This window comes from Kitasatospora sp. NPDC005748 (assembly GCF_040630735.1).
Lineage (GTDB): Bacteria > Actinomycetota > Actinomycetes > Streptomycetales > Streptomycetaceae > Kitasatospora.
On sequence record NZ_JBEXYD010000066.1, the window covers coordinates 1 to 42,791 of the forward strand.

Annotated in this window: 36 protein-coding genes; 28 read left to right on the forward strand and 8 right to left on the reverse strand. The window is 73.8% G+C overall.

From position 1 onward, the window contains the following. Positions 1-158: 158 nt before the first annotated feature. Both ABZ495_RS31180 and ABZ495_RS31185 read right to left on the reverse strand, forming a co-directional pair. Complete coding sequence (locus ABZ495_RS31180; protein ID WP_329487685.1) at positions 159-830, reverse strand: TrkA family potassium uptake protein; 672 nt, start codon at positions 828-830, stop codon at positions 159-161. Continuing rightward, positions 830-1,498: a TrkA family potassium uptake protein gene (locus ABZ495_RS31185; protein WP_329487684.1), complete on the reverse strand. Its 669-nt coding sequence runs from the start codon at positions 1,496-1,498 to the stop codon at positions 830-832. Before ABZ495_RS31185 ends, ABZ495_RS31180 begins: the two co-directional genes overlap by 1 nt. Positions 1,499-1,727: 229 nt before the next feature. On the opposite strand from ABZ495_RS31185, the gene ABZ495_RS31190 reads away from it, so the two are divergent. Together ABZ495_RS31190 and ABZ495_RS31195 are read left to right on the forward strand one after the other, a co-directional pair. After that, positions 1,728-3,797: an APC family permease gene (locus ABZ495_RS31190; RefSeq protein ID WP_329487683.1), complete on the forward strand. Its 2,070-nt coding sequence runs from the start codon at positions 1,728-1,730 to the stop codon at positions 3,795-3,797. A gap of 314 nt (positions 3,798-4,111) precedes the next feature. Then, on the forward strand, positions 4,112-5,467 hold the full coding sequence (locus ABZ495_RS31195; RefSeq protein ID WP_329492100.1) for a class I SAM-dependent RNA methyltransferase: 1,356 nt from the start codon (positions 4,112-4,114) through the stop codon (positions 5,465-5,467). A 150-nt stretch (positions 5,468-5,617) separates the two neighbouring features. Here ABZ495_RS31195 and ABZ495_RS31200 read toward each other — a convergent pair whose 3' ends face one another. Next, on the reverse strand, positions 5,618-6,700 hold the full coding sequence (locus tag ABZ495_RS31200) for a LysR family transcriptional regulator (protein WP_359839221.1): 1,083 nt from the start codon (positions 6,698-6,700) through the stop codon (positions 5,618-5,620). 412 nt (positions 6,701-7,112) lie between these two features. Between ABZ495_RS31200 and ABZ495_RS31205 the strand changes: the two genes are divergently transcribed. The 13 genes from ABZ495_RS31205 (at position 7,113) to ssuE (ending at position 21,461) form a co-directional block, all read left to right on the forward strand. Continuing rightward, entirely contained in the window at positions 7,113-8,129 is a 1,017-nt protein-coding gene (locus ABZ495_RS31205) for an isocyanide synthase family protein (RefSeq protein ID WP_359809406.1), read from the forward strand. Positions 8,130-8,163: 34 nt separating this feature from the next. Then, on the forward strand, positions 8,164-8,973 hold the full coding sequence (locus tag ABZ495_RS31210) for a TauD/TfdA family dioxygenase (protein ID WP_359809404.1): 810 nt from the start codon (positions 8,164-8,166) through the stop codon (positions 8,971-8,973). 131 nt (positions 8,974-9,104) lie between these two features. Then, positions 9,105-10,343, forward strand: a complete 1,239-nt coding sequence (locus ABZ495_RS31215) for a styrene monooxygenase/indole monooxygenase family protein (protein WP_329487679.1) — start codon at positions 9,105-9,107, stop codon at positions 10,341-10,343. Continuing rightward, positions 10,340-11,515, forward strand: coding sequence for an LLM class flavin-dependent oxidoreductase (locus ABZ495_RS31220; RefSeq protein ID WP_359839223.1), 1,176 nt, complete (start codon positions 10,340-10,342; stop codon positions 11,513-11,515). The genes ABZ495_RS31215 and ABZ495_RS31220 overlap by 4 nt, the downstream gene beginning before the upstream one ends. A gap of 5 nt (positions 11,516-11,520) precedes the next feature. Beyond that, positions 11,521-12,783: a styrene monooxygenase/indole monooxygenase family protein gene (locus tag ABZ495_RS31225; protein ID WP_359839225.1), complete on the forward strand. Its 1,263-nt coding sequence runs from the start codon at positions 11,521-11,523 to the stop codon at positions 12,781-12,783. Continuing rightward, positions 12,780-13,301, forward strand: a complete 522-nt coding sequence (locus ABZ495_RS31230) for a cupin domain-containing protein (protein ID WP_329487676.1) — start codon at positions 12,780-12,782, stop codon at positions 13,299-13,301. The genes ABZ495_RS31225 and ABZ495_RS31230 overlap by 4 nt, the downstream gene beginning before the upstream one ends. Before the next feature lie 59 nt (positions 13,302-13,360). Further along, positions 13,361-14,557, forward strand: coding sequence for an MFS transporter (locus ABZ495_RS31235; protein WP_359839227.1), 1,197 nt, complete (start codon positions 13,361-13,363; stop codon positions 14,555-14,557). A gap of 126 nt (positions 14,558-14,683) precedes the next feature. After that, on the forward strand, positions 14,684-15,544 hold the full coding sequence (locus ABZ495_RS31240; RefSeq protein ID WP_359809394.1) for a sulfurtransferase: 861 nt from the start codon (positions 14,684-14,686) through the stop codon (positions 15,542-15,544). A 123-nt stretch (positions 15,545-15,667) separates the two neighbouring features. Continuing rightward, complete coding sequence (locus ABZ495_RS31245) at positions 15,668-16,474, forward strand: SDR family oxidoreductase (protein WP_329487673.1); 807 nt, start codon at positions 15,668-15,670, stop codon at positions 16,472-16,474. Continuing rightward, a complete protein-coding gene (locus tag ABZ495_RS31250) occupies positions 16,459-17,835 on the forward strand; it encodes an aminotransferase class V-fold PLP-dependent enzyme (protein ID WP_352289259.1) in 1,377 nt (458 codons plus the stop codon). Before ABZ495_RS31245 ends, ABZ495_RS31250 begins: the two co-directional genes overlap by 16 nt. Positions 17,836-17,977: 142 nt before the next feature. Further along, a complete protein-coding gene (locus ABZ495_RS31255; protein ID WP_329487671.1) occupies positions 17,978-18,826 on the forward strand; it encodes an LLM class flavin-dependent oxidoreductase in 849 nt (282 codons plus the stop codon). A 169-nt stretch (positions 18,827-18,995) separates the two neighbouring features. Next, positions 18,996-20,726: a BBE domain-containing protein gene (locus tag ABZ495_RS31260; protein ID WP_359809390.1), complete on the forward strand. Its 1,731-nt coding sequence runs from the start codon at positions 18,996-18,998 to the stop codon at positions 20,724-20,726. A 144-nt stretch (positions 20,727-20,870) separates the two neighbouring features. Further along, positions 20,871-21,461 (forward strand): NADPH-dependent FMN reductase, encoded by a 591-nt coding sequence (ssuE, locus tag ABZ495_RS31265; RefSeq protein ID WP_352289250.1) that lies wholly within the window; start codon positions 20,871-20,873, stop codon positions 21,459-21,461. Positions 21,462-21,554: 93 nt separating this feature from the next. Here the strand turns inward: ssuE and ABZ495_RS31270 are convergent, their stop codons facing one another. Further along, on the reverse strand, positions 21,555-21,743 hold the full coding sequence (locus tag ABZ495_RS31270; RefSeq protein WP_329487668.1) for a hypothetical protein: 189 nt from the start codon (positions 21,741-21,743) through the stop codon (positions 21,555-21,557). 233 nt (positions 21,744-21,976) lie between these two features. Between ABZ495_RS31270 and ABZ495_RS31275 the strand changes: the two genes are divergently transcribed. After that, positions 21,977-22,213: a toxin-antitoxin system HicB family antitoxin gene (locus ABZ495_RS31275; RefSeq protein ID WP_329487667.1), complete on the forward strand. Its 237-nt coding sequence runs from the start codon at positions 21,977-21,979 to the stop codon at positions 22,211-22,213. A gap of 29 nt (positions 22,214-22,242) precedes the next feature. Beyond that, complete coding sequence (locus ABZ495_RS31280) at positions 22,243-22,632, forward strand: fic family toxin-antitoxin system, toxin component (RefSeq protein WP_329487666.1); 390 nt, start codon at positions 22,243-22,245, stop codon at positions 22,630-22,632. 103 nt (positions 22,633-22,735) lie between these two features. Here the strand turns inward: ABZ495_RS31280 and ABZ495_RS31285 are convergent, their stop codons facing one another. Continuing rightward, the gene (locus tag ABZ495_RS31285) at positions 22,736-23,638 is read right to left on the reverse strand and encodes a GNAT family N-acetyltransferase (RefSeq protein ID WP_359839230.1); all 903 of its coding nucleotides are present in this window, start codon (positions 23,636-23,638) and stop codon (positions 22,736-22,738) included. Positions 23,639-23,921: 283 nt separating this feature from the next. Here ABZ495_RS31285 and ABZ495_RS31290 point away from each other — a divergent pair, with 283 nt between their 5' ends. From ABZ495_RS31290 to ABZ495_RS31315, 6 genes are all read left to right on the forward strand, one after another. Continuing rightward, positions 23,922-24,902, forward strand: coding sequence for a hypothetical protein (locus tag ABZ495_RS31290; RefSeq protein WP_329487664.1), 981 nt, complete (start codon positions 23,922-23,924; stop codon positions 24,900-24,902). Beyond that, entirely contained in the window at positions 24,899-25,759 is an 861-nt protein-coding gene (locus ABZ495_RS31295; protein ID WP_359839232.1) for an alpha-L-glutamate ligase, read from the forward strand. The genes ABZ495_RS31290 and ABZ495_RS31295 overlap by 4 nt, the downstream gene beginning before the upstream one ends. Before the next feature lie 52 nt (positions 25,760-25,811). Further along, positions 25,812-26,642 (forward strand): putative RNA methyltransferase, encoded by an 831-nt coding sequence (locus ABZ495_RS31300; RefSeq protein WP_329487662.1) that lies wholly within the window; start codon positions 25,812-25,814, stop codon positions 26,640-26,642. Positions 26,643-26,910: 268 nt separating this feature from the next. Then, on the forward strand, positions 26,911-28,242 hold the full coding sequence (locus tag ABZ495_RS31305; RefSeq protein WP_359839234.1) for an ATP-binding protein: 1,332 nt from the start codon (positions 26,911-26,913) through the stop codon (positions 28,240-28,242). Further along, positions 28,239-28,619, forward strand: coding sequence for a nucleotide pyrophosphohydrolase (locus ABZ495_RS31310; protein ID WP_359839236.1), 381 nt, complete (start codon positions 28,239-28,241; stop codon positions 28,617-28,619). Before ABZ495_RS31305 ends, ABZ495_RS31310 begins: the two co-directional genes overlap by 4 nt. A gap of 325 nt (positions 28,620-28,944) precedes the next feature. After that, positions 28,945-29,616, forward strand: coding sequence for a DUF6099 family protein (locus ABZ495_RS31315; protein WP_359809378.1), 672 nt, complete (start codon positions 28,945-28,947; stop codon positions 29,614-29,616). Here the strand turns inward: ABZ495_RS31315 and ABZ495_RS31320 are convergent. After that, entirely contained in the window at positions 29,562-29,810 is a 249-nt protein-coding gene (locus ABZ495_RS31320) for a hypothetical protein (protein ID WP_359839238.1), read from the reverse strand. The genes ABZ495_RS31315 and ABZ495_RS31320 overlap by 55 nt on opposite strands. Before the next feature lie 567 nt (positions 29,811-30,377). Beyond that, a complete protein-coding gene (dapD, locus tag ABZ495_RS31325; protein ID WP_359809376.1) occupies positions 30,378-31,376 on the reverse strand; it encodes a 2,3,4,5-tetrahydropyridine-2,6-dicarboxylate N-succinyltransferase in 999 nt (332 codons plus the stop codon). A gap of 249 nt (positions 31,377-31,625) precedes the next feature. On the opposite strand from dapD, the gene ABZ495_RS31330 reads away from it, so the two are divergent. From ABZ495_RS31330 to argF, 3 genes are all read left to right on the forward strand, one after another. Further along, on the forward strand, positions 31,626-33,323 hold the full coding sequence (locus ABZ495_RS31330; protein ID WP_359839240.1) for a 3' terminal RNA ribose 2'-O-methyltransferase Hen1: 1,698 nt from the start codon (positions 31,626-31,628) through the stop codon (positions 33,321-33,323). Beyond that, positions 33,320-35,995 carry a polynucleotide kinase-phosphatase gene (locus ABZ495_RS31335; RefSeq protein ID WP_359839242.1) on the forward strand — a complete coding sequence of 892 codons (2,676 nt, stop codon included), beginning with the start codon at positions 33,320-33,322 and terminating at the stop codon, positions 35,993-35,995. Before ABZ495_RS31330 ends, ABZ495_RS31335 begins: the two co-directional genes overlap by 4 nt. 304 nt (positions 35,996-36,299) lie before the next feature. After that, positions 36,300-37,301 carry an ornithine carbamoyltransferase gene (gene argF / locus ABZ495_RS31340; protein WP_359839244.1) on the forward strand — a complete coding sequence of 334 codons (1,002 nt, stop codon included), beginning with the start codon at positions 36,300-36,302 and terminating at the stop codon, positions 37,299-37,301. A 27-nt stretch (positions 37,302-37,328) separates the two neighbouring features. Here the strand turns inward: argF and ABZ495_RS31345 are convergent, their stop codons facing one another. After that, positions 37,329-37,973, reverse strand: a complete 645-nt coding sequence (locus ABZ495_RS31345; protein ID WP_359839245.1) for a superoxide dismutase family protein — start codon at positions 37,971-37,973, stop codon at positions 37,329-37,331. A gap of 472 nt (positions 37,974-38,445) precedes the next feature. Between ABZ495_RS31345 and acnA the strand changes: the two genes are divergently transcribed. Then, positions 38,446-41,106, forward strand: coding sequence for an aconitate hydratase AcnA (acnA, locus tag ABZ495_RS31350; protein ID WP_359809366.1), 2,661 nt, complete (start codon positions 38,446-38,448; stop codon positions 41,104-41,106). Between the two features lie 185 nt (positions 41,107-41,291). After that, complete coding sequence (locus ABZ495_RS31355) at positions 41,292-42,599, forward strand: glycoside hydrolase family 18 protein (protein ID WP_359839247.1); 1,308 nt, start codon at positions 41,292-41,294, stop codon at positions 42,597-42,599. Positions 42,600-42,791 lie beyond the last annotated feature (192 nt).

The window sequence follows — 42,791 nt, forward strand, 5'->3', positions numbered from 1 at the left end:
CCGGGCCCGGGGGGGGCCGGGGGCGCGCGCCGGGGGGGGGCCCGGGGGCGGGGGGGGGCCCCCCCCGCCGGCCACACCCCCCCGGGGCCCCCGCACTCGGATCCGAGTGCGGGCCCCGCTGCCGTGTCAGCCGTGGCGTCCGTCGTCGGCCGGAGCCGCTACTGCGCGCCGGAGGTCGCGGAGAGCAGGTCCTCCAGCTCCTCCTCGCGCTCCTGGGCGGCCACGAAGAGCAGCTCGTCGCCGCCCTCCAGGGTGTCGTCCTTGCCCGGGGTGAGGACCCGGCCCTCGCGGATGATGGTGACCAGCGAGGTGTCCGGCGGCCAGGCCACGTCGCCGACACGGGTGCCGACCAGCTCGGTGTCCTCCGCCAGGGTCAGCTCGACCAGGTTGGCGTTGCCCTGGCTGAAGCGCATCAGCCGGACCAGGTCGCCGACGCTGACCGCCTCCTCGACCAGGGCGGACATCAAGCGCGGGGTGGAGACGGCGACGTCCACGCCCCAGGACTCGTTGAAGAGCCACTCGTTCTTGGGGTTGTTCACCCGGGCGACCACCCGCGGCACGCCGTACTCGGTCTTGGCGAGCAGCGAGACGACCAGGTTGACCTTGTCGTCACCGGTGGCGGCGATCACCACGTGGCAGCGCTGCAGCGCCGCCTCGTCCAGCGAGGTGATCTCGCAGGCGTCGGCCAGCAGCCACTCCGCCATGGGCACCCGCTCCACCGAGATGGAGTTCGGGTTCTTGTCGATCAGCAGGACCTCGTGGCCGTTCTCCAGCAGCTCGCTCGCGATCGAGCGGCCGACGGCACCGGCCCCGGCAATGGCGACGCGCATCAGTGACCCTCTTCCTTCGGCCCCTGGGCGAACGCGGCCTCGACGGCCGGCAGGTCGGCCCGGCGCGCCATGACGTGCACCAGGTCGCCCTCCTGCACCACCATCTGCGGCGTGGGCAGTACGCCCTCGCCGAGCCGGGTGACGAACGCCACCCGGGTGCCGGAGGCCTCCTCCAGCCCGCTGATCCGGTGGCCGACCCAGTGCGGGTCGTAGGCGACCTCGGCGAGCTGCACGGTGCCGCTCGGGTCCTGCCAGAGCGGCTCGGCGCCGCTCGGCAGCAGCCGGCGCAGCATCTGGTCGGCCGTCCAGCGGACGGTGGCCACCGTCGGGATGCCCAGGCGCTGGTAGACCTCGGCGCGCCGGGGGTCGTAGATCCGGGCCGCGACGTTCTCCACGCCGAAGTTCTCCCGGGCCACCCGGGCCGCGATGATGTTGGAGTTGTCACCGCTGGAGACGGCGGCGAACGCGCCGGCCTCCTCGATGCCCGCCTCCTTCAGGGTGTCCTGGTCGAAGCCGACGCCGGTGACCCGCCGGCCGTTGAACCCGGCGCCGAGGCGGCGGAACGCGGTCGGGTCCTGGTCGACCACGGCGACCGAGTGCCCCTGTTTCTCGAGTGCTCTGGCGAGGGCGGACCCCACGCGGCCGCAGCCCATGATGACGATGTGCACCGGCGCTACCTCACCCGTCCCGTTGGGTTCTTGACCTGCGCAAACACCGTTCGTCTTCCTTTCCCGCCCGGTCGCCCGGGGCGAGCGTGTTCGTGGGGCTGGGTACGACAACCTGAGTGTTGCCCGCCTGCTCGTATCCGACACGCTAGCCGGTCCACCGAACACAGTCGCGACGAAGGGGGGGCCATAAGTCGGACCCCGGGCCTAAGAGCCCCTACGATTCCTTAACGTGCCTATGCCGACTGACCTTCCGAAACGCATCCTGATCGGGCGTGCGCTGCGCAGCGACAAGCTCGGGGAAACGCTGCTCCCCAAGCGCATCGCGCTGCCCGTCTTCGCCTCGGACGCGCTCTCCTCGGTCGCGTACGCGCCCGAGGAAATCCTGCTGACGCTCTCCCTGGCGGGTGCCTCGGCCATTCATTTCTCCTGGCAGATCGGCGTCGTCGTCGCCGTCGTGATGCTCGCCGTGGTGGCCTCGTACCGGCAGAACGTGCACGCGTACCCGAGCGGCGGTGGCGACTACGAGGTCGCCACCGTGAACCACGGTCCCAACTCCGGCCTGGTGGTCGCCAGCGCCCTGATGGTCGACTACATCCTCACCGTGGCGGTCTCGACCACCTCCGGGGTGGCCAACGTGGTGTCCGCGGTGCCCTCGCTGCGCGGCCACGAGCTGACACTGTCCGTGGTCGTGGTCATCGTGCTGATGGGCATGAACCTGCGCGGTGTCCGCGAGTCCGGCAGCGCCTTCGCCGTCCCGACGTACGCCTTCATGGTCGGCGTGCTCGGCATGGTGGTGTACGGCGTGGTCCGGCACTTCGGCCTGGGACAGGACATCCCCGCCGAGAGCTCCGGGTTCCACCTGCAGGCCACGCCCGGCAACGAGTCATTGGCCGGCTTCGCGATGGTGTTCCTGCTGCTCAAGGCGTTCTCCTCGGGCTGTGCCGCGCTGACCGGCGTCGAGGCGATCTCCAACGGTGTGCCGGCCTTCCGCAAGCCGAAGAGCAAGAACGCGGCGACCACGCTGCTGATGATGGCTTCCATCGCCGTGGTGATGTTCATGGGCATCATCTGGCTGGCCCGCCTCACCCATGTCCAGATGGCCGAGAACCCCGCCGAGCAGCTGGTCGGCGCGGGCGACGGCTACCACCAGAAGACCGCGCTGGCCCAGATCAGCGAGGCCGTCTTCTCCAACTTCACGCCCGGCTTCTACTTCGTGGCCGCCGTCACCGGCCTGATCCTGGTGCTGGCCGCCAACACCGCCTTCAACGGCTTCCCGGTGCTCGGCTCGATCCTGGCCCAGGACCGCTACCTGCCGCGCCAGCTGCACACCCGCGGCGACCGGCTGGCCTTCTCCAACGGCATCATCCTGCTGGCGCTGGCCGCGATCCTGTTCATCATCGCCTTCGACGCCGACCCCACCCGGCTGATCCAGCTGTACATCGTCGGCGTCTTCGTCTCCTTCAACATGAGCCAGTCCGGCATGATCCGGCACTGGACCAGGCACCTGCGCACCGAGACCGACCCCGCCAAGCGCCGCCACATGCAGCGCAGCCGGGCGATCAACGCCTTCGGCCTGGTGATGACCATGGCCGTGCTGATCGTCGTGCTCGCCACCAAGATCAGCCACGCCTGGATCGCGATCGCCGCGATGGTCGTGCTGTTCGTGATGATGAAGGCGATCCGCCGGCACTACGACCGGGTCTCCGAGGAGCTGGTCGCCGCCGAGGAGCCGGACGACGTGGTGCTGCCCACCCGGGTGCACGCCATCGTGCTGGTCTCCAAGCTGCACAAGCCGGCCCTGCGGGCCCTGGCGTACGCGCGGCTGGCCCGCGCCCACACGCTGGAGGCCGTCACCGTCAACGTCGACCCGGTGGACACCGCGGCGCTGCGGGCGGAGTGGGACGAGCGCGGCATCGAGGTGCCGCTGAAGGTGCTGGACTCGCCGTTCCGCGAGGTCACCGGGCCGGTCCTGGACTACGTCAAGAACCTGCGCCGCAGCAGCCCGCGCGACGTGGTCTCGGTCTACATCCCCGAGTACGTGGTCGGGCACTGGTACGAGCACCTGCTGCACAACCAGAGCGCGCTGCGCCTCAAGGGACGTCTGCTGTTCAAGCCCGGAGTGATGGTGACCTCGGTACCCTGGCAGCTGGAGTCCTCCGAACGGCGCAAGCCGCAGAAGGCCTGGTCGGCTCCCGGCGCCGTTCGTCGTGGTGAGCCGCGGGCGCCGAAGGCCGTAAAGTCGAAGGCCTCCGCACAGCCCGACGACACCGCTGACAGCAGCAAGGACTCCTCCCAGTGACCCGCAACACCCCGCCCCGCTCCAACGGCTCCAAGGGCTCGTCCTCGAAGGGGTCCTCCGCGAAGGGTGCCCGCAAGGGCGGCGCCGGCAAGCCCGGGCAGGTCGCCCGGCCGCGCTGGGGCAAGCCCGTGCGCCCGGCCGCCACCGACCGCGACGGCTTCACCGCGCAGACCGCCCCGCTCGCGCCGGGCGAGCGCGCCCCGGAGCCCGAGCCCGAGCGCCCGGCCCCCGCGCAGGCGCGCAAGGAGAAGCCGGCCGACCGGCCCAAGGGCGGGGACCGCCCGCGCAAGCAGGCCGTCCGCCCGCCGAAGGTGCTGCGCACGCCGCGCGCGCCGCGGGTCGAGGCCGCCCCCAGGGGGCCCGGCGGCGACCCGCTGGTCGGCGAGCGCTACGAGGTCGAGATCGGCGCCGTCGCGCACGGCGGCGGCCACTGCGTGGCGCGCCACGAGGGCCGGGTGCTGTTCGTCCGGCACGCGCTGCCGGGCGAGAAGGTCATCGCCCAGGTCACCGAGGGCACCACGAAGTCGCGCTTCCTGCGCGCCGACGCGGTGGAGATCCTGGAGCCCGCCAAGGACCGGATCGCCCCGCCCTGCCCGTTCTCCGGGCCGGGCAAGTGCGGCGGCTGCGACTGGCAGCACGTCACCCCGGGCGGGCAGCGCAAGCTCAAGGTGCAGGTGCTCACCGAGCAGCTGGCCAAGCTGGCGGGCCTCACCCCGGCCGAGGCCGGCTGGGACGGCACCGTCGAGCCGATCGGCGGCAAGCTGCCGGCCGGGCAGGTGCCGGCCTGGCGCACCCGGGTGCAGTACGCGGTGGACCAGGAGAGCGGCAAGGTCGGGCTGCGCAAGCACCGCTCGCACGACATCCAGCCGATCGACCGCTGCCTGATCGCCGCCGAGGGCGTCACGGAGCTGGGCGTCGAGGCCCGCGACTGGCCGGGCATCACCACCGTCGAGGTGATCGCCGCCGCGGGCTCCTCGGACCGCCAGGTCGTCCTCACCCCGGCGCCGGGCGCCCAGCTGCCGCTGGTCGAGCTGGACAAGCCGGTGTCGATCGCCCGGATCGACGAGCACGACAACATCCACAAGGTGCACGGCCGCTCCTTCGTCCGCGAGCGTGCGGCCGGCCGGACCTGGCGGGTCAGCAACGGCGGCTTCTGGCAGATCCACCCCGAGGCGCCGGACACCCTGGTCGACGCCGTGCTGGCCGGCCTGGACCCGCAGTGGGGCGAGAGCGCGCTCGACCTGTACTGCGGCGTGGGGCTGTTCGCGGGTGCGCTGGCCGACCGGGTCGGCGAGGAGGGCGCGGTGCTCGGCATCGAGTCCTCCAAGCAGGCCGTGGTCGACGCCCGGCACAACCTGGCGGTGCTGGACAACGTCCGGATCGAGTGCGACCGGGTGGAGACGCTGCTGCCGCGCACCGGCATCACCGCCACCGACCTGATCGTCCTGGACCCGCCGCGCGCGGGCGCCGGGCGGGAGACGGTGGCGCACCTGGCCGGGCTGTCGGCCCGCCGGATCGCCTACGTGGCCTGTGACCCGGCCGCGCTGGCCCGGGACCTCGGGTACTTCCGCGAGGGCGGCTACCGGCCGGTCTCGCTGCGGGCCTTCGACCTGTTCCCGATGACCCACCACTTCGAGTGCGTGGCGATCCTGGAGCCGATCGCGGCCTAGTCGGGGCTTCGCGACCCTGGCGGTTCTCGCGCTTTCGCAGTGACGCGCAGGCGGTGTCCGGACGCTCCGGGTGCCGCCTGCCGTCGTCTGCGGGGGCGCTTCGGGGCGAGCGGGTTTGTCGGCACCGGGTGGTCGGCGCCGGTCCCCGGGTCAGCCGAAGGACACGCCCAGGCCGCCGGCCGGCCCGGTGCCGGCGGCGCTCTCGGCGTCCGCGCTCTCGTCGCCCGCGCTCTCGACGGCGGCCGGGGGCGCGGCCGGGGCCGGCATCGTCCCGGCGGGCAGGCCCTGGTCCCGCAGCCGGCAGCAGACCTCCTGGAGGAGGGCGATGCCGGGCTTCTCCTGGTCGTCCGCGGGCCAGACCACGCCGAAGTCGCAGGGCACCAGGCCCTCCACCGGGCGGTAGCGGACGTCCGGGCGGGGGAAGAGCTCGGCCGCCACGGCGGGCAGGAAGGCCGTCGCCCCGTCGAAGGAGACCGCGGAGAGCAGCGACTCCACCCGGGTGACCTGGTGGCCGGTGTAGCGGACCCGGGTGCCGTCGGGCCGCGGGTCCATCGCCCAGAAGCTCCGCTCGGAGGGGGAGACCTCCGGGGCGAGGCCGACCATCGGCCGGTCGGCGAGGTCCGCGAGCCGGAGCACCGGCTGCCGGGCCAGCGGGTCGGAGGCGGCCACGCAGACCACCCGGGGCTCGGTGGTGAGGGGCTCGGCGTGGAAGCCCTCGGGCGCCGGCAGGTAGACGAAGGCGGCGTCGATCTTGCCGATCGCGAGGGCGGTGGTCTGCTCCACCAGGTCCAGGACGTGGAAGTCCACGTTCAGACCCGGGTGCAGGGTGGTGAGCGTGGCGATCACCCGGCGGGTGGCGGCCAGGGCAGCGGCGCAGTCGGTGAGCCCCAGCCGCAGGGTGGGCCCGTCGCCGTCGTCGGGCGAGTGCCGGGCGGCGTCGCGCAGCTCGTCCGAGGCGTCCACCACGTTCCGGACGAGCGGAAGCAGGGCATGCCCTAGGGGCGTCAACGTCACTCTTCTGCTCGTCCGGGTGAACAGCTGCACCCCCAGCCGGCGTTCGAGGGTGCGGATCTGCTGGCTGAGAGCGGGCTGGGTCAGGTAGAGCCGTGCGGCGGCGCGGCCGAAATGCAGCTCCTCGGCCAGCGTCAGCAGTGATCGCAGTTGGTGAACCGCCGGGTCGTCCACGCCGACCATCGCCGTTGCCTCCCATCGCCCCGGAGCTGGCTCCGCCATCCATCAATCATGCTAATCGATGGAGGATTGCGCGGAGCCTTGCGCGCGAGGGAAGCTGACAACGCCTCAGCGAGATCGCGGGAGAATCCGGTACGGCGTGGTCGGGGTGGCCGAAAACCGGCCGGCCGCTTCTTTCGGCGTGCCCTGATCCACCCGCGCACGCGGAGGCGCAGTCGTCGTTTCGGCGAGAACGGCCGTCGGGGGCCGGGCGTCCACTGGGCACGACCGATCCCGAGGCTCCCGCCGGGAACCACCGAGCACCATCCCAGAAGCGGTTCCGTGCCGCCCGGCGCGGACACGAATTCAGGAGCGGTGAAATGAGTGTGCAGACAGGAATTCCACCCGAGTCCGCCACGTGCGGAGTGCATGATTCCGGCTTCGCGCCCGAACGGGAATGTTGTCTGGAGGAGTGTTGAACCACAACACCACGGGGGAGCCGTCCGCCCGGACGGCATCGGCGCGAGTACTCGAACTGCTCTACCGGTACCAGCGGATCGACGAGGCGCTGGCGGCCGAACCGACCGGACCGGCCGGACCGGAGGAGCCCGGCGGGACGTCGGGGAACGCGCGCTGCGACGCGTGTTCCGAGGTCCACCGGGCCAAGATGGAGCGCTTCACCGCGCGCGACGAGCCCATCCACTTCGTCGTGCCGGCGTTTCCGGCGAAGTCCCCGAACCAGGGCAAGGTGCTCGGCGCGCTGCCCGACCTCGGTGAGCACCTGGCGGTCGGCTTCCTGCAGTCGCTCTGCGACTACGTGCGGCACTTCTACGCGCCCGGCGCCCGGGTCACGATCTGTTCGGACGGCCATGTCTTCGGCGACGTCGTCGGGGTGACCGACGGGGCGGTGACCGCCTACCGGCAGGCCCTCGCGGACATGATCGGCGCCTCGCACTGGTCGGCGCTGGACCTCTACGGCCTGGACGACGCGTTCGGCAGCCTCGACTACCCGAAGATGCGGCGCGTGCTGGAGGAGAACTACTCCGCGACGCTGGACGAGCTCAAGGAGAACGTCCGCACCGACCGGAACACGCGTGCGCTGTTCAACGGGATCCACCGCTTCATGTTCGAGGACGCGGTGGCGCGCCAGGGCGGCGAGACGACCCGGAACCAGCTCCGGAAGAACTCCAAGGACGCCGCCTACCAGACCATTCTCCGCAGCAACGCGTGGAGCCGGCTGGTCGCCGAGAAGTTCCCCGACGCGATACGCCTCTCGATACACCCGCAGCCGCCGCACTCGGAGAAGTTCGGGCTCCAGCTCATGCCGACCAGGGACGGCTGGCTGACCCCGTGGCACGGCGTGGTGCTCGACGACGGCGTCAGCCGGTACCTGGTCAAGCGGTGGGACGCGGAGAACCTCCAGGCCTCCGTCGTCTGGCGGGACGGCCGACCGAGCCATTTCGTCGCCCCGCACCTCGCCGCCCGCCCGTAGGGAAAGCCCGTTCCAGAAAGGAGGACAACGCGCCATGACGACTTCCATTCCCTCGGCCGCGGAGCTGCGCCACATTCCGCTCCGGCCGTTCGGCCGCGTGGTCGAGGCTCCCGGCGGAAATGCCCGGATCGGCGACATTCCGGTGGACACGCTCGCCCGCTGGACCGAGGAATCGCGGGTCCTGGTGCTCCGCGGATTCTCGTTGCTCGGAAAGCAGGAATTCGCCGACTACTGCCGGCGATGGGGTGAGGTCCTGAAGTGGGAGCCGGGCGAGGTCATCGACCTGGTGGTCGAGGAGAATCCCCGGAACTACCTGTTCGCCAGCGGCGACGTGCCGTTCCACTGGGACGGTGCCTTCGTCGAGGCCGATCCGCGGTACTTCTTCTTCCAGTGCCTGGACGCGACCGCGGGGGCCGGCGGGGAGACCGTCTTCTCCGACACCACCGCCGTCTACCGGGACGCCGACCCCGAACTGCGCGACCTCTGGGCGCGGATCAGCGTCACCTACACCACCGAGAAGATGGTGCACTACGGCGGCGAGGTCACCGAGCGGCTGGTCGCCCAGCACCCCGGGACCGGGGTGCCCGTGCTGCGCTTCGCCGAGCCGCTGGACCCGGCGGTCTACAAGAACCCGGTGTCCGTCCACGTCGACGGCGTCGACGGCGCGCAGGCCGAGGAGTTCATCGCCTCGATGGCGGAGCGGCTGCACCGGCCCGCCTACTGCTACGCGCACGACTGGCGCCGGGGCGACATCGTGATCGCCGACAACATCGCGCTGGTGCACGGGCGCAACGCCTTCACCGGGCCGACCTCCCGCCACCTGCAGCGGGTCGAGGTCATCTGAGGCGTCCCGGGCCGGCTCCCGCCCGCGGGGCCGAACCCGCCGACGGCTTCCGTCACCCGTCACCCGTCATCACCCGTCATCACCCGTCAACGCCGGGAGGCCGGCACTTCCGGCACAGGTGGAGCGAGAACATGAGTATCGGCATTGTGGGAACCGGGATCTCCGGTCTTCATCTGGCTTTGAGGCTACGGCAGTTCGGCATTGACGCCACCCTGTACACGGCCCAGGGGCCCGACGACATCCGCAGCGGTCCGCCGCTGAACTTCGTCACTCGATTCGACTCCACCCGGGAACGGGAATCCGCGCTCGGCGTCACCGAATGGTCGTCGCCGGCGTACGACAACGCGTGGATGCACCTCCACCTGGAAGGCCCGGACGGGTTCTCGTTCCGCGGCCGGCTGCCGAAGCCGGCCAGCTCGGTCGACTTCCGGATGTACCTCGCCGCGCTGCTGGAGGAGTTCCAGCGGCGCGGCGGGGACCCGGTCCACCTCAGGGTGGCCGACCGGGCCGGACTGGACCGGCTGGCTGAACGCCACGAGCTGGTGGTCGTGGCGGCCGGCCGGGGCGCGCTCACCGACGTCTTCCCCCGGGACGAGGCCCGCTCGCCCTACCGCTCGGCGCCGCGCCGACTGGCCGGCGGCCTGTTCCACGGGGTCCGTCCGCCGGAGCCGGCCGGTATGACGATGCACATGGTCCCGGGGGCCGGGGAGATCCACGCCCCCACCTACCACTCCTTCGCCGGGCAGGTGACGGCCGTGCTCGTCGAGGCCGTTCCGGACGGCCCGTTCGCGGAGCTGACCGGCCGGGACCACCGCGGTGACCCGGACGGGTTCGCCAAGGAGGTCCTCGCCCTGGTCACCGCCCACGCGCCCGCCCTGCGGGAGCGCGTGGACGAGCAGGACTTCGCGCTGGCCCGGCCGGTGGACCTGCTCCAGGGCGCCGTCGTCCCGGTGGTCCGCCGGGGCTGGGCCGCCCTGGCCGGCGGCCGGTACGCGCTCGCCGTCGGCGACGCCTGGATCGCCAACGACCCGCTCACCGCCCAGGGCGCCAACCTCGGCTCCGAGCTGGCCTTCCTCCTCGCCGACGTGCTGCGCGACCACACCGGCCGCTACGACGAGGCGTTCTGCCGCGCCGCCTCCGAGCGGATGTGGCAGCGCGCCCAACCCGTCGTCGACTTCACCAACCTCTTCATCGGCCCGCCGCCGGCGCACCTGGGCACCCTGCTCGGCGCCGCCGCGGCCGACCAGCGGGTGGCCGACGCGTTCGTCGCCCACCTCGACCGGCCGGCCGCCATGTGGCGCGGCCTCGCCAGCCCCGAAGGCACCGACGCGTTCATCGCCCGGGCCCAGACCGTGAGGAGCGCAGCATGAGTGTCGAGGTCGGCCTGGTCTGGGACGCGGTCGGGCGGGTCGAGGACGGACGGGGGCTGCTGCACCTCGCCCGGCAGGCCGGGCTGGACACCTTCCTGGTCTTCGACCACCTGATGAACGTCTTCCCCCGGCAGGCCTGGGACACCGACTTCAGCCACGTCGCGGCGGGCCTGCCGACCCCGGACCGCTGCCTGGACTTCGCGACCGTGCTGGGCAACTTCGCCCCGCAGGCCGGCCCGGTCCGGCTCGCCATCGGCGTGACCGACCCGCACCGGCGCCACCCCGCGGTGCTCGCGCAGACCGCGCTGACCCTCGCCCAGCTCACCGACCGGGCACCCGTCCTCGGCATCGGCGCGGGAGCGCTGGAGAACCTCGTGCCGTACGGCGTGCCGCACGACCACCAGGTGGACCGGGTCGAGGAGGCGCTGCGCGTGCTGCGCCTGCTCTTCTCCGGGGAGGGCCCGCACGACTTCCGCGGCCACCACTTCACCCTCGACCGGGCGCTCATCACCCCCGCCCCCGAGGGCCGCACGCCCCGGATCTGGCTCGGCGCCAACCGCCCGCGGATGCTCACCCTGGCCGGCCGCTACGCCGACGGCTGGCTCCCGTCCGAGCTGACGGCCCCCGACGAGTACGCCCGGCGGCTCGACACGGTGCGCGCCGCCGCCGTCGACGCCGACCGCGACCCCGACACCATCGTCGCCGCAGGCGGCGTCCCGATCGTGGTGGCGGAGACCGACGCCGCCGCGCAGGAACTGCTGCGGGCCACCCCGATCCGCTTCCTCGCGCTGCACGCGGGCGCCCGGGCCTGGCGGCGGCACGGCGCCGCCCACCCCTTCGGTGAGGACTACCGCGGCCTGGTCGAACTGCTGCCGCACCTGCTCACCCGCGCCGAGGTGGAGCGGGCGCTCGCGGTGGTGCCCGACGAGGTGGTGGCCGACCAGGTCATCGCCGGCAGCCGGGAGACGGTGCTCAAGCGGATCGGCGAACTGCTCGACGCCGGTATGCGCCACCCCATGCTGATCCCCGCCTCGGCGCTGGCCTCGCCGGAGGCGGCCGGCTACACGATCGAGTCGATCGGCTGGCTCGCCGCCCGGCTGCGCTCCGACGCCGGCCCGGGTGGCGGTCCCGGCTCCGGCTCCGGCCCGGCCACCGCGGCGGTGTCCTCGTGACCGGCGTGGGCATCGTCGGGTCCGGCATCTCCGGCCTGCAACTGGCGCTGCGCCTCCAGCAGTCCGGCGTCCCGGCGACGGTGTACTCGGAGCACGGCATCGAGGGGCTCAGGGGCGGACCGCCGCGCAACTTCCCCGCCCGGTTCGGGCCGACCCAGCAACGGGAGCGGGAACTCGGCGTCCACGAATGGGAGTTCGCCGACGCGCAGGTGCGGCACTGGGCGGTCACCATGCACACCGGCGAGCCGCGGCCGCTGGAGTTCCTGGCCGCCCTGCGGCCGCCGTCCAGCGTGGTCGACTTCCGGATCTACCTGCCCCGGCTGCTCGGCGCCTTCGTCGACCGCGGCGGCGAACTGGTGACCGGCGACCACCCGGTCGAGGAACTCGCCCGGCACCACGACCTGCTGGTCGTCGCCAACGGCAACCGGTCGGTGCGCCGGCTCTTCCCGGCCGACCCGGCCCGCTCGCCGTACAGCACGCCGCAGCGGGTGATCTGCGCCGGGATCTACGTCGGGATCGACGAGGAGGTGCCGCACTCGCTCGACATCCACTTCCTGCCCGGCGCCGGCGAGATCCTGCGACTGCCCTTCTACTCCCCGGCCGGCCGGGCCGACGTCCTCGCCTTCGAGGCCGTCCCCGGCGGCCCGCTGGAGTCCGCCGGCCACGTCGACGCCGACGCCGACCCGGCGGGCTTCCACCGGCACGTGCTCGACCTGGTCGCCGCGCACGCCCCGGGTCTGCGCGAGCGGATCGACACCGCCGGCTTCGCGCTGACCGCGCCGGGCGAGCTCGCCCGGGGCGCCATCACCCCGGTGGTCCGCCGGGGCTGGGCCCGGCTCGACGACGGCACCTGCGCGCTGGCGGTCGGCGACGCCTGGATCACCAACGACCCGCTCACCGCCCAGGGCGCCAACCTCGGCTCGCACACCGCCTTCGCGCTGGCCGAGCTGATCACCCGGCACCGGGGGCGCTACGACGAGGAGTTCTGCCGCGACGCGTCCGCGCGCCTGTGGGAGCACGCGCGTCACGTCGTGGAGTGGAGCAACGCCTTCCTCGCCGGACCCCCGCCGCACGTCGGCGCGCTGTTCGGGCGGGCCGCGGTCGACCGGCGGGTCGCCGACGCCTTCGTCGGCAACTTCAACGACCCGGTCGCGATGTGGCGGGCGCTGTCCACCCCGGACGGCGTGAGCGCCTTCCTCGCCGACTGCGAACGGACCGCGCCGGCCGCCGCCGCGAGCGGCACCACGACCACCGAAGGAGCGCGATGACCTTCCCCGACATGGCCCGGGACGAGAAGGGCCGGCTGATCCCCGAGTCCGAACAGACCGCGGTGTGGCTGCTCGGCGGCCTGGCCCAAATACGGGTGCCCGGCGAGGCGACGGGCAACGCCTTCACCGTCGTGCAGCACACCGGCAACCGCGGCTACAACACGCCGCTGCACATCCACGACTACGAGGACGAGGTCTTCATGGTCCTGGACGGCACGCTGCGCATGATCTGCGACGGGCAGGAGCTCGTCGCCGAGGCCGGCAGCACGATGATCGTGCCGCGGACCGTTCCGCACGGCTTCGTGACGACCTCGCCGAACGCCCGCTTCCTCACCATCCACTCCACGCCCCAGCCGGACCGCAGGCCGCAGTTCGACCTGTTCCTGAAGGCGGAGATCCCGCACGCCCGGGCCCTGACGCTGCCCACCGAGGACGTGGGCGGCCCCGACCTCGACCACATCATCGCGCTGGGCACCACGTACGCGTACCGCTACGCGGGCCCGCCGCCCGCCCCCTGACGGCCGCTCCGGCCCCTCGGCCGGCCGGCCAACGCTCCCGTTCCGACAGAAGAGACACCATGTCGTTGAAGCTCCTTTCCCTGATGCTGTGCGTGTTCGGCATCACCACCGGCGAGTTCGTCATCGCCGGCATCCTGCCGGACGTCGCCTCCGACCTCGACGTGTCGATCCCCGCGGCCGGGCTCCTGGTCACGGCGTACGCCATCGGAATGATCATCGGCGGTCCGGTGCTCACCGCGCTGACCGCCCGGTACCCGCGCAAGCCGCTCATCGTCGGCCTGCTCGTCATCGTGATCGTCGGCAACGTCGCCTCGGCGCTGGCACCCGCGTACGCGGTGCTGTTCGTCGCGCGCGTCGTCACCGCGCTGGTGACCGCCACGTTCTTCGCGAACGCGATCGTGATCGCCGCGTCCACGGCCCCGGAGGGCAAGCAGGCCTCGACCGTGTCCAAGCTGGTCTTCGGGATGAACCTCTCGATGATGCTCGGCGCGCCCATCGGCACCTTCATCGGCGACCACTTCGGCTGGCGCGCCACCTTCGCGGTGATCGCCGCGGTCTGCCTGGTCGGCCTGGTCCTGGTGCTGCCGCTGGTGCCGGAGGTGGCGGCCTCCACCACCAGCGCGGTGGCGGAGCTGCGGGTGTTCCGCAACCGCAACGTCCAGCTGGCGATCGGCATCACCGCCGTCGCCAACATGGGCCTGCTGATGGTGTTCACCTACTTCTCGCCGCTGCTCACCGACCTGACCGGCTTCGCCGACGGGGCCGTCCCGCTGCTGCTGCTGGCGTACGGGGTGGGCGCGGCGGCCGGCAACTTCGTCGGCGGCTGGCTCTCCGACCGCTCCCTGATGGCCTCCCAGGTCGGCCTGCTGGGCCTGCTCACCGGGGGCCTGCTGGTGATGTGGGCGGTCAGCGGCGGCACCGTGCTCACCGCGGTGATGGTCTTCGTGATCGGGGCGCTGGGCTTCTCCGTGATCCCCGGCATGCAGACCCGGGTGCTGACCACCGCCAGCTCGGCGCCGACCCTGGCGATCGCGGTGAACGCCTCCGGCTACCAGCTCGCGGCCGCCCTGGCCGGCTGGCTGGGCGGCCGGGTCATCGACGGCCCGGGCCTGCGCTCGGTCTACCTCGCGGCCGCCGGGGTCACCGTCCTCGGCATCCTGCTCAGCGCCTACGCCTGGCACCGGGACCGCACCGGTGGCGGCAAGGCGGTCGGGGCCGGTGCCGAGGAGCGGACGGCCGAGACCTCGCCGGCCTGACACCTCCGCCCGGCGGGGCCGCGCCCGGTGCGCCGGCCGGCCCCGCCCGGTCCGCTTCGCCCGGCCCCGTGCGGGGGCCGGGAGTCCCGCCGGGGCCACCCGGCCGTCACTTCACGAGGGGCAACCATGGGTCGTGATTCCGTCCTGGTCACCGGCGACTGGGCCGAGCGCCGGCTCGGCACCGCCGGAGTGGTCTTCGTCGAGACCGGCAACGAGGACACCGAGTACCGCAAGGGCCATCTGCCGGGCGCCGTCTGGATCAACTGGAGCGAGTTCCAGGACGACCTGCGGCTCGGCGTCGTCGGCCGGGCCGGATTCGAGCGGCTGATGCGGGCCAAGGGCATCGGCGAGGAGGACACCGTGGTGGTGTACTCGGCCAACGCCAACCTGCTGGCCACCCAGGTCTACTGGTACCTCACCCTCTACGGCCACCGGTCCGTGCGGCTGCTCGACGGCGGCCGCCGCAAGTGGGAGCTGGACGGCCGCCCGCTGACCACCGCGTCGCCCGGCCGCCCGCCCACCGGTTACCTGGTCACCGACCCCGACCCGTCCGTCCGGGCGACCCGGGACGACGTCCTGGCCGGCATCGGGCAGCGCAACATCATCGACGTCCGGAGCCCGGAGGAGTACTCCGGACTGGTCTTCGCGCCCGGCTTCGCCGGGGAGGCCTTCGCGACCGGCCACAACCCGCACGAGGTGGCCCAGCGCTCCGGCCACGTCCCGGGCGCGGTCCACCTGCCCTGGCAGGAGGTCGTCGGCGAGGACGACACCTTCCGCTCCGACGAGGAGCTCGGCCGGCGGTTCGCCGCGCTGGAACCCGCCCGCGGCACCATCACCTACTGCTGGGTCGGGGCCCGCTCCGCGCACTCCTGGTTCGTCCTGCGCGAACTGCTGGGCTGGCCGGACGTCCGCAACTACGACGGCTCCTGGGCCGAGTACGGGTCGCTGATCGGCGCGCCGGTCGAACGCGGCACCCCCGGCGACTGAGCCGCCCCCGCCCCCGCCCCTCTCCTCCCCGACCCACCGCACGCCCCTGCCCGATTCACCGCACGCCGATCCTCCGAGCCTGAAGGGAGCGGGGCCGGCCTCGGACGGCCCCCACCACCAGCCATGAACGAACGCAACACGACGCAGCCCCCGCTCGGCGCGCCCGCCCGGGACCGGCTGGCGGGCAAGGTCGCCCTGGTGACGGGCGCCAGCTCCGGCATCGGCGAGGCGGCCGCCAAGGCACTGGCCGCACAGGGCGCGAGCGTGGTGCTGGCGGCCCGGCGGCGGAGCGAACTGGACCGGGTCGCCGGGGAGATCACCGCCGCCGGCGGCGCCGCGATCGCCGTCACCGCCGACGTCACGGTCGACGAGGACCTCGCGGCCGCCGTCCGCACGGCCGAGCGGCACTACGGCGGTCTGGACATCGCCTTCAACAACGCCGGGACGCTGGGCACCCCGGGCCTGGTCGCCGACCAGAAGCCGGAGGCCTGGACGGACGACCTCGGCCGGGTGCTCACCAGCGTCTTCCTGTCGATGCGGCACGAGATCCCGGCCCTGCAGCGGCGCGGCGGCGGAGTGATCGTCAACAACGCCTCGCAGCTGGGCGTGGTCGGGTTCGGCGCCGGGATCAGCGCCTACGTGGCCGGGAAGCACGGCGTGGTGGGCCTGACCAAGGCCGCCGCGCTGGAGTACGCCGGGGAGAACATCCGGGTCAACGCCCTGGCGCTGGCGACCGTGGACACGCCGATGTACCGCTCCTCGGTGGGCGGCAGCCAGGAGATGGCCGACATGTTCACCGCCCTGCACCCGCTCGGCCGGATCGCCAGCGCGCAGGAGGCGGCCTCGGCGGTCGTCTACCTGGCCGGCGACGAGGCGGGCTTCTTCACCGGCTCGGTGCTGGTCATGGACGGTGGATGGACGGCCCGGTGATGCCCGCCACCGCCACCGGGCCGGAACGGGCCACCCGCGGCGTACCGGAGGTCGTCGGCGGAGACCTCAAGGTGCCGCTGGTGACCGGCTCGTGGGTGCCGTACGCCAACCTCGACTACGCGGCGAGCACTCCGAGCCTCGCGGCCGTGCAGCACGCGGTGGACCGCATGCTGCCCTGGTACAGCAGCGTGCACCGGGGCGCCGGGTTCGCCTCCGCGGTCTCCACCCGGGCGTACGAGCGGGCCCGGGAGACGGTGCGCCGCTTCGTCGGCGCGGCCCCGGACGCCCAGGTGGTGTTCACCCGCAACACCACCGACGCGCTCAACCTGCTCGGACGCGCGCTGCCCGCCGGCACGGCGGTCTTCCGGTTCTCCACCGACCACCACGCCGCCCTGCTCGCCTGGCGTGGCTCCCCGGTGTACCGGCTGGCCCGGCCGGCCACCGCGGCGGACGCCGTGACCGCGCTGGCGAAGGCGCTCGCCGGCGCCCCCAGGGGGCCGAAGCTGGTGGTGATCACCGGCGCGTCCAACGTGACCGGGGAGCTGTGGCCGGTCGCCGAGCTGGCGGAGGTGGCCGCCACCCACGGCGCGCGCACCGTCCTGGACGCCGCCCAACTGGCCGGGCACCGGCCGCTGGACCTCGCCGGCTGGGGCGTGGACTGGGCCGCGCTCTCCGGGCACAAGCTGTACGCGCCGTTCGGCGCCGGCGCCCTGGTGGGCTCCGCCGACTGGCTGGACACCGCTGACCCCTACCTGGCGGGCGGCGGGGCCACCGCCCGGGTCGCCGAGGAGGACGGCCGGGAGAACATCCGCTGGACCGGGCTGCCGCACCGGCACGAGGGCGGCTCGCCGAACGTGGTGGGCACCCACGCGATGGCGGTCGCCTGCCGGACGCTGACGGCCACCGGCTGGGACGCCGTCGCCGCGCACGAGCAGGCGCTGACCGCCCGGCTCCGCGGCGGGCTGGCGGCCGTCCCCGGAGTCCGCCTGCTGGACCTGTGGCCGGGCGGACACCCGCGGCTCGGCGTGGTGTCCTTCAGCGTCGCCCGCTGCGGCGACGCGCCCGCCGACCAGCGGCTGGTCGCCACGGCGCTCTCCGCGGAGCACGGGATCGGCGTCCGGGACGGCGCGTTCTGCGCCCACCAGGCGGTCCACGCCCTGCTGAGCGACGCACCCGGGCACCAGGGCGACCGCGCGCTGCGCGCCAGCATCGGCCTGGGCACCACCGCCGAGCACGTCGACCGGCTGGTGGCGGCGCTGGGCGAACTGGTCCGGCGCGGGCCGCGCTGGTCCTACGACCACCCGGAGGACGGCTGGCGGCCGGTGCCGGATCCGCGGCCGGTACCGGAATTCCTCCGATGAGCGGGAATTCCCCGGGTGACCCGTTTCGGGTGACCGCGGCTCAGTAGGCTCCGACACCGGAAGGAGAGTGCCCGACATGACCGGAACACGCACGACCGAACAATTGGACCATTCCCGATCGCCCGCCCACCGATTCGGCGTCATGCTCTATCCGGACCAGCCCTTTCCGGTGCTCGCGCAGCGGCTGGGGTGGCTGGAGGAACTCGGTTTCGACCAGGTGTTCGTACCCGATCACAGCGCGGACCTGCGCAATCCGAGCGGCCTCTGGTTCGACAGCTGGTCGGTGCTGGCCATGGCGGCCGTGACCACCCGGCGGATCCGGATCGGCACCATGGTGGCCAACCAGATCCTGCGCCCGCCGGCCCAGCTGGCCAAGCAGGCGATCGCCCTCGACCACCTCTCCGGTGGCCGGTTCGACCTGGGCATCGGGGCCGGGCTGTTCCCCTGGGACCACCACAGCGTGGGGCAGGTCCCGTGGTCGCCCAAGGAGCGCGCCGAGCGCTTCGCGGACTACCTGGCGATCGTCGACGGGGTGCTGCGCGGCGGGATGTTCAGCCACCAGGGGGCCCAGCTGTGGGTCAAGGACGTGGTGACCGTACCCGGTTCGCTGCAGTCGCCCCGGCTGCCGCTGATCGTCGGCGGCCAGTCGCCGACGCTGATCCGGGTGGCCGCCGCGTGCGCCGACGCCTGGAACACCCACGGCCCGCCGGGCGCGAGCGCCCAGGAGGTGCTCGGCATCACCGCCGAGCAGAACCGCCGGCTGGACCGGCTCGCCGGCGAGGCCGGCCGCGACCCCGCGGCCGTCCGGCGCGGGTACACGATCTTCGGGCCCTGGGACCCGAGAAGGGGGCGGCACGGCTACGAGGAGATCTTCGAGCGCTTCACCGGGGCCGGTGTCGCGGATTTCGTCCTGGACTGGCCGGGGGAGGCCCATCGGGAGGAATTCGAAAGAGTCGCCCGTGAGGTGATTCCGCCGCTGCGCGACAGCTGACGGAAACATCGCACACCACGGGGGATTTCACGACGCGATCCTGTCCCGCGTATCGGCCGGGAGGGTCCGGCCGGTACGCGAATGCCGTACGGGGGATCACAGGAATTCGGCAGTTCGTCGCAGACGGGCGGTCAGCCCGGGATTCGCGTGAAGAGAAGGTGTGACAGAGATGATCGAAGACGTGGCCGGCACGGCCACCACGGGGGCTTCGGACAACGGGGGTGCTCTGGACAACGGGGGTGCTTCGGACCACGGGAATGCTCTGCGCGACGGGGGTGCTTCGGACGGCGGTGGCGGGGCCGTCGGTGGCGGGGTGGCCGACGGCGGGACGGCGGCGGACCCCCTGCGGGGCCGCGGCGGGATCACCGTGACCAAGGCCGACCGCCAGTACGAGGACCTGGTCAGCGGCCTCAACCAGCGCTACGTCGCGGCGCCCGACTCGGTCCGGCTGGTGAGCACCACCGAGGAGGTCGTCGCCGTCGTCCAGGAGGCGGTCGACCGGGGCAAGCGGCTCGCCGTGCGCTCCAGCGGGCACTGCTACGAGGACTTCGTCCACAACCCGGAGGTCCGGATCATCCTGGACATGTCCGGCATGCACGCGGTGGGCTACGACCCCCGGCTCAACGCGATAGCCGTCGAGTCGGGCGCCACCAACCTGCGCACCTACCAGACCCTCTACCCGGAGTGGGGCGTCGTGGTCCCCGCCGGGTTCTGCTACTCCGTCGCCATGGGCGGCCACGTCAGCGGCGGCGCGTGGGGTCCGCTCTGCCGGCTGCACGGCCTGGTCGTCGACCACCTGTACGCGGTCGAGGTGGTCGTGGTCGACGCGGCCGGCCGGGCCCGCGCGGTGATCGGCACCCGCGACCCGGACGACCCGAACCACGACCTCTGGTGGGCCCACACGGGCGGCGGAGGCGGCAACTTCGGCGTCATCACCCGCTACTGGTTCCGTTCGCCGGGCGCCACCGGGCGGGACCCGCGCGCCCTGCTGCCGAAGCCGCCCGAGGAGCTCCTGGTCAGCGCCGTCAGCTGGCCGTGGGACGAGCTGAGCCGGGACGAGTTCGTCCGCCTGGTCCGCAACTACGCCGACTGGCACGTGGCCCACCTGGGGCCCGACGACCCGGCGCGGGCGCTGATCAGCCAGCTGGTGCTCAACCACCGCAGCGCCGGCCAGATCGGCATGCTCGTCCTGGTGGACGCCTCGGCGCGGGGCGCCGAGCGGCTGCTCGCCGGCTACCTGGAGCGGATCGGCGAGGGCGTCACCGTGGAGCGCGGCGCGCTGACCCGGCACATGGGCGAACTACCCGCGATGCCCCAGTTCGCTGCCCCGCGCCGACTGCCCTGGCTCCAGGCGGTCCGGATGCTCGGCACCACCAACGGGGTGCTCAACGACCCGACGCTGCGCGCCGAGTACAAGTCCTCCTTCATGCGCGCCGGCTTCCCCGAGGGCCAGCTCGACGCGCTCCACGCGCACCTCACCCGCGAGGACGTGACCAACCCGAACATCAGCGTGCAGCTGACCTCCTACGGCGGCCGGATCAACGCGGTCCACCCGGCGGCGACCGCGGCGCCGCACCGGGACGCGGCCTTCAAGATGCTCTGGCAGGTGTTCTGGAACGACCCGGCCGACGACGACCGCAACATCGGCTGGGCCCGCGACTGCTACCGCGCGGTCTACGCCGACACCGGCGGGGTGCCGGTGCCGAACGGGGTCACCGACGGCTGCTACGTGAACTACCCCGACATCGACCTCAACGACCCGGGCCTCAACACCTCGGGGGTGCCCTGGCACGACCTCTACTACAAGGGGAACTACCCGCGCCTGCAGCGGATCAAGGCGGCGTGGGACCCGCTCGACGTCTTCCGGCACGGCCAGTCCGTCGAGCTGCCCACGGCCTGAGCGGCGGCCCGGGCGGCGGCTCGGATCGCGTCCCGGACGGGTGCTCGGCGGGGGCCCGGACGGGTGGCCGGTGGGGCCCGCTCCGCGGCCGGGCTGCCCGCCGCCGTGCCCCGCCGCCGCCGTGACCCTCGAAGGAGCCTTCCGATGACCTCCCTGCTCGCGATATCCGCCAGCCCCTCGGCCGGCTCGCGCACCGCCGCGCTGACGGCCCACCTGGTCCAGCTCCTGGCCGAGGCCGGCTTCCGGACCGGGCACGTCCGGGTCCGCGACCTGCCGGCGGCCGAGCTGCTCGCCGGGCGGGCCGACAGCGCCGTGCTGCGCGACGCCCTGGCCGCGGTGGCCGCCGCGGACGGGCTCGTGGTGGCGTCGCCCGTCTACAACGCGGCCTACAGCGGTCTGCTGAAGGCCTTCCTGGACGCACTGCCCCGCTCCGGGCTGGCGGGCAAGACGGTGCTGCCGGTGATGACCGGCGGGAGCCTCGCCCACGCGCTGGCCCCCGACTACGCGCTGCGGCCGGTGCTGACGGCGCTCGGCGCGCGGTACGTCGTCCGCGGCGCGTTCGTCCTCGACGCGGCGGTCGAGCCCCGGGACGGCGGGCCGCCGCGGCTGGCGCCGGAGGCCGCTCCCCGGCTGGAGCAGGCGGTGGCGGACTTCCTGGCCGCGCTGCCGCCGGACGTGCCCGGTGGACTGCCCGCGGCCGGGCGGTCCGGGCCGGGCGCCCTGGCGCGGAGATGACGACGGCGGTCCCCGGAGCCTCCGGGGACCGCCGTCGCCGTCCTGGGGGGTGTGCGCAAAGTCCCGCCGGGTCCGCGACGTTGCGCAGACCCCCTAGCCCTGGGCCTCGTCGGCGGTGTGCGGAAGGGTGATCCCGTGCTGGGCGGCGAGCCGCAGCAGTCCGGCGATCCGGCCCTCGTAGGCCTGGACGCCGTCGGCGTCCTGGTCGGTCCGGGCTGCCGCGAGTTCCTCGCGGGCCCGGGCGAGCTGCTCGCGCAGCTCCTGGTCGAACATCGCTGTCATTGCCGGCCTCCAAAAGGTCGGTGCCGCTCCGGGGAATGCGCGGGGCAGTTCAGAGTCTACGAAGGTGAAGAACTCTTCAAGTCCCGCCCGCCGCGTCGCCCGGGGTGGCGTTTTCCTGGCGCACGTGCCGGCGGGTCGGTCCGCCGGCAGGCGGACGGCGGGCGCCGCCGGGGCGCGCGGCCCGGGCGTGTGCGCCCTTGTTGTGCTAGCACTTCAGCGCTAGCTTGAATTTCATGGGTAAGAAGCAGCTGAACGTCCGGGTGGACGCCACCACCGCGGAGATGGCCCGGGAGCGGGCGGAGCAGCAGGGGATCAGCATGAACCAGTACATCGAGCGCCTGGTCCAGCAGGACATGGGCGAGGCCGGGCGGGCGTTCGTCGACGCCGCCGCGCAGTTCATGAAGGAGTACGAGACGGCCTTCCTCGCCGAGTTCGGCGAGCACGGAGACCTCCAGGACGTGCGCCGTTGAACCTGGAGGTCGACCTCTCATGGCTGCTCATGACAGCCGAGCAGTACACACCCGGTGACCCGCAGGTCACCGACTACGGATCGCTGCTCGCGGCGGTCACCCGCCACCAGGCCGAGATCTTCGACATCGCCGTCTACCCCGAACCGCAGGACCGCGCCGCCGCCCTGATGCACCAGCTCATCCGGGTGCCGGCCCTGGAGAAGACCAACGAACTGTTCGCCACCGCCGTCGCCTACGCCTACCTGGTGGCCAGCGGGTGCACCGTGGCGACCACCGCCCGTGAGGTGCGCAGCCTCGCCCGGGCCATCCGGGAGGGGCGGCTCGGGGTGTCCGGCGTCGCCGAGCGGCTGGCCGCCTGGGTGGTGGACGAGGCCGAGGGCGAGGACGTCAGCGGCGAGGACAACGAGGACGAGGAGTAGGCGCGGGCGCCTGGGCCTGGCGCCGGCCCGGCCGGGGCGCCGGGGGGTCGGGGCTCGGCCGGGTGGGCCCGCCGGTGCCGGCGGGCCCCTCGCTCGCCGTCGGCTACGCCGTGGCGGGTTCGCTCGCGGCGGGCTCGGTCGTCGTGGGTTCGGTCGCGGCGGGCTCGGCGATCAGGGCCGTCGCGAACGGGCGGAAACCCGCCCGGCGGTAGATCCGCGCGACGTCCTCGTCGGCGGCGGACAGGAAGACCGTCCGCACGCCGTTCGCCCGCGCGTGCGCGACCAGCGCCGCCGTCACCGCCAGGCCGAGGCCGCGGCGGCGGGCCGTCGGCAGGGTGCCGACGCCGGCCACCTCGGTGACCGGGCCGACCGGGTTGTGCTGGCCGGCGCAGAGCGCCGTACCGTCCTGGACGGCCGCGGCGAGCACGGTACGGCCGGCGGCGATCCGCTCGGCGATCCGCGCGACCGTGCCGTCGGAGGCCAACTGCTGGGCGGCTGACGCCAGTTCGTCGGGGCCGGCCAGGCCGGTGGCGGTGCCCGGCTCGCCGAACGCGAGGTGCGGGACGGCCACCGCGCTCGCGAGGTCCGGGTCCTCGGCGGCCAGCACCCGCACGGACACTCCCGCGGGCGGCGCGGTCTCCGGCACGGTGGGCTCCTGGTCCGGGCCCAGCACCAGCAGCGGGTGCTCGTGCACCGTCAGCCCGGCCTCCTCGACCGCCGCGCGCAGCCGCGGATCGTGCTCGGCCACCCACTCGAAGGCCTGCGGCGCGCCCAGCTCGCGCTGGCGGGCCAGCACGCGCAGGACGTCCTCGGCGGTGACCGCCGGGCCGGTGTGGCCGAGCGCCGGGCGGGCGTAGTACGGCCAGCCCTCGCCCTCGCGGACGAACAGGCTCAGCGGCCCGAAGTCCTCGACGCGGGCTGCGCTGCGCGGTACGGCGTCGTAGTAGCGCTCGATCTCGTCGAGGAGGGGGCGGAGGGCGGGATCAAGAGCGGCGGCAGAAGTCACGCGGTGCATCCAAGCAGGCCGGTCGGGTTCCTGCCAGCGATTTGCGGTCGGCCCGCCGTGCACGGGGTCGGCGCGCGGACGGGCGGTCCGTGTGCGGACGGCCGGGTTTCCCGGGCCGCTGCCGCCCACTCCGGGGGCCGGGCATATCGGACCGATTGTTGCCGAATGCTTACAGGCCGGGCGATCTTGTGTGCGGGCCGCGTGGCATCCTGGGGCCTTTACAGCTCCGCCGGACCGGACGGCGGGCGTCGGCACGGGGAGAGGCGAGGGGGATGACAGGCTCATGAGGCTCTGCTTTCTGGTCGAGGAGCACTACCGGCACGACGGCATGCCGCTCGACGTGGTGCGTCAACTCACCGCCTGGGGCCACCGGGTGGACGTGCTGCGGCCCGGGAACTCGCTGATGGCGATCTCCGAGGCGGTGCGGGCCGGCAGCCATGACGCCTGGGTGCTCAAGACCGTCTCCGGCGGACCCGGCCTGACCCTCCTGGAGGCGGCCGCCGCCGTCGGCCTCACCACCGTGAACGACGTCCGTTCCATCCGCGGCGTCCGGGACAAGGCGCTCGCCGCCGTGATCGCGCGCACCCGGGGCCTGCCGGTTCCGGTGACCTACGCCGCCGCCCGCTGGGAGTGGCTGGCCGAGATTCCGGCCGCCGAGTACCCGCTGGTGGTCAAGCCCGCCGACGGCAGCTCCGGTCGGGCCGTGCGGCTCGTCCCCACCCCCGACCACCTGGTCGAACTCGGTCCCGAGCTGGCCGGCGAGGGCCTGCTGATCGCCCAGCCGTACGTGCCCAACTCCGGTACCGACCTCAAGGTGTACTGCGTCGACGGCGAGCTCTACGCGACCGAGCGCTGCTCCCCGCTCCACCCCGGCCAGGGGGTGCGCGAGCGGCAGGTGCCGCTCGGCGGCGACGTCGCGCGGATCGCCGCGCAGGTCGGGGAGGTGTTCGGCCTCGACCTCTACGGCGTCGACGTGCTGCTCGGCCCGGACGGACCGGTGGTCGTCGACATCAACGACTTCCCCAGCTTCCGCCAGGTGCCGGACGCGGTCGCCCGGGTCTCCCGCGCCGTGCTGCGGCTGGCCCGCACCGGCACGGCCGTCTCCGCCCCGGCGCCCGCGCTCGCGCAGGAGCCGTCCGGGCCGATCGCCGAGCCGGTCCGGCTGCCCGTCCAGGGCGCGGCCGTGGCCGTGGGCGGCGCGGGCCCGTTCGACGGCCTCGGACGCGCCGACCTCGTCAACGGCGCGGTGGGCGGAACGCTGTGAGGATCGGCCTGCTCACCCCCGACCCCGGTCACCCGCTGCTCGCCGCCACCACCGCGCTGCTGGCCCCCGACCACCGGGTCGAGAGCCTCGACGCCAACCGCGACGACCTCCCGCCCGTCGACCTCCTCGGCCCCGGCCCGCTCGCCGACGTGTACCTGCTCAAGGCCCGCACCCCGCAGGCCCTGGCGCTCGCCCGCCACCTGGAGGAGCGAGGCGCCCCCGTCGTCAACTCGGCCGCCGCGACGGCGTTCTGCCAGGACCGCACGGCCATGGCCGACCTCGCCCGGCGGTCCGGCCTGCCGTTCGCCGCCACCCGCACCGCCGCCGCCCTCACCGAACTGCCCGATCCCGACTACCCGTTGGTGATCAAGAGCCGGCACAGCCGGCGGGGCGACCTGGTCGCCCGGGTCGACGACGCGGCCCGGCTGCGCGCCCTCGCCGAGGAGTGGCCCGACGAGCCCGTGGTGGTCCAGCCCTACCTCGCCGGCACCGGCTGGGACCAGAAGCTCTGGGTCGTCGACGGGCAGGTGTTCTGCGCCCGCCGGCGCTCCGAACTCGCCGAACCCGCCGGCGAACCCGCCGACGGCGGGGCGTTCGGCCCCCGCGAGCTGCCCGCCGACCGCGCCGGGCTGGCCCGCCGGGTCGGCGAGGTGTTCGGCCTCGACGTCTACGGCGTCGACCTGCTCGACGGCCCCGCCGAGCCGGTCATCGTCGACATCAACGCCTTCCCCGGCATCCGCGGCCAGGCCGGCGCCCCCGCGGCCCTCGCCGCCCTCGCCCTGCGGGTGGCCCGGCAGGGCGGCGGCCACCGCGTCCCGGCACCACGGGATGCGCGGCGGGACACCGCCGGTCGTTAGGCTTGAGCCCTCCGGCCGGACCGCACGACCGGACGGCGAGAGAAGACGGACGTTGCTGCAGGACATCCAGCCCTACCTGGCCTGCCCGCACTGCGCGCAGGCCCTCACCCCCGACGGACGCGCGCTGCGCTGCCCGACCGGGCACAGTTTCGACGTCGCCAAGCAGGGCTACGTCAGCCTGCTCGCCGGTGACGCGCACACCGGCACCGGTGACACCGCCGACATGGTCGCCGCCCGCAGCGACTTCCTCGCCGCCGGCCACTACCGCCCGATCGCCGACGCACTCGCCGAAGCCGCCGCCGCCGTCGCGCCGGACGGCCTGGTCGCCGACCTCGGCGCCGGCACCGGCCACTACCTCGCCCACGTCCTGGACGCCCTGCCCGACCGGCCCGGCGCCGCCCTCGACATCTCCAAGTACGCGCTGCGCCGGGCCGCCAGGGCCCACCCCCGGATCGGCGCCGTGGTCTGCGACGCCTGGCGGCCGCTGCCGCTGCTGGACGGCGCGGCCGGGCTCGTCCTCAATGTCTTCGCGCCGCGCAACGGCCCCGAGATCCGTCGTGTGCTGCGCCCCGGCGCCACCCTGCTGCTGGTCTCGCCGACGCCGCGCCACCTGCGCGAACTCGTCGGCGCGCTCGGGCTGCTCTCGGTCGACGAGGAGAAGCAGCGCCGGATCGACGAGAAGCTCGGCCCCCATCTGACACCGGCCGGGCGCCAGGAGGTCGAGTTCGGGCTGCGGCTGTCCGCCGCCGACGTCCGCACGGTCGTCGGCATGGGGCCGAGCGCCTGGCACACCGACCGGGAGCGGCTGGCCGCCCGGCTCGCCGACCTGCCGGACCCGGTCGAGGTCACCGCCTCCGTGACGGTCGCCGCCTACCGGCGCTGAGCGGGTGGGCGGGGGCCGGGGGTGCCGGGGGGCCGGGGGTGCTCGGCGGTGTGGGGGCCGTAGTCCCGGGTCGGTACACGGCATAGCCCCTGGTCGGGCTGCGGCCGCCTCGTTGGGATGAAGGTGCCTCATTGGGATGAATCTGCCGGGCAGGCACGTTTCTGCCACCCGAGCGGGGGCTAACGTCCGACGGGTGAACCGCGACGCCACCCGGCCCGCAGCGCCGGCCCACCCCCATCAGCGGACCCCGGACCCAGGCCCGCCGCCCGTGCAGCGCCCCACCGTCGAGGAGATCCGGCTCACCTCGTTCAAGTCCTACCGGCGCGCGGTCCTGCCGCTCGCGCCCCTCACCGTGCTGTACGGGCCCGCCGGCGTCGGCAAGTCCAACGCCCTCGACGCCCTCGCCGTCCTCTCCCGGCTCGCCCTCGGCGAGGAGATCGCCGACTCCCTCGACGGCCTGCCCGGCCGCGGCGGCCCCCTCGGCACGGCCATCCGCGGCGGCCTCGACGGCTGCGTCCCGCACGGCCGCGACGCCGTCATCCTGGGCTGCACCGTCCGCTCGGACCAGGGGCCGATCCGGCTGGAGCTGGTCATCCGCACCGACGGCCCGGTCCGGATCGCCCGCGAGCAGCTCACCCTCGACGGCCGGACCCTCGTCCAGACCGGTGAGCAGGACCTCCGCCGCCGCCGCGTCAACGTCGGCTGGCACAACGACACCCGGCAGGGCGACATCCACGCCCCCTTCCCGAACACCACCCTGATCACCGCCCAGATCCCGCTGCGGGTCGCCGGGTCCTCGCCCGGCGAACGGACGGTGCTGGCCGCCACCGAACAGGTGCTCACCGCCCTGCGCGAGGTCTTCCCCGTCCACCCCGTGCCCGGGCTGATGCGCGACTGGGCCCGCCCCGACCCGCAGGCCCGCCTGCTCGGCAGCGCCGCCAACATCTCCGCCGTGATCGCCCGGCTCAGCAACGAATGCGCCCGCCGGTACGGCCAGCTGCTGCGCGTCGTCCAGTCCGCCGCCCCGCACCCGCTGCTCGGGATCGACCTCGCCCACCGCGGCGCCGGCGCCGACGAACGGGTCCTCGCCGTCTTCGACGAGGGCGTCCTCGGCCGCACCGGCGCCGACCAGGCCTCCGACGGCATGCTGCGCCACCTCGCGTTCGCCGCCGTGCTGCTCACCGGCGCCGGGGTGCTCGACCTCGACGTGGCCACCGAGGTGCCCTGGGCGCACCGGCAGCTCACCGTGCTCGCCGAGGACCTCGGGGCGGGGCTCGGCACCGAGCAGGCGGCCTCGTTGCTGCGGCTCGCCCGGGAGATGGCCGGCCGCAACCAGCTGCGGGTGCTGGCCGCGCTCCAGGAACCGGCCGCGGTGCGGGAGGCGTTCGGCGGGCCGGGCGAACTGCCGCCCGGAGTCGCCCTGGTGGAGTGCCGGCGCGACCCCGGCTCCGGGCACACCGTGCTGCGCACGGAGACCGCGCGGGTACCGGCCCAGGCCGCGCGCGGGGAGGCGGCGGGGCCGGTTCCGGGAGCGCCGGGGGTGGTCGGGCCACCGCGGCGGGCGGCCGCGGCCCGGGATGCGGTAGACCTGGACGGGTGAGCGATCGAGAGACGGAACCCGCCGGCCCCACCCTGGAGGGCCTGCGACAGCGGCTGACGGAGTTCGCCGCGGCGCGCAGCTGGGAGCCCTTCCACACGCCGAAGAACCTGGCCGCGGCGCTGACCGTGGAGGCCGGCGAGCTGCTGGAGATCTTCCAGTGGCTCACCCCCGAGCAGGCCGCCTCGGTGATGTCCGAGCCGGACACGGCGCACCGGGTGCGGGACGAGGTAGCCGACGTCCTCGCGTACCTGCTGCAGTTCTGCACGGTGGTGGGCGTGGACCCGCTGACTGCCCTGGCGGCCAAGATCGAGCGCAATGAGCTGCGCTTCCCGGCGCCGGGGTCCGGGACGGGACCGGGGGCGGGGTCCGCGCACTGAGGGTCGGGTCGGTCCGGGGGGCGGACCGTCGGGGGCGGACCGTGGGCGGGACCGTCGGGTTCCGGCGGTGGGCGGAACCGTCGGCCGGGCCCCGGCCGCGCCCCGTGCTGCGGTCGGCGTCAACCGGGCGTGGGCGAACAACCCCTGGGAGGGACAAGAGTTGTCCACAGTCCCGGGGTTGTCCACAGGTTCCGAGCAGGTGGCTGCGCCGATCCCGTCGCCGGCGCACGCTTTCGCCGTGACCAGGTGTCCACCGGTCGTACGGGCCCTACGGGTCGTACAGCCGGGCGGGCACGGTGAGAACGGGTGGAAGGGGTGGCGGCCGATGGAGGCGCTGCGACTGATCAAGACGGCCCGGCACGCCCTGGCGGAGGCCAGGAACGTGTCCGACGTGCTGCTGGAGGCGCGGCAGGCCGCGCTGCTCACCGAGGCGGTGGGTGCCCGGCTGGCGGAGCTGGAGGATCCCGGACCGGACGACCTCGGGCTGGCGGGCCTCGGCCAGCAGCTGGCCGAGGCGGGTGCGCACGCGGCCGGCTGCCTGGACCAGTCCGCGGGCGACTCGTCCGCCCTGCTGGGCCTGGGCATCGGCGGCCGCGCCGGGCGGCTGACCGGGCTCGGTGAGATCGGCCCGGCCCTGGAGGGGCTGCTCGGGCTGCTCCAGGAGGTCGGCGAGACGCTGGTGGTGCTGGCCTGCGGGGCCGACACCGAGAGCCTCTACTGGACGTGCATCGACGGGGTCGACGCCGGCGCCGACTGCAAGGAGGTGGTGGGCCGGCTGCGGGAGGCCGTCCGACGGGCCGAGGGTGATCGGGAGACGACGGGCGACGAGGTCGATCCACCGCCGGTCCCGCTCCCGGCGGCCGGACAGGGGTCGCCGTTACTGGTGCTCCGGCTCGGCCCGCCGGGTGACGGCGAGCCGGGGCAGGAGGCTCCGCGGCCGGACTACCGGGTGCCGGGCCCGGCAGGTGCGCCGGAGGTGTCCGTGCCGGTGGGGTAGCCGCTCGGGGAGGTGCGCCGGGCGCCCGACGACTGCAGGTCGGCGAGGTCCGCGGTGACCGAGGCGAGCAGCTCCTGCATCTGCTCCAGCATGCTCTTCGGGGTGGCGGCGCCGGTCGGCCGTGCGGCGGCCGACCCGGACGGGTCGCTCGGGGACTGTGGCGCGGCAGGTGCCTCGGACCAGGGTTCGGACATGAGGGGACCTCTTCGGATCGGTGGTGCGGCGTCAGGCGGGCGGCGGCGGGCCGGCCGGTGGCGCGGGGTGGCCCGCCGCCTCGTCGACGGCTCCGACGACCCGCCCCAGCAACCAACGAATCTCCGCGCGGCCGGGTCACCGGGCACCACCCGATGCGGTCCAACTCCCGTCGACCGTAAGCCTCCCGGGTGAGCCCGGGTTGCCGCCGGTGAGCCGCCTCGGCTAGGCACCGGGCAGGCAGGCAGGCAGGCAGGCAGGCAGGCAGGCAAGCAAGCAGGCGCGCGGGCAGGCGGGCACGCGGGCACGCGGCTGGGCCGAGTGGGGCCGAGTGGGGACAGTGCGGCCGGTGTCGGCACGGCCGTGCCCGTGCCCGGACCCGGCGACCGTCCGGCTCGTCGTCCGGGCTGTCACCGGCCCGGACGACGAGTGCCTCAGGAGGGGAGCGGTGGGAGGGGTGGGGGTGGGCCCCGAAGACGGGCAGACGCCACCCCGGGCAACCGCCCCGGAAAGCCGAAGCCCCGGCGCCGCCGAAGCGGCGCCGGGGCCCGAGACCTCGAAGGAGGCGATCAGTTGTGCGCGTGCAGCTCGGCGTTCAGACCGCCCCAGGAGCCGGCGCGGGCGATGACCTCGACCGCACCGGTCTGCGAGTTGCGGCGGAAGAGGAGGTTGTCCTGGCCGGACAGCTCCACCGCCTTCGCCACCTTGCCGTCCGGGGTGGTCACCCGGGTGCCGGCGGTGACGTACAGACCGGCCTCGACCACGCAGTCGTTGCCGAGCGAGATGCCGATACCGGCGTTGGCGCCGAGCAGGCAGCGCTCGCCGACCGAGACGACCTGCTTGCCGCCGCCCGACAGGGTGCCCATGATCGAGGAGCCGCCGCCGATGTCGCTGTGGTCGCCGACCACGACGCCCGCGCTGATCCGGCCCTCGACCATGGAGGTGCCCAGGGTGCCGGCGTTGAAGTTGACGAAGCCCTCGTGCATCACGGTGGTGCCGGCGGCCAGGTGCGCGCCGAGCCGGACACGGTCCGCGTGCGCGATCCGCACCCCGGAGGGGGCGACGTAGTCGGTCATCCGCGGGAACTTGTCGATCCCGTACACGGCGAGCTGGCCGCCCTGGGCGCGGACCGCCAGCCGGGCCTGCTCGACCTTGTCCACCTGCACCGGGCCGATGCTGGTCCAGGCCACGTTGGCGAGCAGCCCGAACAGGCCGTCCAGGCTCTGGCCGTGCGGCTTCACCAGACGGTGACTCAGCAGGTGCAGGCGCAGGTAGGCGTCGTGCGCGTCGATCGGCTTCTCGTCGAGCGAGGCGATCGTGGTGCGCACCGCGACCACCTCGACGCCGCGGCGCGCGTCGGCGCGCAGCGCTTCGGCGGCGCCGGCGCCCAGCTCGGTCTCGGCCTGCTCGGCGGTCAGGCGGACGGTGCCGGCCGGGCCGGGCTCGGCGGCCAGGGCGGGGGCGGGGTACCAGGTGTCGAGGACGGTGCCGTCGGCGGCGATGGTGGCCAGACCGGCGGCGACGGCGCCGCTTGCGAGGGAGGTGGATTCAGCAGTCACATCGTGCACGTTAACGAATGCGGGCCGTCGGTGCCGAACACGCTCACCGTGCGGACGGGGCCGCAGGGCGCTCCTGGCCGCGGTACGGCAGGGTCCGGAGCCGTCGCGGAAGGCCCCGGAAGCGCCGTGCGCGATGTCCCCGGCGGGCCGTCGCGGGGCCTGCCCGGGAGACCACGCCACGCCCGGGCGCGCGGAACCCGGTGCCCGGCGCGCAAAACCCGGTGCTCGGCGGGCGGGAGCTGGGCAATACTCGGGCCGGTGTTCATGTCGATCTCCACCACCGGTACTGCCGAGAGCCCGGCCACCGACCTCGGCTTCCTGCTGCACAAACACCCCGGCAAGGTCCAGCGGTTCGGGACGTCGCACGGCGAGGCGCACGTCTTCTACCCGGAGGCGGCCGACGAGCTCTGCACGGCCGCGCTGCTGCTCGACATCGACCCGATCGCACTGGTCCGCCGCGGCCGGGGCAAGGGGCGGGGCGGCTCGCCGGACTTCGCGCTCGCGCAGTACGTCAACGACCGCCCCTACGCCGCGTCCTCGCTGCTCGCGGTGGCCCTGCGGACGGTGTTCCGTTCGGCGATGAAGGGTGTCTGCGAGGCCCGCCCCGGGCTGGCCGAGCGTCCCCGCCCGCTGCGGATCGCGCTCCCCGCCGTGCCCGCCAACGGTTCGGGTGAGGGCGGCGGCCCGGCCATGGTGGCCCGGCTCTTCGAGCCGCTGGGCTGGCAGGTCGAGGCGGTGGCGATCCCGCTGGACGAGGAGTTCCCCGAGTGGGGCGAGTCGCGCTACGTGCGGGTCGAGCTGTCCTGCGCGGCCGTCCGCCTCGCGGACGCGCTCCAGCAGCTCTACGTCCTGCTGCCGGTGCTCGACGGTGCCAAGCACTACTGGGTCGCCCCGGACGAGGTCGACAAGCTGCTCGCCGCCGGCGAGGGCTGGCTGGCCGACCACCCGGAGCGGGCCCTGATCGCCCGTCGGTACCTCTCCCGGCGCTGGTCGCTCACCCGGACCGCGATGGAACGCCTGGAGCTGGCCCGGCTCGCCGAGGCCGACGACCGCGAGGTCGAGGAGATCGACAACGCGGTGGACGACACCGACGGCTCCGAGCCCGGCGCCGCGCACCCCGTAGGCGCCGAGCCGGCCGAGCCCGCCGAGGAGACGGCGCCGGGGGCCGCGCCGAAGCAGCCCCCGCTCGCCGAGCAGCGCCGGACGGCGATCCTGGCCGCCCTGCGCGAGGTCGGGGCGGCCCGGGTGGCCGACCTCGGCTGCGGGCAGGGCGAGCTGATCGGCGCCCTGCTCAAGGACGCCCGGATCACCGAGGTGCTCGGGGTCGACGTGTCCGCCCGGGCGCTGGCAGCGGCGGCCCGCAAGCTGCGGCTGGAGCGGATGCCGGAGCGTCAGGCGGGCCGGGTCAAGCTGGTCCAGGGTGCGCTGACGTACACGGACGCGCGGCTGAAGGGCTTCGACGCGGCCGTGCTCTGCGAGGTGATCGAGCACCTGGACGAGCCCCGGCTGCCCGCCCTGGAGTACGCGGTGCTCGGGGCGGCCCGCCCGTCGGCGGTCGTCGTCACCACGCCGAACGCCGAGTACAACGTCCGCTGGGAGAGTCTGCCGGCCGGCCACGTCCGGCACGCCGACCACCGCTTCGAGTGGGACCGCGCGCAGTTCCGTGCCTGGGCCGAGCGGGTGGCGCGGACGTACGGCTACACCGTCGTGATCCGCCCGGTCGGGCCGGAGGACCCCGAGGTGGGGCCGCCGACCCAGCTCGCGCTGTTCCGCGTCGGCGCCCCGGCCGAGCCCACGGTCCCCACGGCCGAGCCCACGGTCCCCCCGGCCGAGCCCACGGTCCCCACGGCCGGCTCCACCGTCTCCTCCGACCCGGCGGCCGCCGGTGGCGGCACCGTCGCCGCCGGCACCACCGCACCCGTCCGCACGACGCCCGAAGGGGGCGAGCCCCGATGACGACCGACGACGACGCACAGTCCCCGAGCCCCACCGGGCCCACGCCCACCACCGCGGAGACCCCCGGCACCCCTGGCACCCGCACCCCCGGCACCCCCGGGGCGCGCCGCCTCCCGGTCACCGACGTCTCCCTCGTCGTCCTGATCGGCACCAGTGGCGCGGGCAAGTCCAGCTTCGCCCGCAAGCACTTCCTGCCCACCCAGGTGATCTCCTCCGACTTCTGCCGCGGCCTGGTGGCCGACGACGAGAACGACCAGTCCGCCTCCGCCGAGGCCTTCGACGTGCTGCACTACATCGTCGGCAAGCGCCTCGCGGCCGGCCGGCTGACCGTCGTGGACGCCACCAACGTCCAGTCGGAGGCCCGCAAGCAGCTGATCCGGATCGCCCGCGACCACGACGTGCTGCCGATCGCGATCGTGCTGGACGTCCCCCCGGGCGTCTGCGCCGAGCGCAACCGCTCCCGCCCGGACCGCCAGCTGCCCGCGCACGTGGTCCCGCGCCAGCACCGCGAACTGCGCCGTTCGGTGCGGGGCCTGGAGCGCGAGGGCTTCCGCAAGGTGCACGTCCTGCGCGGCGAGGCCGAGGTCGAGGCCGCCGAGATCGTGCCCGAGAAGCGCTTCAACGACCTGCGCCACCTCACCGGTCCGTTCGACATCGTCGGGGACGTCCACGGCTGCCGCTCCGAGCTGGAGACGCTGCTCATCCGCCTCGGCTACGCCGTCGCGCGGGACGACGCTGGCCGCGCGGTGGACGCCGTCCACCCCGAGGGCCGCACCGCCGTCTTCGTCGGCGACCTCGTCGACCGCGGCCCGGACACGCCGGGCGTGCTGCGCCTGGTGATGGGCATGGTCGCGGCCGGGCACGCGGTCTGCGTCCCGGGCAACCACGAGAACAAGCTCGGCCGGGCCATGGAGGGCAGGAAGGTCACCGTCTCGCACGGCCTCCAGGAGTCGCTGGACCAGCTGGCGGGGGAGTCGGAGGAGTTCCGCGCCGAGGTCCGGGCGTTCATGCGCGGCCTGGTCAGCCACTACCTGCTGGACGGCGGCGCCCTGGTGGTCTGCCACGCCGGCCTGCCGGAGAAGTACCACGGCCGGGCCTCCGGCCGGGTGCGCTCGCACGCGCTCTACGGGGACACCACCGGCGAGACCGACGAGTACGGCCTGCCGGTGCGCTACCCGTGGGCGGAGGAGTACCGGGGCAGGGCCCTGGTGGTCTACGGCCACACGCCGGTGCCGGTGGCGAGCTTCCTCAACAACACCATCTGCCTGGACACCGGCTGCGTCTTCGGCGGCAGCCTGACCGCGCTGCGCTACCCGGAGCGCGAGCTGGTGAGCGTCGAGGCGGAGCAGGAGTGGTACGCGCCGGTCCGGCCGATGATCACGGACGCGCCCGGCTCGCGCGAGGGCCGTCCGCTGGACCTCGCGGACGTGGCCGGCCGCCGGGTGGTCGAGACCGCGCTGCACGGCCGGATCGCCGTCCGGGAGGAGAACGCGGCGGCCGCGCTGGAGGTGATGAGCCGCTTCGCGATCGACCCCCGGCTGCTCGCCTACCTGCCGCCGACCATGGCCCCGAGCGCGACCTCGCGCCGCCCCGGCTACCTCGAACACCCGGAGGAGGCCTTCCTCGCCTACCGCGAGGACGGCGTCCGGCAGGTGATCTGCGAGGAGAAGCACATGGGCTCCCGCGCGGTCGTGCTGGTGGCCCGGGACGACACGGCGCTGGAGAAGCGGTTCGGGCTGGCCGGCCCGGGGGCGATCTGGACCCGGACCGGCAGGGCGTTCCTCGGCGACGACGGCCTGACCGCCGCCGTCCTGGGCCGGCTGCGGGCCGCGGCCGAGAGCTCCGGGCTCTTCGACCGGCTGGGCACCGGCTGGCTGCTGCTGGACACCGAGCTGATGCCGTGGTCCCTCAAGGCCACCGAGCTGCTGCGCCGCCAGTACGCGGCGGTCGGCGCGGCGGCGCGCGCGGCGCTGCCGCAGGTGCTCACCGCGCTGGACCAGGCGGCCGGCCGCGGGCTCGACCTCTCCGCGCTGACGGCCCGCCAGCGGCAGCGCGCCGCCGACGCGCGGGCCTTCACCGAGGCGTACCGGCGGTACTGCTGGCCGACCGAGGGCCTGTCCGGCATCCGACTGGCGCCGTTCCAGGTGCTGGCCGCCGAGGGGGCGAACCTCGCGGTGCGCCCGCACGACGAGCACCTCGCCTGGATCGACGGCCTGGTCGACGCCGACCGCGCGGCCGAGCCGGACGCCCCGGTCCTGCACCGGACGGCCCGGCTGCTGGTGGACACCGGTGACGAGGCGTCCGTCGCCGCGGCCGTCGCCTGGTGGGAGGAGCTCACCGGGGCGGGCGGCGAGGGCATGGTGGTCAAGCCGCTGGTCTCGCCGGCCCGGGGCAGGGCCGGGGAGGGCCGCCCGGGCGGGCTGGTCCAGCCCGGGGTCAAGGTCCGCGGCCGCGAGTACCTGCGGATCATCTACGGGCCCGACTACACCCAGTACCTGGACCAGCTGCGGCAGCGCTTCCTCGGGCACAAGCGCTCGCTGGCGCTGCGCGAGTACGCGCTGGGCCTGGAGGCGCTGGACCGGCTGGCGGCGGGCGAGCCGCTCTGGCGGGTGCACGAGCCGGTGTTCGCCGTCCTCGCGCTGGAGTCCGAGCCGGTCGACCCCCGGCTGTAGGGCGGGACCGCGGCGACCGGCCTGCGCCGCCCGCCGCGCCCGGTCGACCCGTCGGCGGGCCCCGTCCAGGAGCCGCGTCACCGGGGCGGGCCGGGCCCCCGCGGGCACCCCGCGGTGCCCGGCCCGCCCCGCGCCCGGTACCGTCGCCCGTCTCGGCGGGCCCGGCCGCGCCCGGTTCGCCCGAGCGGCCGGGGGTGTCGAAGCCCCGGTCGGCCGGACTGCCGCGAAGGCTTTGCATACAAATTCCAACCGTCGTATACAATTGCCGCTTCGCCGTTCGTCCACGTCACCCCAGGAGCCCGGCATGGCCTTCAACCTCCGGAACAGGCACTTCCTCAAGGAGCTCGACTTCACTCCCCAGGAGTTCCGTTTCCTGGTGGACCTCGCCGCTCAGCTCAAGGCGGCGAAGTACGCGGGCACCGAGCAGCCCCGACTGCGGGGCAAGAACATCGCGCTGATCTTCGAGAAGACCTCCACCCGGACGCGCTGCGCCTTCGAGGTCGCCGCCCACGACCAGGGCGCCACCACCACGTACCTGGACCCGTCCGGCTCGCAGATCGGCCACAAGGAGTCGATCAAGGACACCGCGCGGGTGCTCGGCCGGATGTTCGACGGCATCGAGTACCGGGGCCACGGCCAGGAGGTCGTCGAGGAGCTGGCCGCCCACGCGGGCGTCCCGGTCTGGAACGGTCTGACCGACGAGTGGCACCCCACCCAGCTGCTCGCCGACGTGCTGACCATCCAGGAGCACACCGCCAAGCCGCTGCCCGAGGTGACCCTCGCCTACCTCGGCGACGCCCGCTCCAACATGGGCAACTCGCTGCTGGTCACCGGCGCGCTGCTCGGCATGGACGTCCGGATCGTCGCGCCCCGGGCGCTCTGGCCCACCGAGGACGTCCGCAAGGCGGCCGAGGTGCTCGCCGGGTCGACCGGCGCCCGGATCACCCTCACCGAGGACGTCGCCGCCGGGGTGGCCGGCGCCGACTTCCTCTACACCGACGTCTGGGTCTCGATGGGCGAGCCCAAGGAGGTCTGGGCCGAGCGGATCGAGCTGCTCAGGCCCTACCAGGTGTCGATGGACACCGTCCGGGCGACCGGCAACCCGGCCGTGAAGTTCCTGCACTGCCTGCCCGCCTTCCACGACCTGGGCACCGTGGTCGCGCGGCAGCTGCACGAGCTGACCGGGATGGCCGAGCTGGAGTGCACCGACGAGCTGTTCGAGTCGGATCACTCCATCGTCTTCGACCAGGCGGAGAACCGCCTGCACACCATCAAGGCCGTCCTGGTCGCCACCCTCGGGTCATAGGGATCGCCGGACGGGCCCTGGCGGCGGTCAGAGCTTCAGCTTGACGCAGGCGGCCCGGTCGCCCGCGGCGTGCGGTCCGGCCGGGGTGCCCGCGTGCAGGACCAGCGAGCGCGCCTCGCCCGGCCGGGGGTGCCAGGCCACCGAGCCGGCCGCCGAGCCGGTGCCCCGGCCGTCGGTGCGCAGCGTCAGCCGCAGCTCGTTGCGGTCGTTGGCGTAGGCGGGGTCGGTGGACGGCTGCACCGGGTCCACCGCGTGCTGGTAGTGCGGGCCGGAGGCGGCCGGGTCGGCCCCGCAGGAACCGGTGTGCAGGTGCGCCGGGAACTCGTGGTCCGGAGCGAGCCCGGACACCGTCATGGTCAGCAGGGTCTGCCCCGGCACCGAGCGGTCCACCACCACGCGGACGTGCGAGCCGTACGGCACCAGGTCGGCGGCGTGGCTGATCGCGGTCGGCGGGACGAAGGCGGAGGCCGGGTCGAAGGCCGCCTCGACCACCGAGACCACCCGGGCCCCGGCGCCATCGGCGTCAGCGGCTTCACCGGAGGTCCCGGCGCCGCCGGACCCCTCGGAGAGCGGGGACGCCGGCGCGGCCTGGGCGGGGGGAGCGGTCGCGGCGGTGGCGGCGGGCGCCAGCAGGGCGAGCGGGAGCAGGGCGGCGGCGATCGGACTGGGCATCGGCGGGCCTTCCGGGGAGCGGGCGAGCGGTACGGCGGACGCCGTGCTCAACGGCGGTCGCCACCGAACGGACACCCCCGGCACGCGCTCGGTCTCCCCGGGCCGCCCGCACCGGCTCGGCCGCCCCCCTGCGCCCGGTCCCCACCCCGGTCCCCGCGCCGCCGCCTTGCCGGAGCCCCGGTCCCACCCGCGAACACCGCTGGACGCCCGGCCTTGGGGGCCCCGTCACGAAAGGTTCGGGAGAGATGTGCCGGGCGCGGGCAGCGTGGAGGTGGTGCCGACGTGGCGGACGCGCCGCCATGCACTATGGTTTATCTCGACATCGAGATAACTGCCCATTACTCTATATCTCGACATCAAGATACTTGCCGAGAGGCGCTCACCGGCGGTGCGGGCAAGGTCAGCCTAAGTAAGGCTGACCTTACCACCGTGGCGGCCGGATACCGCACGAAGCACCTAGAAGGAGTCAGTCGTGTCCGCGAACAGCTTCGACGCCCGCAGCTCGCTGCAGGTGGGCGACGAGTCGTACGAGATCTTCAAGCTCTCCGCCGTCGAGGGTTCCGAGCGGCTGCCCTACAGCCTCAAGGTGCTGCTGGAGAACCTGCTCCGCACGGAGGACGGCGCGAACATCACCGCCGACCACATCCGCGCGCTCGGCAACTGGGACGCCGACGCCCAGCCGAGCCAGGAGATCCAGTTCACTCCGGCCCGAGTGATCATGCAGGACTTCACCGGCGTGCCGTGCGTGGTCGACCTCGCCACCATGCGTGAGGCCGTCAAGGAGCTGGGCGGCGACCCGGCCAAGATCAACCCGCTGGCCCCGGCCGAGCTGGTCATCGACCACTCCGTCATCGCCGACAAGTTCGGCACCCCGGACGCCTTCGTCCAGAACGTCGAGATCGAGTACGGCCGCAACAAGGAGCGCTACCAGTTCCTGCGCTGGGGCCAGACCGCGTTCGACGAGTTCAAGGTCGTCCCGCCCGGCACCGGCATCGTCCACCAGGTGAACATCGAGCACCTGGCCCGCACCGTCATGGTCCGGGGCGGCCAGGCCTACCCCGACACCTGCGTCGGCACCGACTCGCACACCACCATGGTCAACGGCCTGGGCGTGCTGGGCTGGGGCGTCGGCGGCATCGAGGCCGAGGCCGCGATGCTCGGCCAGCCGGTCTCCATGCTGATCCCGCGCGTGGTCGGCTTCAAGCTCAACGGCCAGCTGCCGGCCGGCACCACCGCCACCGACCTGGTGCTCACCATCACCGAGATGCTGCGCAAGCACGGTGTGGTCGGCAAGTTCGTCGAGTTCTACGGCGAGGGCGTCACCGCGATCCCGCTGGCCAACCGCGCCACCATCGGCAACATGTCGCCGGAGTTCGGCTCGACCTGCGCGATCTTCCCGATCGACGCCGAGACCATCAACTACCTCAAGCTCACCGGCCGCAGCGAGCAGCAGCTCGCCCTGGTCGAGGCGTACGCCAAGGAGCAGGGCCTCTGGCACGACCCGTCGGTCGAGCCGGTCTACTCCGAGTACCTGGAGCTGGACGTCTCCACCGTCGTCCCGTCGATCTCCGGCCCGAAGCGCCCGCAGGACCGCGTGATCCTGGCCGAGGCCGCCGACAAGTTCGCCGAGGCGCTGCCGACCTACTCGGCCGAGGCCTCGAAGCCGACCGCGGTGACCGCCCCCGACGGTTCGACCTACGAGATCGACAACGGCGCGGTCGTGATCGCCTCGATCACCTCCTGCACCAACACCTCCAACCCCTCCGTCATGCTGGGCGCCGCCCTGCTCGCGAAGAAGGCCGTGGAGCGTGGCCTGACGGTCAAGCCGTGGGTCAAGACCACCCTGGCCCCCGGGTCCAAGGTCGTCATGGACTACTACGAGAAGGCCGGCCTGCTCCCGTACATGGAGAAGCTGGGCTTCAACCTGGTCGGCTACGGCTGCGTCACCTGCATCGGCAACTCGGGCCCGCTGCCCGAGGAGGTCTCGGCCGCGGTCAACGAGTCCGACCTGGCCGTAGTCTCGGTGCTCTCCGGCAACCGCAACTTCGAGGGCCGGATCAACCCCGACGTCAAGATGAACTACCTGGCCTCCCCGCCGCTGGTGGTCGCGTACGCCCTCGCGGGCAACATGAACGTCGACATCACCCGCGACGCGCTGGGCCAGGACGCCGACGGCAACGACGTCTTCCTCGCCGACATCTGGCCGTCGGAGCAGGAGGTCGCCGACACCGTCGCCGGCTCCATCGACGAGGCCATGTTCGACAAGGGCTACCAGGACGTCTTCGCCGGTGACCACCGCTGGCAGTCGCTCCCGGTCCCGACCGGCAACACCTTCGAGTGGGACGCCGAGTCCACCTACGTCCGCAAGCCCCCGTACTTCGAGGGCATGGCCAAGACCCCGAGCCCGGTGACCGACATCGCCGGCGCCCGCGTCCTGGCCAAGCTGGGCGACTCGGTCACCACCGACCACATCTCCCCGGCCGGCAACATCAAGCCGGGCACCCCGGCGGCGCAGTACCTGACCGCCAACGGTGTGGAGAAGCGCGACTTCAACTCGTACGGCTCGCGCCGCGGCAACCACGAGGTGATGATCCGCGGCACCTTCGCCAACATCCGCCTGCGCAACCAGATCGCGCCGGGCACCGAGGGCGGCTACACCCGCGACTTCACCCAGGCCGACGCGCCGGTGTCGTTCATCTACGACGCCTCGCAGAACTACCAGGCCGCCGGCATCCCGCTGGTCGTCCTGGCCGGCAAGGAGTACGGCTCGGGCTCGTCCCGTGACTGGGCCGCCAAGGGCACCGCGCTGCTGGGCGTGAAGGCCGTCATCGCCGAGTCCTACGAGCGCATCCACCGCTCCAACCTGATCGGCATGGGCGTCCTGCCGCTGCAGTTCCCGGAGGGCCAGAACGCCGAGTCCCTCGGTCTGACCGGCGAGGAGACCTTCTCCTTCACCGGCGTGACCGAGCTCAACGAGGGCCGCACCCCGGCCACCGTCAAGGTCAAGGCCGTCGGCGCGGACGGGAGCAGCAAGGAGTTCGACGCGGTCGTGCGCATCGACACCCCCGGCGAGGCGGACTACTACCGCAACGGCGGCATCCTGCAGTACGTGCTGCGCAGCCTGATCGGCTGAGCACCGCACGGGCGGCGGGGCTGAGCGAGGAAGAACGGCTCCGCCGGTAAAGAGGCAGTCAAGAGGCCGGATCGCGTCAACGCGGTCCGGCCTCTTGTATGTCCGGCCCGAATGGACTAAACCTCTGTTTCAGCTTGGTCCAGACCATTTGACGCTGAATCAGAGAAAGCCGCAGGTCTTCTCCCATGCGCATGATCAGTCGCACCGCCGCCCTCATCGCCGCCGCCACGGTGGCCGCCGCCCTCGCGGCCCCCACGGCCCAGGCCCACGACCGTGACCACGGCCCGAAGCTGAAGGGGCAGCGGGTCGGCTACTTCACCCAGTGGGGCGCCGACAGCTCCGCGAAGCGGGTGCAGGAGTCCGGTCAGGCCGAGAAGCTCACCGTCATCAACTACGCCTTCGGCAACGTCTCCGCCGAGGGCACCTGCTTCGAGTCCAACGAGGCCGGCCAGGGCGACGCCCTGAACGACTACCAGCGCCCGTTCTCCGCCGCCGACTCGGTGGACGGCGTCGCCGACCGCCCGGGCCAGAAACTCAAGGGGCATTTCAACCAGCTGCGCAAGCTCAAGGCCGAGAACCCGCAGCTCAAGACGGTGATCTCGCTCGGCGGGTGGAGCTGGTCCAAGTACTTCTCGGACGCCGCCGCCACCGAGGAGTCCCGCCGGAAGTTCGTCTCCTCCTGCGTCGACCTGTACATCAAGGGCAACCTGCCCCAGCTCGGCACCGCCGAGGGCGGCAAGGGCGCCGCGGCCGGCGTCTTCGACGGCATCGACCTCGACTGGGAGTACCCGGGCGGCGGCGGTGACGCCGGCAACGTGGTGCGCCCCGAGGACGGCCGCAACTTCACCCTGCTGGTGCAGGAGTTCCGTCGCCAGCTGGACCAGCTCAGCGGCCGCAGGGGGCCGCACTACCTGCTGACCGCGGCGGTGGCCGCCAACGAGACCGTCGCCGCCCGGCTGGACCTGCCGGCGCTCTCGCGCTCGATGGACTGGCTCAACCTGATGACCTACGACCTGCACGGCCCGTGGGAGGGCACCGGCCCGGCCGCCCATCACGCCAACCTGTACTCCGACCCCAAGGACCCGTCGCCGCTGCAGCGCAGTGCGGACAAGGCGGTCGACTACTACACCCAGCACGGCCTGCCGGGCTCCCAGACCGTGCTCGGCGTGCCGTTCTACGCCCACGGCTGGACCGGGGTGGCGGCCGGCAAGCAGGGCGGCCTGTACCAGCCGGCCACCGCGGCCACCGCCGACTTCACCTACAACGAGGTCTCCCGGCTGCCCGGCAAGGTCTACACCGACCGTGACCACGGCGCGTCCTGGAAGTACGACGGCACCAACTTCTACAGCTACGACAACGCCGAGGTGCTCACCCAGAAGGCCCGCTACACCCGGTGGAACGACCTGGCCGGGGTGATGGTCTGGTCGCTGGACGGCGACGACGCCGACGGCAGCGCGCTCGCCGCCCTGGACCGCGGCCTCCAGCGCGGCTGACCGCTCCCGACGCGGAGCCCCTGCCCGCCGGCCTCCGACGCGGAACCCCAGTGCACCGGCCCCCCGACGCGGAACCCCCGACGCGGAACCCCAGTGCACCGGCCCCCCGACGCGGGAGCCCCCGCCGCGCGTGCGCGCGGCGGGGGGGCCCCGGGGGCGGCCGGGCGGGGGGCAGGCGCCGGCGGAGGGCCG

Bases quoted from the DNA above. Each gene is read 5' to 3' on its own strand.
- ABZ495_RS31335 (WP_359839242.1), top strand. From the start codon at position 33,320: ATGACGACCGACGACGACGCACAGTCCCCGAGCCCCACCGGGCCCACG.
- ABZ495_RS31250 (WP_352289259.1), top strand. From the start codon at position 16,459: ATGGACGGCCCGGTGATGCCCGCCACCGCCACCGGGCCGGAACGGGCC.
- ABZ495_RS31245 (WP_329487673.1), top strand. From the start codon at position 15,668: ATGAACGAACGCAACACGACGCAGCCCCCGCTCGGCGCGCCCGCCCGG.
- ABZ495_RS31355 (WP_359839247.1), top strand. From the start codon at position 41,292: ATGCGCATGATCAGTCGCACCGCCGCCCTCATCGCCGCCGCCACGGTG.
- ABZ495_RS31180 (WP_329487685.1), bottom strand. From the start codon at position 830: ATGCGCGTCGCCATTGCCGGGGCCGGTGCCGTCGGCCGCTCGATCGCG.
- ABZ495_RS31320 (WP_359839238.1), bottom strand. From the start codon at position 29,810: ATGTCCGAACCCTGGTCCGAGGCACCTGCCGCGCCACAGTCCCCGAGC.
- ABZ495_RS31345 (WP_359839245.1), bottom strand. From the start codon at position 37,973: ATGCCCAGTCCGATCGCCGCCGCCCTGCTCCCGCTCGCCCTGCTGGCG.
- ABZ495_RS31255 (WP_329487671.1), top strand. From the start codon at position 17,978: ATGCTCTATCCGGACCAGCCCTTTCCGGTGCTCGCGCAGCGGCTGGGG.
- ABZ495_RS31270 (WP_329487668.1), bottom strand. From the start codon at position 21,743: ATGACAGCGATGTTCGACCAGGAGCTGCGCGAGCAGCTCGCCCGGGCC.
- ssuE (WP_352289250.1), top strand. From the start codon at position 20,871: ATGACCTCCCTGCTCGCGATATCCGCCAGCCCCTCGGCCGGCTCGCGC.
- ABZ495_RS31275 (WP_329487667.1), top strand. From the start codon at position 21,977: ATGGGTAAGAAGCAGCTGAACGTCCGGGTGGACGCCACCACCGCGGAG.
- ABZ495_RS31200 (WP_359839221.1), bottom strand. From the start codon at position 6,700: ATGGCGGAGCCAGCTCCGGGGCGATGGGAGGCAACGGCGATGGTCGGC.
- ABZ495_RS31215 (WP_329487679.1), top strand. From the start codon at position 9,105: ATGAGTATCGGCATTGTGGGAACCGGGATCTCCGGTCTTCATCTGGCT.
- ABZ495_RS31240 (WP_359809394.1), top strand. From the start codon at position 14,684: ATGGGTCGTGATTCCGTCCTGGTCACCGGCGACTGGGCCGAGCGCCGG.
- ABZ495_RS31230 (WP_329487676.1), top strand. From the start codon at position 12,780: ATGACCTTCCCCGACATGGCCCGGGACGAGAAGGGCCGGCTGATCCCC.
- ABZ495_RS31290 (WP_329487664.1), top strand. From the start codon at position 23,922: ATGAGGCTCTGCTTTCTGGTCGAGGAGCACTACCGGCACGACGGCATG.
- ABZ495_RS31280 (WP_329487666.1), top strand. From the start codon at position 22,243: ATGACAGCCGAGCAGTACACACCCGGTGACCCGCAGGTCACCGACTAC.
- ABZ495_RS31260 (WP_359809390.1), top strand. From the start codon at position 18,996: ATGATCGAAGACGTGGCCGGCACGGCCACCACGGGGGCTTCGGACAAC.
- ABZ495_RS31235 (WP_359839227.1), top strand. From the start codon at position 13,361: ATGTCGTTGAAGCTCCTTTCCCTGATGCTGTGCGTGTTCGGCATCACC.
- ABZ495_RS31210 (WP_359809404.1), top strand. From the start codon at position 8,164: ATGACGACTTCCATTCCCTCGGCCGCGGAGCTGCGCCACATTCCGCTC.
- argF (WP_359839244.1), top strand. From the start codon at position 36,300: ATGGCCTTCAACCTCCGGAACAGGCACTTCCTCAAGGAGCTCGACTTC.
- ABZ495_RS31315 (WP_359809378.1), top strand. From the start codon at position 28,945: ATGGAGGCGCTGCGACTGATCAAGACGGCCCGGCACGCCCTGGCGGAG.
- ABZ495_RS31220 (WP_359839223.1), top strand. From the start codon at position 10,340: ATGAGTGTCGAGGTCGGCCTGGTCTGGGACGCGGTCGGGCGGGTCGAG.